Consider the following 57,671-nt stretch of genomic DNA (forward strand, 5'->3'; position numbering starts at 1 on the left):
GGCTCCGCAGAATCATGCTGTCGCCTACTTGTTCAAGCTCAGTTCTTAGCATTGACTCAAGCGGCTTACCAAAGCGCATTATTTCATGGTTTTTATAATGATGGGAGGTGACAACAACGCGGTTATCATCATCGAAGATGGCGATAAATTGCACTAATGATGCTTTATTTAACTGCGCCGAGGTGATTAATCTTTTGGTGGTTTCGAAATCTTTGCTTTCTAGACCCACTTCTGCGGCGATGGCTAGTGGCTCGATAATATTACTTGCTTGTTCTATGAGCGTATCTTCGAGTTCATAGAATCTATTTATGGTAAAATAGCTACCCAATAAAATACCCACTAAAATAGTTGGGGCTAACGCCAATACCAGAACCCATGATCTAAGGCTGTATTTGGTCATATTCTTGGCATCATTCATTCTTTGTATGGGTTACCATTAAATATAGTGTGAGTATTCGATAGACTGCCAGAGATTAACCTGTTTTGGCCAGTTTTTTATCTATTTCGAGAGCAAAATGGCACAATTTTTTAAAGCAAAACCAAGTAGATCTAAGCAATTATCGTCAAAGTTGTCTCTAGAAGTGACTCAACTCGACCATTTAGGCGCGGGTATTGCGCACCATGATGGCAAAATTGTTTTTATTAATGGCGCATTGCCGGGCGAAACGGTTTCAGTGCAATTGACTGAGCAAAAGAAAAAGTTTGCTCGGGCAAAGTTGCTGAAAATACAAAAAATATCAGCTGAACGTGTCGAGGCTCCGTGCCCACACTTTGCACAGTGTGGTGGTTGCGATCTGCAACACTTAAACTTGGATGCTCAGCGAGCCCATAAGGCAAACACCTTAGTCGACTTGGTCGCCAAATTTGCTCAAACTCAAGCGAGTGAAATTTGTCAGCCGCTAAGTGATAACCCTTGGCATTATCGTCGCCGCGCTCGTTTAGCGACTTGGTATGACAAAAGCACTAAACACATAAGCTTAGGCTTTAGAGCGAGTAGTAGTAGTAAGGTTGTTGAAATTCAGTCTTGCGCGGTATTAGCTGAGCCTTTATCGGCACTTATTCCAGAACTTGCTTTCATGCTTAATCAGTTAAGCGGTAAAAAAGCGCTCGGTCATGTTGAATTGACCCAAGCGGATAATGGCAACTTTGTAGTGCTGCGGGTTACTAAAATCTTGTCTGATAAAGATAAGGCTCGTTTAGCCGAGTTTGCGGCTAAACATCAAGTTATCGTATTACTGCAAGATGATGACGGTCAGTGTGAACATGTTAATGGTGCAGGGGAACTACCCTACTACCGTTTCGATGATAGCCAAGTTAAGCTAGATTTCTCGCCAGGCAACTTTATTCAAGTCAATGGCAAGGTAAACCAAGCCATGGTTAATCAAGCCGTTGAGTGGTTAGCACCACAAGCGGGTGAGCGTGTACTCGATCTTTTCTGTGGCATAGGTAACTTTAGTTTGCCACTAGCGGTTAATGGTGCTGAGGTGATTGGTGTTGAAGGTGTGCCAGCTATGGTTGAACAAGCCCGCCTTAATGCTAAGCAAAGTGGTTTTGATAATGTGTCTTTTTATCACGCCGACTTAAGTGCCGATCTGTCGAAAGAGCCTTGGTTGGGTAAAGTCGACAAAATGTTGATTGATCCAGCTCGTGCTGGCGCTTATGAAAGCATGCAATCACTTAAGAAGTTAAAGCCGAAAGCATTAGTCTATGTTTCTTGCAACCCTGCAAGCCTTGCTCGAGACAGTGAAGTGATATTGAAGCAAGGTTATAAGCTTAAAAAAATTGGTTTAATTGATATGTTTCCACAAACCCATCATCTAGAGTCGATGGCGTTGTTCGAACTAAAAAATTAAATAAAAAGACACAAAAAGATACATTTAGCGAAACCTTTTGTTTAAATATAACTCATACAATTCAAACTTCGGCATTATCGGCGTTTTAAGTAGCAATTGTCTGCTTTTGTTGATTGACAATAATCGCTGAATCGCGAATATAGAGCATATTAATTAAAAAGGTAGGGTTAATGTTTTGTTAACTTCTGTCTGGGGTATGTAAGGGAAGTCAAATCGATGGTATCTGTTCGTGAAGCACATTTTAGCGATCCTGATTTTCAACTCGAAGAATGGGTGCAACGTTATATAAGTGATGCTTCGGAAGCTCAAATTCTTTTGACCTTAATTGAACAGGTCGAGCTGCTCGTGGGGCAAAAGAAAGAGGCGAGCGTTACCGTATTAAAACGTGCGCGTGAGATGATTGAAATTCTTGCGCCACTAAATATGGATATTGAAACCTTACAAGCGGCTATATTGTTTGTGGTATTTGATGCTGAGTTGATCAGTAAAGAAGATATCGAAGAGGGCTTTGGCGCTAAATTGTCGGTACTAGTGTCTAGCGTTGAAACCATGAACGCTATTGGCGCGCTAAAAATAGATAATCAAACCCGCAATGGCGAACCACAAATCGACAATATCCGTAAGATGCTATTGGCGATGGTTGAAGATGTGCGCGCGGTAGTGATTAAGCTTGCTGAGCGGATCTGCCTACTGCGCGAAATCAAAAATGCCGACGAAGAAGTTAAAGTTCTTATTGCCCGTGAGATTGCTGATATTTACGCGCCTTTGGCGAACCGTTTAGGTATTGGCCAATTAAAGTGGGAGCTTGAAGATATTTCGTTTCGCTACCTGCACCCACAAACTTATAAAGATATCGCCAAACAGCTTGATGGTAAACGCCTTGATAGAGAAACCTTTATCGACGACTTTGTGAGCCAGTTACAATCACGTTTAGATAAAGACCAAATTCGTGCCAAAGTTTACGGCCGACCTAAGCATATCTATAGCATCTGGAAGAAGATGAAAGGCAAGCAGCTCAAATTTGATGAGCTGTTTGATGTGCGAGCGGTGCGAATAGTCACTGACCGCTTACAAGATTGTTACGGCGCATTAGGTGTTGTACACACCCTTTGGCACCATATTCCACGTGAGTTTGATGATTACGTTGCTAATCCAAAACCCAATGGATATCAGTCTATTCATACCGTGGTTGTTGGGCCTGAAGACAAAACGGTAGAAATACAAATCCGTACTGAGCAGATGCATGAAGATGCTGAGCTTGGTGTAGCTGCGCACTGGAAGTACAAAGAAGGTAGTGCAAGCGGCAAACAAAGCGGATATGAAGAAAAAATTAATTGGCTACGTAAAATCTTGCAGTGGCAAGAAGATGTGGCTGAAAGTGGCAATTTAGTTGATGAAGTACGCAGTCAAGTATTTGAAGACCGTGTTTATGTATTTACTCCAAGTGGTGAAGTAGTTGACTTGCCACTAGGTTCAACAGTACTTGATTTTGCTTACTACATTCACTCTCACGTTGGCCATAAATGTATTGGCGCCAAAGTTGATGGCCGCATAGTACAATTTACCTATCAGGTTGAAACGGGTCAGCGTATTGAGATTATTACCTCTAAGCACCCGAATCCAAAACGAGATTGGTTAAACCCAAATTTAGGTTACATCCGTACCTCACGTGCGCGCTCTAAAATCTTGCATTGGTTTAAGCAGCAAGATAGAGATAAGAATATCGTTTCAGGTAAAGAGATGCTTGAAGCTGAACTTGCAAGAAGTAACCTGCAGTTAAAAGATGCACAATCTGCTGTTGAGCGGTTTAACCTTGTTAGTATGGACGATCTGCTCGCCGGTATTGGTGGTGGTGATGTGCGCCTTAATCAAGTGGTGAATCATGTTCAGAGCCGCTTGCGTACTAAAGAGCTCAGCGATGAGGCGGCGGTTGAAGACTTAGTTAAGAAAAGCCAAAGCAAATCGACTAAGCGTGGCAAAGGTCAGGTTGAGGTCAGTGGTGTTGGTAATTTGATGAGCCACATCGCTAAGTGTTGTCAACCGGTGCCTGGTGATGAGATCTTTGGCTTTATTACTAAAGGACGTGGGATCTCGGTCCACAGAGCTGATTGCGATCAAGTTAAAGAGTTAGTTAGAGCATCGCCTGAGCGTTCTGTTGAAGTTGTTTGGGGTGAGAACTACTCAGGTGGTTATAAAATTCGCTTGAGCATTTTGGCCAATGATCGTTCAGGTTTGCTGAGAGATTTAACATCAGTGCTGGCGGCTGAAAAAACACATGTAATGGCTATGAGCTCAACCTCAGATGTGAAAACTCAAACCGCGACTATCGAGTTAGAGCTTGAACTGTATAACCTTGAAGGTTTATCTAAGGTACTGTCGAAATTAAACCAAGTCGATGGTGTGATGCAGGCACGCAGATTATAAGCCGACGTGCTTGGTGAGCTTTCCAAGGTATAAGAAGTGAGCGCTTACAAGTTTTAGCTAAATACAACGGCAACTTCAGGTTGCCGTTTTTTATGGGGTATTATTGGCACTCATATTAAGGATCATGAAATGACAAAGCAGATTGGTGATGCAGCGCCTTTACTGGCGATTATGCAAAAGCTGCGGGATCCGCAAAGCGGTTGCCCGTGGGATAAAGCACAAGACTTTCAAAGCATAGTGCCTTTTACAATTGAAGAAGCCTATGAAGTTGCTGATACCATTGAACGTATGGCGTTAGATGAACTACCTGATGAGCTTGGTGATTTGTTATTTCAGGTGGTGTTTTATTGTCAGCTTGGTAAAGAGCAGGGCTTATTTGACTTTGGGACAGTCGTCCAGCGTATTTGCGACAAATTAACTCGTCGTCACCCCCATGTATTTGAAGGACTCGCTGCCACGACGACGAGCGAGATCAAGCAAAACTGGGAGCAGTTAAAAGCTAATGAGCGTAGTAAAAGAGAGCTTAACTCGGCACTTGATGATATCCCGCTGAGTTTACCTGCGCTGTCTCGCTCAATAAAAATTCAAAAACGTGTTGCGAGAGTGGGCTTTGACTGGGCTGAACTGCCACCTGTGGTGGCTAAAATCCACGAAGAGATAGATGAAGTGTTGTTTGAAGTTAAACAAGAGCATGTCGATCCTAAAAAAGTGCAAGATGAAATGGGCGACTTATTGTTTGCTGTCGTCAATCTTGCTCGCCACTTGGGTGTCGAACCTGAAAAGGCATTAAGGCAAGCAAATCAGAAGTTTGAGAGACGTTTCCGTGGCGTTGAAGCTTACGCTCAAGCTGATGGCCGCGCGATGACAGAGCATTCGTTAGCAGAGCTAGATAGCTACTGGGATAAGGTCAAACACGATGAAGCAAACAAATAACTTAGTTTTTAGGTTAATTGTAGTTTGTCGAATCAATGTTGCTTTGGTATAATATTGCCCCGTCCTAGTGCTTTCTTACAAGCACATATCTCAAACTCATTTTCTCAGGTTCAGCATGACTACAAGGTATATCTTCGTTACTGGTGGCGTGGTTTCATCACTAGGTAAAGGCATTGCAGCAGCATCTTTGGCTGCAATATTAGAGGCTCGCGGCCTTAACGTAACCATTATGAAGCTGGATCCATACATTAACGTCGATCCAGGTACCATGAGTCCAACACAGCACGGTGAAGTGTTTGTGACAGAAGACGGCGCTGAAACAGATCTAGACTTAGGTCACTATGAGCGTTTCATCCGTACTAAGATGAACCGTCGTAATAACTTTACTACGGGTCGTATTTATGAAGAAGTACTTCGTAAAGAACGTCGTGGTGACTATTTAGGTGCAACCATTCAGGTTATTCCGCACATCACTAACGCTATCAAAGAAAAAGTACTTGCTGGTGGCGAAGGTCATGATGTGGCAATCGTTGAGATTGGTGGCACTGTTGGTGATATCGAATCACTACCATTCTTAGAGTCTATCCGTCAGCTAGGTGTTGAACTTGGTCGTGATAGAACTCTATTTATGCATTTGACCTTGGTACCTTTCTTAGGCGCTGCGGGTGAAGTGAAAACTAAGCCTACTCAGCACTCAGTTAAAGAACTACGTTCAATCGGTATCGCTCCTGATGTATTGGTATGTCGTGGCGATCGCGCTATTCCTGCCAACGAGAAAGCAAAGATTTCTCTATTCTGTAACGTTGAAGAACGTGCAGTTATTTCGCTAAAAGACGTAGACAGTATCTATAAGATCCCTGCGCTGTTAAAAGCACAAGGTCTAGATCAACTTGTCACTAAGCGTTTCGGTATTGACTGTAAAGAAGCTGATTTGGCTGAGTGGGAAAAAGTAATTTACCAAGAAGCTAACCCAACAGGTGAAATCACTATTGGTATGGTTGGTAAGTACATTGAACTACCAGATGCTTACAAGTCAGTTAACGAAGCATTAAAGCATGCCGGTCTATTTAACCGCGTGTCAGTTAACATTAAGTACATTGACTCACAGAATGTTGAAGCTAAGGGCGATGAAGTACTTCAAGGCCTAGATGGTATCTTGGTACCTGGTGGTTTCGGTGAGCGCGGTGTTGAAGGTAAGATCATGGCGGCTAAGTACGCTCGTGAAAACAACCTTCCATACTTTGGTATCTGTTTAGGTATGCAGGTTGCACTGATCGAGTTCGCTCGTCACGTTGCAGGTCTTGAAGGCGCGCATTCAACTGAGTTTATGCCAGAAACACCACATCCAGTTGTTGGTTTGATCACTGAATGGATCAACGAAGACGGTAAAGTTGAAGAGCGTCATGAAGAGTCTGATCTTGGTGGTACTATGCGCTTAGGTGCGCAGTTATGCCACTTAGAAGAAGGCACTAAAGCGGCTGCAGCTTACAAAGGTAACACTTGTGTTGAACGTCATCGTCACCGTTACGAAGTGAACAACAACTACAAAGAGCGTCTAGAGAAAGCAGGTCTTATCTTTAGTGGTCTATCTTCAGACCGCTCGCTAGTTGAAATGATTGAGCTACCAAATCACCCATGGTTTGTAGCAGGTCAATTCCACCCAGAATTTACCTCAACTCCACGTGACGGTCAGCCGTTATTTGAGGGCTTTGTAGCAGCCGCTGCAGCTTATCAAAAACGTGATTTAGAAGACTAAATACCAACAAGACCGCTTCCATGCTATGGGGGCGGTTTTTTTGTTTGTGGTGTTGTAATACCGATTGGCATAAAGGATTTGTCACTTAGCAAGAGTTCAGCGTTTAATGAGCTTTAAAGGGATTACCATTCAAGCTCATTCACCTTTTCAAAGCGCAGCTTTACTCTGAGTCGACTCTAACTTTATTACCTTTTGGCGTAAGTTTAGATGAACAGAATTTCGTTTTACTTTTATCTTTAAATTTATCTTTAAAACTTAAATCGAGGGCATTATGGCTAAGATTATTAACATTATCGGTCGCGAAATCATGGATTCTCGCGGTAACCCAACTGTTGAAGCTGAAGTTCATTTAGAAGGCGGATTCATGGGCATGGCTGCGGCACCATCTGGTGCATCTACAGGTAGCCGTGAAGCACTTGAACTACGTGACGGCGACAAAGCACGTTACATGGGTAAAGGTGTATTAAAAGCTGTTGAAAACATCAACGGACTCATCCGTGATGCGTTAATGGGTAAAGATGCAACTGCACAAGCTGAACTAGATCAAATCATGATCGACGTTGACGGTACTGAAAACAAAGATAAGCTAGGTGCTAACGCGATTCTAGCAGTATCTTTGGCTGCTGCTAAAGCGGCTGCAGCATTTAAAGGTATTCCTTTATACGCGCACATTGCTGATCTAAACGGCACTCCTGGTCAGTACTCAATGCCTGTTCCTATGATGAACATCCTAAACGGTGGTGAGCACGCAGATAACAACGTAGATATTCAAGAGTTCATGGTTCAGCCTGTTGGCGCTAAGAACTTCCGTGAAGCACTACGTATGGGCGCTGAAATCTTCCATAACCTAAAGAGCGTACTTAAGGCACAAGGCCTAAACACTGCTGTAGGTGACGAAGGTGGTTTCGCACCAAACTTAGCGTCAAACGCTGATGCATTGGCTGTAATTAAAGTAGCTGTTGAGCAAGCGGGTTACCAACTAGGTACTGACGTTACTCTAGCACTAGATTGTGCTGCATCTGAGTTTTACAAAGATGGTCAATATGACCTTTCTGGCGAAGGTAAAGTATTCTCTGCAAATGGTTTCTCTGACTTCCTTAAGTCGCTAACTGAGCAGTACCCAATTGTTTCTATCGAAGATGGCTTAGATGAGTCAGATTGGGACGGTTGGGCTTACCAAACTCAAATTATGGGCGATAAGATCCAACTTGTTGGTGACGATCTGTTCGTAACTAATACCAAGATTTTAAAGCGCGGTATCGACAATGGTATTGCTAACTCTATCTTGATTAAGTTTAACCAAATCGGCTCACTAACTGAGACGCTAGCTGCAATTCGCATGGCGAAAGAAGCTGGCTACACAGTTGTGATTTCACACCGTAGTGGTGAAACTGAAGATGCAACCATTGCTGATCTAGCTGTTGCTACTTCAGCAGGTCAAATCAAGACTGGTTCACTATGTCGTAGTGACCGTGTAGCTAAGTACAACCAATTGCTTCGTATCGAAGAGCAGTTAGGTGAAAAAGCACCTTACAACGGCCTTAAAGAGATTAAAGGTCAAGCGTAAAACGCGATAAACTTTAAAAAGGCCACCACTCGGTGGCCTTTTTTGTTGTACTATCTGTTTAATATTCTCAAATTCTTGCTATTTAGACTCATGAAACGCCTTCTTTTTGTATTAATTGCTTTACTTGCCATGCTTCAGTATCGCCTTTGGTTAGGAGAAAAGAGCCTAGCTGAATCTTTTCACCTGCAAGAGCAAATTAGGTTGCAGCAGCAAAGTAATGCGCAGTTAGTGGCAAGAAACCAAGTATTAAGAGAAGAAATAAGCGATTTGCGCAGTGGCACAGAAGCACTAGAAGAGCGCGCCCGAAATGAGCTTGGCATGGTTAAAGATGGAGAGACTTTCTTTCGAGTTGTGGGGGGCGAGCGCCCAAGTGACTCAAACTAACCGTAGTAAACTTGCCTAAGTAAATAAGCATTAAGTCATTGAGAATAGAGATATCACATTGCTCTAGGCACTTTTTAATCGACCGTAAAACACCTGCATTATATGGAACTCATTAATGAGCCAAACTCCTAAACAAATTATTGCCATAGTACCTGCAGCTGGAATTGGTAGCCGAATGGGCGCCGAGATCCCCAAACAGTATTTAATGTTAAATGAGCAGACTATTTTAGGCCACACACTAGATTGCTTATTGTCGCATCCTAAGATTGATAAAGTGATTGTGGCTATTAATCCAAGCGATGACTACTTTGCTGACCTGCCACAAGCTTCACACCCTAAATTACAATGTGTCAGCGGCGGAAAAGAGCGAGCAGATTCGGTGCTAGCAGGACTTAACCTTGCCGATGAAGGCGCTTGGGCACTGGTTCACGATGCAGCACGTCCCTGTTTAACCCATCAAGATATCGATAAATTAATAGCCTCTGCGACAGTGCACCCTCAAGGTGCCATTTTAGCCGCGCCAGTACGTGATACCATGAAGCGCACTAATGCAGAAGGTGTTATAACCACGACAGTGTGTCGAGATCAGCTTTGGCATGCATTAACGCCGCAGTTTTTCCCTGTAAAAGCGCTTACGCATCATTTAACCGCGGCACTTGCTGCTGGGGCGCTTATTACTGACGAAGCCTCTGCCATGGAGTGGGCCGGAATTATGCCTGCTGTGGTTACTGGCCGCGCTGATAACATAAAAGTGACTCACCCGGATGATTTACAGTTAGCATCACTTTTTCTCAAGAATTCAATTTAAGGTGTTGAGCCTTAATTGGCAAAACAGACAGGTATCGAAATGAAAATTAGAATTGGTCACGGCTTTGATGTGCATAAATTTGGCGGTGAGCCACCGCTTATTCTAGGTGGCGTCGATGTGCCTTATGAAGTGGGCCTCATTGCCCATTCAGATGGTGATGTTGTTTTGCACGCCATTTCAGATGCTATTTTAGGTGCAATGGCACTAGGTGATATTGGTAAACACTTTCCTGATACCGATGCTGAATTTAAAGGTGCCGATAGCCGAGTGTTATTAAGGCATTGCTATAAGCTCGCGACTGAAATGGGTTATCAATTATCTAATCTAGATGTCACTATTATCGCGCAAGCACCAAAAGTGGCGCCGCATATTGAGTCTATACGCGCAGTACTGGCAGCTGATCTGGCTACAGACATTGCTGATATCAACGTCAAAGCAACAACAACTGAAAAGCTTGGCTTTACAGGGCGTAAAGAAGGTATTGCGGTTGAAGCTGTAGTATTGATGAATCAGACAGCTTAGTCACAAGCCACACTTTTATAGTTGTCTGTTACATCGGCCATTTTAATAAGCCTTTAGTTATATATTTTTGAGAACAATTAGCGATATGAGCGAATTACATTATTTATACGGCAAGCCGTTAGCGACTGCAGACTTGCGTACCCATAATAGCGATTTTCAAGTTCAAGAGATCTTGCCTTTTGCGCCAACGGGTGAGGGAGAGCATCACTTGCTGCACATTCGTAAAGAGGGATTAAATACGGTAGAAGTCGCTAAAATGCTCTCAAGTTTCGCCCATGTGCACCCTAAAGAAGTCACCTATGCGGGGCAAAAGGATAAGCATGCGGTAACTGAGCAATGGTTCGGTGTACGTATTCCTGGTAAAGAAACACCTGATTGGCAGCAATTAAACAGTGAGCAGATCACTATTTTGAGCGCTTCAAGACACACTAAGAAGTTACGGATAGGTGCATTGGCGGGTAATCGTTTTACGTTAACGCTACGCAACGTCAGTGATATTGCTGATGTTGTTTCTCGTATTGAGAAAGTGAAAAAGCAAGGCGTACCGAATTACTTTGGTGAGCAACGCTTTGGTAACGATGGTAAGAATTTAGTCTTTGGCCGCCAAATGTTCACTGGACGTAAAGTTAAAGACAGAAATAAGCGCAGTATGTATCTGTCTGCAGTGCGCTCTAACCTATTTAACGTTGCTACTTCTGAACGTTTAGCAGCTCATGGAACCTCAGTGTTAGCCGGTGACTGTGTGCTTCTTGCTGGTAGCAAGAGTTACTTTGTTGCAGAGCAATGGGATGACACTTTAACTGAGCGTCTTGCAAAAAAAGATATACAGCTTTCAGCACCTTTATGGGGACGTGGTTTGCCACTGGCACAAGCTGAGGCTGCAACGTGTGAAGCTGATGCATTAGCTGAGTTAATTGTCGACAGGGAAGGGCTAGAACAAGCTGGGCTCAATCAAGAGCGTCGTGCTTTGTTACTTGAGCCACAACATCTGCAATATCAAGTAGATGAAGATACCATTACCTTAAAGTTTGCATTACCATCTGGCTCTTATGCGACTTCATTACTGCGCGAATTATTCTTGTACCAAGATGTAAAAGAGTTAGCCCGTAAGCAGATGCTTGCTGAGCAAAAAAGTAATGAGGCTCAGTAATGAAGATTTTAATTAGTAATGACGATGGCGTAAACGCTGAGGGCATAGTTGCACTTACGCGTTCATTAAGCAGTATTGCTGAAACGCTAACCGTTGGGCCTGACAGAAACTGCTCTGGAGCGAGTAACTCATTAACCTTGACCAATCCGTTGCGACTGAATAGGTTAGACAATGGCTTTATTTCAGTGAGTGGAACACCAACAGACTGCGTGCATCTAGCTATTCGTGAGCTTTATCAAGACGAGCCAGATATGGTGGTGTCAGGTATTAATGCTGGTGCGAATATGGGCGATGATACCTTGTACTCCGGCACCGTTGCTGCTGCCATGGAAGGACGGTTTTTAGGGTTTCCAGCAATTGCGATTTCGTTAGTCGGTCATGAGTTAAAGCATTACGATACGGCAGCACATTATGCGTTAAAAATCGTTAAAGCATTACAACAAAAGCCAATTGCTCAAGATAAGATTTTAAATATTAATGTGCCTGATTTACCTTTAGCTGAAATCAAAGGGATTAAAATTACTCGCTTAGGTGCTCGTCATCGCGCAGAGGGAATGGTACGTACCCAAGATCCTGCAGGTAGAGAAATATTTTGGTTAGGCCCACCGGGTGATGAGCAAGATGCTAGCGAAGGCACAGATTTTTTTGCTGTGGCAAATGGCTATGTATCTATTACGCCGCTAACGGTTGATCTAACAGCCTTTGAAAAACTCAACGACTTAGAAGATTGGTTGGCTGATATTGATTAAATTGAGGCACGGTTAGCTTTATAAAGGCTGCTATTTGATGCAGCCCTTTTATTGTGTTTGTTTACGTTTTAATTTGTTTATTTTTGAAATATGGAAATGATTTATGACCTTCGTTGCCTCAACTTCTGCATTGAACCTCGCAAAAAGACTGTATGAGGCAGGGATCCGTAATGAGTCTGTATTAAAAGCTGTGGCAAATACGCCAAGAGAGCAGTTTTTAGATCCAGCACTTGGCCATAAAGCATATGAAAATACCGCATTACCAATAGGCCAAGGGCAAACAATTTCACAACCTTACATTGTTGCACGTATGACTGAAATCTTGTTGCAAACTAACCCTAATAAAGTATTAGAAATAGGAACGGGTTCTGGTTATCAAGCGGCAATTTTAGCGCAACTAGTGCCACAGTTATGCACCGTTGAGCGGATTAAAAGTTTACAAATTCAAGCAAGACAGCGATTAAAGCGACTCGATCTGCATAATATAGCGTTTAAATATGGCGATGGTTGGCAAGGGTGGCCGAGTAAAGGCCTTTATGATGCGATTATGGTGACTGCTGCTGCCGCTTCTATTCCTGAAGCGCTGCTTGCTCAATTAGCAGATGGCGGGGTATTACTTATTCCAGTTGGTGAGGCAAACCAGCAATTAATGAAAGTCACACGTGTAGGTGAGCAATTTACCTCGCAAGCAATAGAAATGGTGCGTTTTGTACCACTCGTAAATGGTGAGCTTGCTTAATGTTTGTCACCATTACTGAACAATCATCGATTTTGCCAATTGGAGCTCAGGGCTAATAATGAGGTTAGTTAGATTTTCTATAATGTTAATGCTGCTATCAGGATGTAGCTTTCAAGCCGAGCGTCCTGCACCTGTAGAGTCATTAAATGGACCATCAACACCTTCAATTAGCAAAGGTTCGATTACTGGCACTAAATATGTAGTTCGAAAAGGTGACACCTTGTATTCGATTGCTTGGGGAGCAAATAAAGATTTTGCCGACCTAGCTAAGAGTAATAGCCTACCAACCCCTTATACCATCTACCCTGGACAGGTATTGAGTCTTAACTCTAAAAAAACTGTTACAAATAGCAAACCTGTTAAAAAAGTGGCTACAGTAGCGTCGAAACCAAGCTCTAATTCAAGTAAAAGCACTACGAAACAGCAGGTTAACTCAACTGCATCAGTCGAAAGTAGCAAAAAAGATTGGTCAAAAAAACAACTTGATCCTAGTCAAAAGCCTGCGTATTCTGTAACAACCGGTCAACAAGATACTAACCGTGTTATCCACAAGCCAGCCGAGCTTCCTGTGAAAGTAAGTAAATGGTTATGGCCTGTAAACGGAAAAGTGATTGGTACATTCTCAGCCAAAGAGCAGGGAAATAAAGGCATAAAGATCGCCGGCAATCGAGGTGATGCTATCAGGGCTGCAGCGAGTGGTAGAGTTGTTTACGCAGGTAGTGCACTTAGAGGCTATGGTAACTTAGTTATCATTAAACACAGTGATGATTATTTAAGTGCTTATGCACATGCCGATAAGATCTTAGTGAAAGAAAAGCAAGTTGTTAATGTTGGTCAAACAGTTGCGAAAATGGGTAGTACAGGAACTAACAAGGTGATGCTGCATTTTGAAATTAGGTATCACGGTAAGTCAGTAAACCCACTTAAATTTTTGCCTAAAAAATAGTTTTTAGGCCGCCAAATTTGGCAAATCGGAGGATAGTGAAGTGCAGTAATTAAATGAAAATTCGGGAGAGATATTATGGGCAGACCTACAAATGCTGCTGTAGCAGAGCAAGCAAAAAATAACTCGTTTAACGAGCCGACTAATAACCAAAACGTTAAAGAAGCTGAATTAGAGCAACAAGTCCAAGATGACTTGCAGAAGAACCTCGATGCCACTCAGCTATATCTTGGTGAAATTGGCTTTTCCCCACTCCTCAGTGCTGAGGAAGAAGTGTATTTTTCACGTAAATCCCTAAAGGGCTGTGAAAAGTCACGTAACCGCATGATTGAAAGCAATCTAAGACTCGTTGTCAAAATTGCACGTCGATATAATAATCGTGGCTTAGCGCTACTTGATCTTATCGAGGAAGGTAATTTAGGCCTAATCCGAGCTGTTGAAAAGTTTGATCCTGAAAGAGGCTTTCGATTTTCTACCTACGCTACTTGGTGGATTAGACAGACAATCGAACGCGCAATCATGAATCAAACACGTACTATTCGTTTACCTATCCATGTGGTTAAAGAGCTTAACGTCTATTTGCGCACCGCAAGAGAGTTGGCACATAAGTTAGATCATGAGCCAACAGCGGAAGAAATTGCAGATCAATTAGATTTACCAAGCGCTGATGTTAGCCGTATGCTTAAACTTAATGAAAGAATTACCTCTGTTGATACTCCGCTTGGTGGCGAAAGTGACAAGGCACTACTAGATGTGCTGGCAGATGATGACAATGTTGGTCCTGACTATAAAGTACAAGACGAAGATATGTCTAAGTCAGTGGTAAAATGGCTCGATGAACTCAATACCAAGCAACGTGAAGTGTTAGCGCGCCGATTTGGTTTGCTAGGTTATGAGCCGTCAACACTAGAAAATGTCGGTAAAGAGATTGGTTTAACACGTGAGCGTGTTCGTCAAATTCAAGTTGAGGCATTGAAACGTCTTAAAGACCTGCTAGGCGCTCAAGGGCTGTCAGTAGAGGCTATTTTCAAAGCCTAACTTTTAGTAAAGATATCTTAAAAGTTACAGAGTGAATAAAAGAAAAGCGCAGTTGATTTCAACTGCGCTTTTTAGTGTTTGCTGCATACTTACTGGTATTAGCTAATCGCTTATAGCGCTAACTTCTTCAGGTTATATAAGTAATCCAGTGCTTGCTTTGGGGTTAATTCATCTGGATTGAGCTTACTTAATGCTTCTAACGCCGGCGATGGAGCTGGCGTTGCAAAACTCATTGCTTGCTGTTGCGGCGCTTTATCAGCTGATTGCTCGGAGTTATGCTCGCGACTTTCTAGCTGTTGAAGCTTATGCTTGGCGGCACTAATTACACAGTTAGGTACGCCAGCAAGTGCAGCAACCTGTAGACCGTAACTTCTGCTGGCAGCGCCTTCTTGTACTGCATGCATGAACACAATGCTGTCACCATGTTCGACTGCGTCTAAATGCACATTTTCTACATTCGACAACAGTTCTGGCAGTTGAGTTAGCTCAAAGTAGTGCGTGGCAAATAGGGTCATCGCTTGAAGATGTTTGGCTAAATACTCTGCAGCAGACCAAGCAAGAGAAAGGCCGTCATAAGTAGATGTGCCGCGGCCAATCTCATCCATCAATACTAGGCTGTTAGGCGTTGCGTTATGTAAGATATTCGCCGTTTCAGTCATTTCTACCATGAAGGTAGAGCGACCAGATGCTAAGTCATCTGATGCGCCGATACGGGTAAACACTCTATCAACTGGGCCAATCACAGCGTGCTCTGCAGGGACATAACAACCAATATGCGCCATTAATGTAATAAGGGCTACTTGGCGCATGTAGGTTGATTTACCCCCCATGTTAGGGCCTGTCACCACTAACATTTTTCGCTGATTGTTGAGGGTTACTGGGTTAGCAATAAACGGGCTTTGGCTAACTTGTTCTACAACTGGGTGACGACCCGCTTCAATCTGGATCCCTGGTGTTAGTGATAATTCTGGGCAGTGGTAGTTTAAGCTTTCAGCGCGCTCAGCAAAGTTACAAAGCACATCAAGTTCTGCAGCTGCTTTAGCGAAATCTTGTAGTTCATGCAGTTTCGGTAAGATTAAGTCAAATAGCTGTTCCCACAATTGTTTTTCAAGAGCGAGGGCTTTACCTTGGCTAGAAAGTACTTTTTCTTCATGCTCTTTTAGCTCTGGGATGATGTAACGTTCAGTATTTTTTAGTGTTTGTCTGCGCTGGTAGCTTAAGGGCACGAGATCAGATTCACGGCGGCTAACTTCAATATAGTAGCCATGTACTCGGTTGTAGCCAACTTTAAGGGTTGAGATCCCTGTTTGATCTTTCTCGCGGGCTTCAAGCTCATGTAGGTAATCAGTAGCGCCTTCACTTAATCTGCGCCATTCGTCTAACTCTGCATTATATCCTTCTTGAATAACGCCGCCGTCGCGAATAAGCATAGGCGGGTTATCAACAACTGCACGCGTTAATAGTTCAAGCTCTTCAGGAAACTCACCAATCACCTGTGATAAATATTTAAGGTGTTCTGCATTTGCTTGGCTGAGTGTTTGCTGTAATTGAGGAAGTAACGCTAAAGCTTGACGTAAACGAGCAAAGTCGCGTGGACGAGCATTACGCAGTGCGATACGTGCAGTAATACGTTCAATATCACCTAGTGCTTTTAGATCGTCTGATAATGTTTCAAAATCGCCAGAGTCTAACAGTTCGGCAATCGATGCTTGTCGCGCTCTAATAATGTCATGTTCGCGCAGCGGCTGATGTAACCAGCGCTGTAGCATACGACTTCCCATTGGCGTCACTGTATTATCAAGCACAGATGCCAAAGTGTTTTCGCGGCCACCTTGCAAGTTTACTGTCAGTTCAAGATTGCGGCGGGTGGCGGCATCTAACACGATACTATCGGACTGATTAAAGCGCACAATCGAGTTGATATGCGGCAACGCTGTGCGTTGAGTATCTTTTACATACTGCATTAAACAGCCTGCGGCTTGTAGTGACAGTCTGGCATCTTCGATACCAAAGCCCTTTAAGTCTTTAGTGCCAAATTGATTGAGTAGTAAGCGATGGCAAGTATCGTAGTCAAATTCCCATTCAGGACGACGGCGTGTACCGTTCATTCCTGCAATCAGGCTCATTTGCGAAAAATCTTCACTGTAAAGCAGTTCAGCAGGGTTAGTGCGCTGTAATTCAGCTTCTAATGCTTCTGTATTGGCAAGCTCGGTGATCACGAATCGGCCTGATGCAACATCTAGTGTGGCGTAACCATAGCCAGTTTTGCCTTGATAAAGTGCTGCAAGTAGATTGTCTTGGCGCTCTTGCAACAGGGCTTCATCGGTTAGTGTTCCCGGAGTCACAATACGCACAACTTTGCGCTCAACAGGGCCTTTTGATGTAGCAGGATCACCCACTTGTTCACAGATAGCGACAGATACTCGCAATTGCACTAGTTTAGCTAAGTAACCCTCAACTGCATGGTAAGGCAAGCCGGCCATTGGAATTGGGTCGCCACCACTTTTGCCCCGCGCAGTTAATGAGATCCCAAGTAGCTCAGAAGCGCGTTTAGCATCTTCATAGAAGAGTTCATAGAAATCGCCCATACGATAAAAGAGCAACATGTCAGGATGCTGAGCTTTTAGGGTGAGATACTGACGCATCATTGGGGTGTGTTTTTCTAAGCCTTGCGGATCAATAGCAGTCATCGATTTGTTTTGCCTGTCATTTACTGCGGCGTCTAGTAGCGCCTTAAACAATATTGGCGCTAATCTTACCAATATTTTGGCCATTTTAGGCGTAATTCTTACAGTGTTTACTGAATAAATTACTGGTTAAAATTATAATGTCAGCTTAAGTGTTTGATTTTAAGTGTTTTGTAAAATATTTTTACACAGCACTTGATACTGTATGATTGTACAGTATACTAGTTTCATATTGAGGCTCTAGCCAAGGCTAATTGAGTCATCACCTAAATGATAATTCAGTGCCAATCATACGTAGCACTGCGGTCCAGAGGATATCCGGAATGAAGACAGATCCAAATAAAGAGAAAGCACTGAACGCTGTTTTAGGTCAGATTGAGAAGCAGTTTGGTAAAGGCTCAATCATGAAGTTAGGCGAAGACCGTTCAATGGACGTAGAAACAATTTCTACCGGCTCACTTGCTTTGGATGTTGCCTTAGGTGCTGGTGGTTTACCAATGGGTCGTATAGTTGAGATCTACGGGCCTGAATCTTCTGGTAAAACGACACTAACATTAGAAGTGATTGCTGCAGCGCAAAAGCAAGGTAAAACTTGTGCTTTTATTGACGCTGAGCACGCACTTGATCCTATCTACGCTAAAAAGTTAGGCGTTGATATCGACAATCTACTTTGTTCACAGCCAGACACTGGTGAGCAAGCGCTTGAGATCTGTGATGCACTAACTCGCAGTGGCGCGGTTGACGTAATCATTGTCGACTCAGTAGCGGCGTTAACGCCTAAAGCTGAAATCGAAGGCGAAATTGGTGACTCTCACATGGGCTTAGCCGCTCGTATGATGAGCCAAGCAATGCGTAAGCTTGCAGGTAACCTTAAGCAATCAAATACATTGCTTATCTTCATTAACCAAATCCGTATGAAGATTGGTGTAATGTTTGGTAACCCTGAAACGACTACTGGTGGTAACGCACTTAAGTTCTACGCTTCAGTTCGTCTAGATATCCGCCGTACAGGTGCGATTAAAGATAGAGAAGAAGTGATTGGTAACGAAACTCGCGTTAAAGTCGTTAAAAACAAAATTGCGGCGCCATTTAAACAAGCTGAATTCCAAATCCTTTACGGTCAAGGGATTAACAGTACTGGTGAATTAGTTGACCTAGGTGTATTGCACAAGCTGATTGAAAAGTCAGGTGCTTGGTACAGCTACAAAGGTGACAAGATTGGTCAAGGCCGTGCTAACGCAGGTAAGTACCTAATCGAGAACCCAGCAATTTCTGATGAAATTGAAACAACCTTACGCGCTATGCTTTTAGGTAATGGCGAGAAAGTAGCTGCAGACTCAGCTGATACAGCTGGTGATAACATTGACCTAGAAACTGGTGAAGTATTCTAAGTAGAAGCTAAGTCAAAGCAACACTGACTTGAGTTAAATAAATCGCGATGCGCCTTGGTGCTTCGCGATTTTTTGTTTTCAGCTATAACCATTAGTTAGAGTCCTAAAATACCCGCTTTAAACATTGTATGGTTTACTGCCAACTTTGATACTGAAAGACCATCAATTCAGCTTCAATACAAGTTACATTCATCTTCAATCAACCTAACTCGCATCGAATCGCTACAAATATTGCTTTAGCCATAGTTTAATTTCCTTTTAGACACACAGTTTTGTATCAACAGGGCTGGTTGTTAGACATGACTCTGCTTATAATGCTATCCATAAAAATTTAACAGTTAGCCCTTTAGGCTTATTTGCACAACCTAATTCAGGACGGTTTCATGTATCAAACCACTGCAGCACTGCGAAGTGCTTTTTTGGAATATTTCCGCACTAATGGTCACCAGGTCGTAGATAGTAGCTCTCTCGTTCCAGCGAACGATCCAACCCTACTATTTACTAATGCGGGTATGAACCAGTTTAAAGACGTTTTTTTGGGTGCCGATAAGCGTAGCTACTCACGTGCGACTTCTTCACAGCGCTGTGTACGTGCTGGTGGTAAACATAACGATTTAGATAACGTTGGTTACACTGCTCGTCACCATACATTCTTTGAAATGTTAGGTAACTTCAGCTTTGGTGATTACTTTAAAGAAGATGCGATTAAATTTGCATGGACCTTCTTAACTGAAGAGTTAAAGCTTCCAACCGAGCGTCTATGTGTCACCATCTATGAAACTGATGATGAAGCATTTGAAATTTGGAATAAGAAAATCGGCGTAGCTGCTGAAAATATTATCCGTATTGGCGACAACAAAGGCGCCGCTTACGCATCTGATAACTTCTGGCAGATGGGTGACACTGGTCCATGTGGTCCATGTTCTGAAATTTTCTATGATCACGGCGATCATATCTGGGGTGGCCGTCCAGGTACTCCTGAAGAAGATGGCGACCGTTTCATCGAAATCTGGAACATCGTATTTATGCAGTATAACCGTCAAGCTGACGGTGAAATGAAGCCACTGCCTAAGCCATCAGTTGATACAGGTATGGGTATTGAGCGTATCGCTGCTATTATGCAAGGCGTACACTCAAACTATGAAATTGATATTTTCCAAGCATTGATCAAGAAAGCAGCGGCTATTCTTGGTGTAACAGATCTTGAGAACAAATCATTACGCGTTATTGCTGACCATATTCGTTCATGTGCATTCTTAATTGCTGATGGCGTTATGCCGTCAAATGAAGGCCGTGGTTATGTTCTTCGTCGTATTATCCGTCGTGCAGTGCGTCATGGTAACAAGTTAGGCGCAACTGAAAGCTTCTTCTACAAGTTAGTACCAACACTAATTGAAGTGATGGGCGCTGATGCGGCAAAAGGTCTGCAAGAAACACAAGCGATTGTTGAGAAGTCACTAAAAGCGGAAGAAGAGCAATTTGCTCGTACACTTGAACGTGGTCTAGGTATTTTAGATGCAGCCCTTAACGAGCTAACAACGAATGTGTTAGATGGCGAAACTGCATTTAAGCTTTATGATACATATGGTTTCCCTGTAGATTTAACTGCTGACGTATGTCGTGAACGCGAAATCACTGTTGATGAAGCTGGTTTTGAAGCGGCAATGGCTGAGCAGCGCAGTCGTGCTCAAGCAGCTGGTCAGTTTGATACTGATTACAACGAAGGTTTAAAGATTGAAGAGCAAAGCTGCTTCACTGGTTACACTGAGCTAAATAATCAAGCCACTGTAACAGCAATCTTTAAGGCCGGAGAATCCGTTGAATCTACTGTTGCTGGCGATGATGTTGTTATCGTATTAGATAACACACCATTTTATGGCGAGTCAGGTGGTCAGTGCGGTGATAAAGGCGTATTGATAACTGATGGCGTAGAGTTCACTGTGACAGATACTCAAAAGTATGGTCAAGCAACGGGCCATATTGGCCGTGTAGCAACAGGTGAAATCAAAGTAGGCCAAGTTGTAGCTGCAAATGTTGATAAAAAGCTGCGTCATAGAACGGAGCTAAACCACTCTGTGACTCATCTTTTACATGCGGCATTACGTCAAGTATTAGGTACTCATGTTAGCCAGAAAGGCTCACTAGTTGATCCTGAACGTTTACGTTTTGACTTCTCACACTTTGAAGGCGTTAAAACGTCAGAGCTTAAAGAAGTTGAAGAGCTAGTAAATACGCAAATTCGTCGTAACCACGAATTAACTGCAGAAATTATGGATATCGAAACTGCCAAAGAAAAAGGTGCTATGGCACTGTTTGGTGAGAAATACGATGCTGAAGTACGTGTTGTCACAATGGGCGATTTCTCAATCGAGCTATGTGGTGGTACTCACGTAGGCCGCACTGGTGATATCGGTTTATTCAAGATCACTTCAGAAGGCGGTATTGCTGCTGGTGTACGTCGTATTGAAGCTGTGACTGGTGCTGCAGCGATGGCTTATGTTGCTAAGCAACAAGCTGAGCTTGAAGAAGCCGCGGCATTATTGAAGGGCGATAGTGCTTCAGTTGTTGCTAAGCTAAAAGCACAACTTGATAAAACTAAGCAGCTTGAAAAAGAGCTATCTCAGTTAAAAAATAAGTTAGCAGCGGCTACAAGTGCTGATCTTGCTGGTGAAGCGGTAGACGTTAACGGCGCGAAAGTGCTTATTAAGAAGTTAGAAGGCGTTGATGCTGGTGCATTACGTGGTCTTCAAGATGAGCTAAAGCAAAAGCTACAATCAGGTATTGTGGTTTTAGCGATTGCTGGCGAAGAGAAAGTTAACCTAATTGTAGGTGTGACTAAAGATCTTACCGGTAAAGTTAAAGCTGGTGAGCTTGTAGCATCTATTGCACAACAAGTTGGTGGTAAAGGTGGCGGACGTCCTGATATGGCACAAGCTGGCGGTAGCCAACCAGAAAACCTTGATGCAGCACTAGAGCAAGTGCTTCCATGGATCACAGCTAAGCTAGTTTAATTTGAAGCTTGTTGAATGAGATAGTTAGATATAAAAGCGCCCTAATTGGGCGTTTTTTTATGGTTTAGTTTCAAGATAAATATAACTTACTTATATTGGCTATTTTGGCGGGTTTTATCCAAAGCATTGAGGGTTTATAACGTTAGTGAGGTAATTAGGTTACATAGGGGCTTAACATTACTTTTATCTATATTTTTATCAGCAAATGCATTGGTGATTTTATCAGCTTAAATAGCGAGTTGTTTGTTTTAGGTTTGTAATATGTAAGCTTAAGTTTGGGGAAAGTATTAATTCATGCTAGTTTAATGTTAACGCTTGATAATGATGATATCGGGCAAAAGTTCTTCTTAAACTGGTTAAAAAGGTTTCAGCGCAGAAACTGTGATTTAATACTCGAAAAGGTGTAATTATTTGACGCTTTTCTAATAGAAAACTGTTAATTTGTACTAAGCTGACCTTATAATACAAATATAACGGAATTGTGCCGTATAAAGCAGAATTAGGAACTAAAGGAGCAAAGTAATGCTGATATTGACTCGTCGTGTTGGTGAAACACTGATGATTGGTGACGAAGTAACGGTCACTGTATTAGGCGTTAAAGGTAACCAAGTAAGAATTGGTGTAAATGCACCTAAAGAAGTCTCTGTACATCGTGAAGAGATTTATCAACGCATTCAATCTGAAAAATCAGGTACGCCATCTGAAGGCGGTAACTTTTGATCTAGTAAAGATCAATGAAGAATTCTAGAAGCCAGCTATTACAGCTGGCTTTTTCATTTTTGAGTCTTGAAAGCATAATAGCTATTAGTTCTGAGCAAAGTGCTGACAAGTTTCGGCTCAACTTCCTTTTTAACTGGCTTTACAGCGCTGGCCTATGATTTCGGGTCTCATCGTGGAGATAAAATGAGCGTTGAATATCGACTTAGGTAATTTTTAGATCAAAATTAACGATTGAGCTGATGTTTTAAAAGTTCGGTAGTGATTGGTTTTGTCATTTAGCAGCGAAAAATACCGTTAATAAAGTGACAAAAAACCTACTTTAAAGGGTAAGTTAGACTGTTATACAGACAAGATGCTTAAAAACAGTTCAAACGCGAATGGTTTCTTAAAAAGGGTTTGACTTATTTTCGGCAGACAGTAATATGTGCGCCAAGAAACGGAGAGGTGGCCGAGTGGCCGAAGGCGCTCCCCTGCTAAGGGAGTATGGGCTTTAACTCCCATCGAGGGTTCGAATCCCTCCTTCTCCGCCATTTCTTACAATAGACAACGATGCGGATGTAGCTCAGCTGGATAGAGTACCTGGCTACGAACCAGGCGGTCGGAGGTTCGAATCCTCCCATCCGCACCATTTCTATTGTCGTGATAAATGTTTTAGTGAGCGGATGTAGCTCAGCTGGATAGAGTACCTGGCTACGAACCAGGCGGTCGGAGGTTCGAATCCTCCCATCCGCACCATTAAATCATTTATAGCAGTAAACGTTCTATATGCGGATGTAGCTCAGCTGGATAGAGTACCTGGCTACGAACCAGGCGGTCGGAGGTTCGAATCCTCCCATCCGCACCATAGAATGCAAAGAATTTAAGATTTTATATGAGCGGATGTAGCTCAGCTGGATAGAGTACCTGGCTACGAACCAGGCGGTCGGAGGTTCGAATCCTCCCATCCGCACCATATAAAACAATGATTTAAGTAGTACCGATTTTGCGCGTGTAGCTCAGCTGGATAGAGTACCTGGCTACGAACCAGGCGGTCGGAGGTTCGAATCCTCCCACGCGCACCATGAATTGACGGAGAGGTGGCCGAGTGGCCGAAGGCGCTCCCCTGCTAAGGGAGTATGGGCTTTAACTCCCATCGAGGGTTCGAATCCCTCCTTCTCCGCCATCATTCTTGCGAAAAACCGCAACCCAAGTTGCGGTTTTTTGTCCTCAGAATGATGGAAATGTTTTAAGTTTTATATGAGCGGATGTAGCTCAGCTGGATAGAGTACCTGGCTACGAACCAGGCGGTCGGAGGTTCGAATCCTCCCATCCGCACCATATAAAACAACGAGTTAAGTAGTACCGATTTTGCGCGTGTAGCTCAGCTGGATAGAGTACCTGGCTACGAACCAGGCGGTCGGAGGTTCGAATCCTCCCACGCGCACCATGAATTGACGGAGAGGTGGCCGAGTGGCCGAAGGCGCTCCCCTGCTAAGGGAGTATGGGCTTTAACTCCCATCGAGGGTTCGAATCCCTCCTTCTCCGCCATCATACCAACAAAAAAACCGCACTCGTTGCGGTTTTTTTGTATCTGCAATTTGAGTGATTCTAGTTTAATAGCAATTAGTACAAATGTTTGGCTGTCTACAGCTGTGTTGAATTACAGCTATTCGGCTTGAATTGGTTTGCCAAAAAACGCGCTAAATAAATTAACTTCTTATTTTTATTGCACTCAAGATAAAACCTACCAGTTTCAATTTCCTTTTCTATACTCTTTATTATCAACAACTATTTTTATTATAAATCGTAGTCAATATGTGGGATTTCAACTTACTGTAGATATTGTCTACATAGTTTCTTGCAATCTGTATCACTCATAATCGTGATATTTGCAGGCGTCTGTACATCTAAGACAAAACTTTTCTACCTTAAGTGAAAGGAGTGAGCTTTGTACTTCGCTCTAATCATGAAATCACCGCCATAAATTTACGTGTAATTGGACTTGATTACTATTTGTACTCGTGTAGGTTGAAAAAACCCTTGGTAATTTGTCGTAATCACTTTGGAAGTCGCTTTTGCGCAGAGTGGACACAGGTTTGTTTTCAACAAATGTGTTTAAAAGAACGGAGATCTTATATGGCATTGCTTCAAAACCATGCGAAAAAAAAGTGGGCTGCAATTTCACTTGTCGCTAGCTTATTTTCTGCTTCCGCTATGGCTGCTGATAAACCTAATATTTTGGTGATTTGGGGAGATGATATTGGGCAGTCAAATATCAGTGCTTATACATTTGGCATGATGGGTTATAAAACACCCAATATCGACAGTATTGCTAAAGAAGGCATGATGTTTACTGACTATTACGGCGAGCAATCTTGTACCGCTGGTCGCTCTACATTTATTACTGGTCAGAGTGTATTTAGAACGGGTTTATCTAAAGTGGGCATGCCGGGCGCGGATGTCGGCTTGCAAGATACTGACGCTACGATAGCCGAGATCTTAAAACCCATGGGTTACGCGACCGGGCAATTTGGTAAAAACCACTTAGGCGATCAAGATAAGTTTTTACCGACTAATCATGGTTTTGATGAGTTTTTTGGTAATTTATATCACCTCAACGCTGAAGAAGAGCCTGAAAATATCGATTACCCGAAAGATCCTGAGTTTCGTAAAAAGTTTGGTCCACGAGGTGTTATTAAGTCTTCAGCAGATGGAAAAATTGAAGATACTGGTCCATTAACCAAAAAACGTATGGAAACGGTTGATGATGAAACCGTTGAAGCTGCAATCGACTTTATGGAGCGCAAAGTAAAAGCTAAAAAACCTTTCTTTGTATGGTGGAGTGGCACACGTATGCACTTCAGAACCCACGTAAAGCCAGAGTTACAAGGTTCTAGTAAGCTGAGCAATTATGCTGACGGTATGATTGAGCACGATAATCATGTCGGCCAACTTCTAGCGGCTGTTGATAAACTCGGTATTAAAGATAATACCATCGTATTTTACTCAACCGACAATGGCCCGCATATGAACACTTGGCCTGATGCGGGCACAACACCATTTAGAGGAGAGAAAAATACTAACTGGGAAGGGGCGTATCGTGTGCCTGCAATGGTGCGTTGGCCGGGTAATATCCCAGAGGGCAGTGTGTCGAATGACATAATGCACCATATGGATTGGATGCCAACTTTCGCAGCCGCAGCTGGTGATAGCAAGGTTAAAGAGAAACTGCTTAAAGGCCATAAGGCGGGGAGTAAGACCTTTAAAAACCATCTTGATGGCTACAACTTTTTACCTTACCTAACAGGTAAAGATATGACGCCGCCACGTGAAGAGATCTTCTACTTTACTGATGATGGTGACTTAGCTGCGTTACGCTTTAAAAACTGGAAGTTAGTGTTTATGGAGCAGCGCGTAGAGGGGACGTTATTGCTCTGGGCTAATCCATTTACCGTATTACGTTTACCTAAGATCTATAACTTGCGTATGGACCCTTATGAAAATGCTGACATTACCTCAAACACTTATTGGGATTGGATGCTAGATAGGGCCTTTATGTTAGTGCCTGCACAGGCTTATGTGGCTAAATTCTTGGAAACATTTAAAGAATATCCGCCTAGCCAAAAGGCAGCGAGCTTTAGCTTAGATCAAGTGATGGAGAAACTACAAACTCCGCCAAGTAAGTAAAGGCGTTAAAGATCAAGGGCGTTCGCGCCCTTTTTCTATTTTAGCGCCTAGTTGGCGCTGGTTTTAGATTAGAAAGTCGATAAAGGAATATGCATCTATGACTGGCTCACAGATAAGTGGTCAACAGGTTCATCAGCAACTTCAACAGCTACAACTGGCTTTATCACAGCAGGTGCTTGGCCAAGAACATGTTGTTAAAGGGCTCATTTTGGCCTTACTTGCTAATGGTCATGTGTTGCTAGAAGGCTTACCTGGTACAGCTAAAACACGCTCGGTTAAAACCTTGGCTGAATTATTAAATTTATCCAATGGTCGTGTGCAATTTACGCCGGATTTGCTTCCATCTGATGTTATTGGTTATGAGGCGCTTTCTGCAACAAATAGCAACCAAATAGACTTTAACCCCGGCCCAGTGTTTAACCATATTTTGCTCGCTGATGAAATTAACCGTGCACCACCTAAAGTACAATCAGCATTGCTTGAATCAATGGAAGAACGTCAAGTCACTGTGGGTAACACAACCCATGCGATGCATGAAGTATTCTTAGTATTAGCCACGCAAAACCCGATAGAGCAAGAAGGTACATACCCGTTACCTGAAGCGCAAATGGACAGGTTTTTATTTAAAATCATCCTTGAATACCCTGATGATGACACAGAGCTGGAGATTATTCGTTTAACACGAGGACAAGAGTCAGCAGCGGACTTAAGCGCTCTTGTTATTGATGATGCGGATAACTTAATTAAGTCAGCCAGACAGATGGTTCATCAAGTTTACCTGTCTGAGAGCATTGAGAAATATATCGTAGCGCTAGTGATGGTGACAAGAAAGCCTGAGCGCTATCCAGATAGTGACTTACGTGAGCTTATTAAAGTTGGGGCTAGCCCGCGAGCGTCTATTGCGTTAGATAAGGCATCTCGCGCACATGCGGTTTTAGCTGGGCGGGATTATGTTGATCCTGATGATGTACGCGCTGTGGTTTTACAAGTATTGAGTCACCGTATTAGTCTTTCTTATGCCGCTGTTGCAAAGGCTAAAACTGCGCAGGATGTTGTTAAAGAAATCGTGCGAGTGACACCATTGGTATGACGATAAAGGATGAGCGGGTTTATACCAACTTACCGGCGCTGTTAGCACTGAGATACCAAAGCCAACAATTGTCGTTATCACCTAAGTATCGTCCAGCTGGCATGTTATCTGGGCGGCATGCTTCGAATGTGAAAGGTCGTGGATTAAACTTTGAAGAGCTACGCCAATATCAAGCGGGTGACAATATACGCCAAATTGACTCTCGAGTTTCTGCGCGTCTAGGTAAGCCCTATGTTCGGGTATATTCAGAGGAAACCGATCGTCCGGTTCATATTGTTATCGATCAGCGACTGGCTATGTTTTTCGGTAGTCAATGTTTTACAAAATCTGTGGTTGCCGCACAAGTGGCAGCAATGCTTGCATGGCAAGCATTTGAAAGCGGCGATCGTGTTGGAGGATTAGTGCTTGGTCCGCAAGATTGTATTCAGATTGACCCCATGCGCTCTAAAGATAATGTTATACGGTTTTTAGAAGCCATCGTTCGTGCTAACAACCAACTAGATCTAGCTGCTAGCAAACTTTCACAAAACAGCCCCTCACTGCTTTCGCAGGCAAGACCGCTTATCGCACGCTTAACTAGCCAAAGTGTAATGCTACTGATTACTGACATTGAAGGGATCCAAACTCAAGAATTTGCTGAGTTGGAGGCATTATCTCAACGGGCTAACATCATACTTTTTATTGTGCAGGACTCATTAGAGGATGACTTATCTCGTGCACATGGTTTGAGTGTGTCTCACGGAGAGCAGCAGGTTAACATCCAGTTTAATGATGATAATCAGCGTAAATACGGTCAGTTATATCAGCAACGATTGACAAGTTTGGAGCAATGTTTATTAAGCAGCGCGTTACCTGTTGGGGTACTCAATACAACTGAGCCTGCGATAAACCAATTGATGCAATTGCTTAGCGGTGAACAGACATGAATCAGTTAGCTCAGTTGGTCGAGATCACTACACCAGATGCAATCAGTTGGTGGCCATTAGCTCCTGGCTGGTATCTGGTGGTATTTGTGTTTTTTATTACTGCTTTATTTGTGGCTTGGCATAAAAGGAAAACATGGCTTCGTAATCAATATCGCCGCAACGCTATTTTCGAAACCCAAAAGCTGACTTATGTAGAAGCTAACCAATTAAATCAGCTACTTCGTTTAGCTGCGCAGCGGGGCAGTTTGGAGTGGAGAAACAAGAGAGCTCAGCTTAATGTAACCGGGAAACCATGGTTTGAGTTGCTCAATAGTTTGGGACCTAAAGATCTATTTACTCAAGAGCAAGTGGCGCGACTAGAATACCTTAATTATCACAGTAGTCAGGAGTCTGCTAAGGCGGACGTTTTGGCTGCTGAAGGTGTTGCTGCTGACTCTTCTACGGCAGTTGAGCCGAAACAGGCTAGCAAGCTTAATGAGTTATCGGAGACCGAATTTGAGCTGCTAAAAACATTAGCAATTAAATGGTTAAAGGAGCACAAGTTTGAGCATCTCGCTTGAGTATCCATGGCTACTGATTTTAGTTATTTTACCTTTATTTATTTTTAGGTTTTCGCCTGCCTATTTACAACCCTCTGCGTCAATATATCTGCCTTTTTTCGCTCGCTTAATCAGAGCTACGGGGCAAACTCCAACCTCAGGTAATCAAGTGCAGCAGCGTAAACGGGTGCAAATGTTGGCGCTGCTTTTAAGCTGGTTGCTGCTGATTGTTTGCCTTGCTCGTCCAGTATTGCTCGGGGAGCCAATATTTGTTGGAAAAACCGGACGAGACTTAATGGTGGCTGTTGACCTGTCACAATCGATGGAACAAAAGGATTATCAATTAGATGATGAAACAGTCTCTCGATTAACGGCGTTAAAATCGTTATTAGTGTCTTTTTCTGAGCAGCGTAAAGGAGATCGTTTAGGCCTAATTGTTTTTGGTTCTGGTGCCTATTTACAAGTCCCTTTTACTGAAGACTTAACCTTGTGGCAGACATTGCTAACGCAAATGGATACGCAAATGGCGGGACCTGCGACAGCAATAGGTGACGCCATTGGACTTAGTATTCGTGCATTTGAAAACTCAAGTACTGAGCAGCGGGTTTTACTATTGGTAACAGATGGCAGTGACACCAGCTCTAGGCTTGATCCCGTTGACGCGGCGCGCGTAGCGGCTACAGATGGCATCCAAATTTATACCCTAGGTATGGGATCAATTAATACCTTAGGCGATGACAAGGTTGATTTTAACACCTTAAATAAAATTGCAGTGGTGAGTAACGGTAAGTCGTTTGAAGCAAGTGACAGTAACGCTATTGCAAAAGTATTAGCCCAAGTAAACGACATCGCGCCGGCATCTTATCAACAGCAAAGTTACCTTGCTAAAACAGAGCTTTACCCATATTTAGTGGGGCCGATGATCATCTTATATACCTTAGTTTGGTCAGGGCTCGCTTTGGCCTCATTTGTGGCTAGGCGCAAAGCGATAAAGTATGAATCAGTTTATCAAGGAGTGATTAACGCTTCAGATAATAGCGAAAATAAGCAAGTCGCAGATAGCTTAAAGGAGGAAGCCTGATGTTGGTTAATTTTCAATTTGCAGCTCCTTATTGGTTATGGCTATTTATTCCTGTTTTGGCGCTTATGTATGGTTTATGGCGTCAAAGGGTAAATCAGCAACTAGCGGGGCAAGGGATTATTGCTGCGCATTTGGCTGCTGTGTTTTCGGTGCAAAATCGTCAGCGGGCAAATAATAGTCCTATTTTACTCACTTTACTTACTGCAAGCCTTATTATTTTAGCTTTGGCGGGACCAAGCTGGTCGACTAGTGATGGTGATAAAATTAAAGCGCCGCTGGTTGTAGCGTTAGATCTATCCAGCTCCATGGTAGAAGGTCAGCAAGATCTTACTCGGCTAGAGCGCGCTAAATTGATGATTACTCAGGTGCTTGCTCAAGCAGGTGCAAGGCCAATTTCTTTAGTTGCATTTGCAGGTAGCAGCCATCAAGTGTTGCCTCCTTCAAAACAATATCAATTGCTTACTCTCTATCTTGGCTATATGCAGCCTGAAGTCATGCCTATTGATGGCAATAACCTTAATTCTTTGGTTACCGCAATCAGCTCTATGTCTGCAGCAAAGGAATATGGCTTTGACTTACTTGTGGTAACTGATGGCGCGAATAGTGATAGTAACGAGCTAACAGCCTATCTTAAACAGCAAAATGCTGATGGCATTGTAGCAGCGTTAACGCCGTCTGCTGAAGGGCTCGCAAGTGGGCTGAACCTTGCTTTGATCTCAACCAAGCAGTTAACTCGCAATCCTCAAGAAGTGGCAGAGCAAGTGACAAAGTTAACCGCTAATGCAATCGCTAAATCAAGTATGTTGGTAAATCATGGTTACTGGCTACTTTACCCTGCTGCCTTATTATTGCTGCTATTTTTCCGTCGAGGTTTTAGCCTGTATTGGACTGCAGCAATAGTACTGAGTATTAGTTTGTCGCCCACTCCTGTTAATGCGCAAACGCATTGGCTTGACTGGTTTATGACTGCCGACCAACAAGGGCAATTTTACTTTAATCGCGATGACTTCAAAGAGGCTGCTATCAGGTTTAACGATCCTGAGTGGAAAGCGTTCGCGCATTATAAAGCGAAAGAGTATGCGAAGGCAGCCAAGATATACCGCAAGTTAGATTCAACCCAGAGTTTATTTAATTTAGCAATGAGCTATACCAGAGGGCGCAACTATAGCAAGGCGCAACAAGTGTATGAGTTACTTCTTGAAATCGAACCCGATAATCAAGCGGCTGAAACTAATTTACGCATTGTTATTAACCTTATTCGAGACATAAAGCAGCTAGGGGAAAGTCAGCAAGAAGAAAACCCTCCAGAGTCGATAAGCCCTGATGAAATGACTGATAGTAACTTAGGTGCTGACAAGCAAACCGTAGGCAAGATTGAAGTAACCTTACAAAAACTATCTGTGGCGGAATTATTGCGTAGCGATAGCAAAAAACAGCAATGGCTCAGAGATATTAGTAAAGATCCACAGCAGTTTTTAGCGGCCAAATTTCAGGCTGAATATAATCAATCTATCAGCGTTGAAAAAGATTCAATTGTGCCGGAGGTCAATGTTGATGACTAAAGGTTTAGCAACCCTTTGCAAATGTGTATATCTAAGCTCCGGTTGCTCTCTTAGGGTTATTAAGCCTATTAGGTTTGAATCAGCTTTTAGCGCTGCAGTATGTTTATCTAAGTTGGTATTTTTAGCATTTAGTTTGTTAGCCAATTTACTTGTCGCCGAGCTCGCTTTTGCTGAAACCAACGCTGAACAGGCATTTGAGCCTCAAGTCATAGTGAGTCGTGCAGAAGTTAATCCTGTTGTCGGGCAGAAAGTGCTTCTTAGATTTGAACTGCTAGTTAATGGCTTTTTTAATGGCGCTACAAAGTTTGAGTTACCGTCGATGTCGAGTGCTCGACTGGCTAAAGCCTCGGATTTTGCAATTAACGGCAGTAAACGAGTTGTAGGCAAAACCTTATCATCACAAATATGGGATGTTGAGCTTTATCCTGAACAAAGCGGATTAATTGAAGTGCCCAATATTGTGTTTGCTATTCACTATGTTGATGCAGACTCAGGTAAATCTTTATCACGAACAATAGTGGCAGAGCCCATTTTGGTTTTTGCTTATCTACCCGAATCGCTTAAAGGAGTTTCTACTTATATAGTGTCAGATAATGTGCAGGTAGAAGATAACTGGTCAGAGGTAAAGGTCGAGTATCAACCCGGAGATATCATTAAAAGAACGCTAATCATTACCGCAGATGATACGCCTGCAAGCTATATTCCGCCGTTTAAGGCTAACATAGCTGATGGTATTACCCTTGTGGTTAAAGAGCCGCAATTAGTAAATGAAAATAATAGAGGTGAGAGCCGCGGTCAAATTACTCAAGATCTGACTTATATTATTGATAAGCCTGGCAACTATGTTTTGGGAGGTGAGGTTATTTCTTGGTGGCAGTTAGGCAGTGGTTTGAAGCTGAATCGATTAGAACAAAGAGATGTGGCAGTTATAGGTTTTAGTACTAAAAATGCTTATCACATTTTATTGCTGCTTTTAGGCTGTGGTTTTTTAGCCTTAATCTTATTTTGGATTAGAACGCGAAAATCAACTTTATATAGCCAAGCTAAACATGCTCTTGCGGCAGAGGATTGGCCATTATTTGTTAGCTTAATGTACCGCAAGCATGATAACTCAGCATCGCCAGCAAGATTAACGGCGCAACTACAATCTACGGATAATGCTAAGCAAAGTCGCAAGGCTGAAAAACTAACTGGTACGCTAAACAAGCTCTTTGATTATCTTTTTGCAAGGAGTTCCGCTGTGGAACTTAAGACAACTCCGCTGCAATCGCCAAGTGAAAGTGGGGAAACTAACCAAGCTAGTCGCACTGAAACTAATGATATTGATAAAGATGGTAGCGAGTTTAAAAGCAAAGAAGGAAGGTTACCAAGTAAATCAGATTTAATTAAGTTGCTCAAAGCAACCTTCAACAAATAGTTTAATTACTTGTCATAAAGTTAGTTTTAACCTCACTTAAAAAGCTCTGGTCACAGCAAACCTGCCAACCTATATGTTTTGCTGCAGAGCTAAGCGAGAACTGCTTTCTAGTGGCATCACTTCTTATCGTTTTTAACTTTTGCTTTTTGTTGTTTTGCTAACTCCGTTAACTGCCATCTGCTGGTACTGGTATAAAATTTGTTAATTTTTTTCTCTGTATAAGCGCCGGCTTGCACTTTTATCACGATGATACTCGCTTCCATTTTGCTTGCTCAGGGCTCCATCTCAAAATCTTTTAATTATGAAATTCACATTTTAAATATCTGAAGAGCCTGATTTATATGACTGTTGTCACATCAGGCTTTGGTGCATAAATTTTCATTTAGTAGCGTTATTAAATCTCTGTTCTATTTTCTGAATTCATTTTCCACTAAAACTGCAGTTAAATTACAAAGAGTTTGTCGCAAAAACGAGTATATTGATGAATCTTCATTTTAGTGGCTTAAATGGTATTGATTTGTTAGTCACCGCCTATTAATGATCGCTTTTATGGTATGACCAATTTACAAAGGGTTCGCTATTTTGTTATAGATTGGTTATTGTTTTTATTGTTGTTCATCATTTGAGCGTAAAGTCGCATCTAGAATGAATGGAATAAAATGCATAACATGTGAATGGTAAGTGAATATTTATTGGTGGTTTATATGTTTATTCACAACAAAATGCCAACGAGAGGATTAGATGGCTTCAATATCTGAACAGTTATATGACGCGCTAGGGATCATGGTACTAGGTATGGCCCTAGTATTTATTTTTTTGAGTTTTCTTATTTTGGCGATGAACCTAGTCGCTAGAAAGTTTGGACCAACACCACAAGCCGTCAATTCTGCACCAGTGGCACAGCCACAAAGAGCTGACACGAGTGTGAGCCCATTAATGACTGCGGTGATCACTGCGGCAATTCATCAACACCGTAAAAAAGTATTATAAAAAGTAGGGAGTATTTGTATGAGCAAGCCATTGGCTTTAACTGATGTGGTCTTAAGAGATGCGCACCAATCTATTCTCGCTACTCGTTTGCGTACCGAAGATATGTTACCTATTGCACCTTTACTCGATAAGGTTGGTTTATGGTCGATAGAATCTTGGGGCGGCGCCACTTTTGATTCTTGTATTCGCTACTTAGGCGAAGATCCATGGGAGCGTATTCGTGAACTGAAAAAAGTCATGCCTAATACGCCACAGCAAATGCTACTACGTGGACAAAACCTACTAGGTTATCGCCATTACGCTGATGACTTGGTACACCGTTTTGTAGAGCGTGCTCATACTAACGGCGTTGATGTATTCCGTGTGTTTGATGCAATGAACGATGTGCGTAACCTTGAAGCCGCTGTTAAATCTGTGATTGAGGTTGGCGGCCATGCACAAGGTACGCTTTCTTATACGACTAGCCCAGTTCATAACCTAGATACCTGGGTTGATATGGCTAAACGTATTGAAGATATGGGCTGCCACTCACTATGTATTAAAGATATGGCTGGTTTACTTAAGCCGTTTGAGGCCTTTGAGCTAATTAGCCAAATTAAGTCGCAAACTGATTTAGTTCTTTCACTGCATTGCCATGCAACAACAGGACTAAGCACAGCGACTTACCAAAAAGCGATTGAAGCAGGAATTGACGTACTTGATACTGCAATTTCTTCAATGAGCCAAACTTATGGTCATAGTGCAACCGAAACCTTAGTCGCTATGGTAGAAGGCACTGACCGTGCAACCGGCTATGACATGGATCTGCTAGAAGAGATCGCGGCTTACTTTAGAGTTGTACGTAAAAAATACGCTGCATTTGAAGGCGAGCTAAAAGGCATCGACTCGCGTATTTTACGTGCCCAGGTACCAGGCGGCATGCTAACAAACATGGAAAGCCAGTTAAAAGAGCAAGGTGCTGGCGATAAGCTTGATTTAGTTTTAGAAGAGATCCCACGTGTACGTGAAGATTTAGGTTTCTTACCATTAGTTACCCCCACGTCTCAAATTGTAGGTACTCAGTCAGTAATCAACGTTCTAACTGGCGAGCGCTATAAGTCAATGACTAAAGAGACTGAAGGTGTATTAAAAGGCGAGTACGGCGCGACTCCTGCACCAGTTAATGCAGAGCTGCAGCAGCGTGTATTAGCGGGTAAAGAAGCGATAACTTGTCGCCCAGCTGATCTACTTGAATCAGAACTTGGTAAGTTACGCATTGAACTGAAAGAGAAAGCTGAAGCAGAGGGGATCAAGCTTGCTGATGAACTTGATGATGACGTATTAACTTATGCATTATTCCCACAAATCGGTCTTAAGTTCCTTACTAACCGTAATAACCCTGACGCATTTGAGCCAAAGCCTGAAGTCGCTGCTAAAGCACTAGAAGAAGCGAAAAAAGCAGAAGCAAAAGCGGCAAGTCAGCAAGGCCCAGAAACTTACACGGTAACGGTTCAAGGTCAAAGTTTTGTTGTTGAGGTTGCTGAAGGCGGAGATATCAGCCAAATCACGCCAACTGAGAACGTTGTGCCTTTTACAGCACCTTCGGCGTCAGCAGCGGCACCTGTGGTAGATTTATCGGCAGTAAAGCATGAGCAAAATGCACCATTGTCAGGCAATATTTTCAAAGTTCACGTATCGCCAGGTGACACGGTAAAAGAGGGCGATGTGGTGATTATTCTTGAAGCGATGAAAATGGAAACTGAAGTCCGTGCTGAAGCCGATGGGGTGATCTCTAAGGTTTGGGTGAAAGAAGGTGACGCAGTAGCTGTTGGTAGCCAATTGTTGGCATTAGCTTAGGAGTCATCATGGACGGATTAATTGCATTTTGGGCTGAATCTGGCATTGCTAACTTTGACGGCGGCCAGCTGCTCATGATGGGTGTAGGCTGCATATTGCTGTATCTAGCAATTGCAAAAAAGTTTGAGCCATTACTACTACTGCCTATTGGTTTTGGTGCCATATTGGCCAACATTCCTAACGGCGGATTTACTGACGAAGGCGGCTTACTGTATTTCGCCTATTACGTCGGTATTGAAACCGGTATTTTCCCGCTACTGATCTTTATGGGAGTGGGAGCATTAACAGATTTTGGTGCGCTTATTGCTAACCCTAAAATGTTATTGCTGGGTGCTGCGGCGCAGTTTGGTATTTTTGCGACTTTGCTTGGAGCTATAGCGCTTAACTGGATCCCAGGTTTTGATTTCTCAATGACAGATGCTGCAGCCATCGCCATTATTGGTGGTGCAGATGGGCCTACAGCGATTTTCTTGGCCTCCAAACTCGCACCTGAATTACTTGGCGCTATTGCCGTTGCTGCATATTCTTATATGGCATTAGTACCGTTAATTCAGCCACCAATCATGCGCTTGCTAACGACCGAAGCTGAACGCCAGATTAAGATGGAACAGTTGCGTGAAGTGAGCAAGAAAGAGAAGATTATCTTCCCGTTGATGGTGCTTGGACTAACGATTTTGTTCCTACCAGCTGCAACTCCACTAGTGGGTATGTTCTGCTTAGGTAACTTAATGCGCGAGTCTGGTGTTGTTGATAGATTATCAAGCACAGCGCAAAACGAGCTAATCAATATTGTGACTATTTTCCTTGGTCTAGCGGTTGGTTCTAAGTTATCTGCAGAGCAATTCTTACAGATGGAGACTTTAGGTATTTTAGTACTTGGTGCAGTTGCATTCTCTATCGGTACGGCTTCAGGCGTATTAATGGCAAAAGTGATGAGCAAACTATCCGGTGGTAAGATTAACCCATTACTTGGTGCTGCAGGTGTATCGGCAGTACCAATGGCAGCGCGAGTGGTTAATAAAGTAGGCTTAGAGTCGAATAACCAAAACTTCTTATTGATGCATGCAATGGGACCAAACGTTGCGGGTGTATTAGGTAGTGCGGTAGCAGCCGGTGTGCTACTTGCTGTTTTGGGATAAACCTTATTAACTAAACTTATTTAAACCTATTTAAACCTATTTAAAGTTATTTGTTTTGAAATCAATCCTGTACTGCCAAGTACAGGATTTTTTTTTGCTGTAAGCAAAATAATATGCGCTGTTGACTATACTAAGGCTTAATAAAAGTAATCAGTATAAAGACTTGCCTGTGTAGCGGGCATTTAGCGGAACCCATTCGCAATGGAGTGCGATTGTTATGAATGATAACTTCAACAGTATTATTCGCTCACTACAAACGGAATTGAAGTATGTGGCGATATTCAGTTTTTTTGTCAATTTATTGATGTTGGCGTTGCCCATCTACAGCTTGCAATTGTTTGGACGTGTAATTGCCAGCTCTAGTTACCACACCCTGATTAATTTAACTCTAATCGTTATCTTTCTTTTGCTTATTCAAGCCTCTTTAGACTTCGTGCGCAATAAGTTATTACAACAAAGTGGATTGAAACTTGAGATGCGCTCAAGCTCATTATTGGTTAATGAGGCTATTCAGGAGTCAGCCCGTCAAGGTGGAATAAACAAACAAAGCTTGCTTGATGTTCGTGAAGTGAGAACGCTGTTATTAACCCCATCTACCAGCGCAATTTTCGATGCGCCTTGGGTAATCGTATTTTTGATTGTGCTATTTGGCTTGCATCCGCTACTTGGTGTTACAGCTACCGTTGGTGCAGTGATTTTGGCATTACTGGCTTTTGGTGTTAAAGCAGCTGCTAAGCTGCCACAAGATGCAGCCTCTAAAGCTGTAATTGAAAGCAGTATGCAGATTAATGATATTTTGCGTCATGCCAGTTCATTGCAAGCGATGGGAATGGCGACTGATGTTGCCAAACATTGGCAGCAGGGGCATAAGCAATTACTTGGACTACAGTGGAGCGTTGCTGACAAAGTCAGCATGATGTTGGTGCTCACCCGTTTAACTCGAACTTTACTGCAAGTGGCCGTTATTGGTATCGGTGTTGGCCTTGTTTTGACTCAACAGCTAGGCACCGGCGAAATTATTGCCGCTTCTATTATTCTTGGCCGAGCCTTGGCTCCTATTGAACAAGCTGTAGGTTGTTGGAAGAACTGGGAGTCTAGCTATCAAGCCTATCAAAGATTAAAACTCGCATTAAAATCTAAAGCCAACAAGCTAAAAACTTCGTTACCCGCTCCCCGAGGTGAGTTTTTATTAGAGCGAGTTAACTTTGTCATTAATCGCCATAATAAACCGGTACTTGCTAACATTAACTTTAGGCTACAAGCTGGGTTGTCTTTGGCAATTATCGGCCCAAGCGGTTCAGGTAAGTCGACGTTAGCTAAGTTGTTGATGGGGATAGTTGCACCGACAAGTGGCATGGTTAAGCTCGATGGTGCCTGTTTAAGTCAATGGAATGCTGATGAACTGGGACGTTATATCGGCTTTGTGTCTCAAGATGTTGAGCTACTTTCAGGCACAGTTGCACAAAATATTTGCCGCTTTAGTGATGCCGACCCAAAAGATATTGTTGATGCAGCGCGTCTTGCGTGTGTCCATGAACTGATTATTGCCTTGCCTAATGGTTATGAAACCCAACTAGGAGAGGCGGCCAACCAAATTAGTGGCGGTCAAAAGCAGCGGCTTGCACTGGCAAGAGCAATATTTAGCAAACCCAAAGTGTTAATCCTCGATGAGCCCAATTCTAATCTCGATCCTGAGGGAGAAGTTGCCCTCGCAATTGTGTTGCAACACTGCAAAGAGCAAGGGATCACAGTGATCATGATAAGTCATAGACCCGGTTTTTTAAGGCAAATGGATTGGGTCGTATGTTTACGTGATGGCTGCATTGAAAAAGCCGGACCGAAAGAAAAGTTTATTTCTGACATTCATGAGATCAGTGAGCGCACCGAAAATGCGGTGCAATCTATCGACAAATCTGTCGCTAATCATTAAGAGGTGAATCATGGACGATATTACCGACTTTAATACCCGTAAAGTCATTACCTCTGGCATCGCAATTATTGTGTTTGCTGTGGGCGGTTTCGCTCTTTGGGCTGGGTTAATGCAAATTGATGCCGCGGCGATCGCGCCCGGTAAATTGGTGGTCGAGTCGCAGCGCAAAAAAGTGCAGCACTTGCACGGTGGACAGGTAAAGCAAATTCTCGCGTTTGATGGTCAGCGAGTTGAAAAAGGCCAGACACTGATTGAGCTCAGTGATATACAAGTTGAGGCTGATTACCAACGCATTTTATTAAAGACTCTTAGAGCGCAAGCTCAAATTGATAGATTAACCCCCTTGTTAAATGAAGCCGATATCATCAATCAAACCCGGCTAGTTTTTTCTCCTTTAATTAGCGCGCATCAAGAAAAGCCTGAAATTAGTCAACTTATTGTAATGCAGCAACTGATCTTCGATCGACAAAAGTCAGACTACCAACTGCTTAACCAGCAATACCAATTCCAGAAAAACCAGCTAGAACATAGTTTGAAAGGAACTGAGTTAAGAATAAAAGCTACCGAAAAGCAGCTCAGCTTAATCAAGGAAGAGGTAAAGATGAATGCCAGTCTGCTTGATGATGGCTTTGTATCGAAATCAAGGCATTTAGCCATTCAACGCAGTGAATCAGGTGTTGAGGGATTGCTTGCTCAACTGACATCAGAGGCTGAGGTGATTACTGCTCAACTTGGTGAATTAACCCAAACTCATGCAACCAGCCGCTCGCAGCGCCAACAAAAATGGGCCCAGCAACTGCAAGAGCAGCGTCAGCTTAGAGATGAAGGATTGCATGCATTATCGGCTCAGAGTGATAAAAAGCAGAATATCAATATTACTGCAGAGCATAGCGGAACTGTAGTTGCTATGAGCATACATTCCATTGGCGCCGTGATATCACCTGGTCAGGTGTTAATGGAGCTTGTGCCAGAGTCAGACGAAATGATAGTGGAAGCGTATGTTCGCCCTGAAGATATCGATGTGGTGTATGTCGGTCTATCAACTCAAGTGAGGCTAACCGCTTACGACAGCCGAGATGCAATCCCGATGCAAGGCGAAGTTATTCATGTTTCCGCCGACCGTTTTTTTGCGGCATCAGCCGGGCAGCCTGAAGGTTATTTAGTTAAGGTCAGGCTTAATTTAGCTGACAGTCCGCAACCTAATATCAAACTCCACCCAGGGATGTCTGCTGATGTATTTATCGTGCTTCAGCCCCGTTCACTATTGCAATACTTACTCTCCCCACTAGGTCACTCCTTCGAGTTGGCATTTCGAGAAAGTTAATTGAAAACAATACTTAATTTAAGAGGACTCTTGTCATGGACGGTAGCAATCAAAATGATTTGTTAGTAGGAACAGAAACAGATGATCACTTAGAAGGACTAGAAGGGAATGACATTATTGATGGCCGAGCTGGTGATGACTACCTAGTCGGAGGTGCGGGTGATGACAATATTTCGGGCCAAGAAGGGCAAGATTTTATTCTAGGGGATCAAGGGCTAGATCAGCAATCAACAACGCCTGTGGTTGAAACCGCAGAGACAACGGCTTGGGGTGTAGCGCAGACGGTATTTACTGCCGGTAATACTCTAAGCCCTATCACCGATAATTCTCCTGCTACGCAAATCATTAATATTGGTGGTCATGTTGGTAGTGCTGGTAATAACTTTAACTTAAATGTTTCTGTGCCTGCAGGTAGCCCTTTGTTGGATGCTGGTACAGAGCTGACCGTAAATATTCTTATTCCAGATGCCAACGGGGAAATGGTTATTGCAACCACTGGAACCGTGACGCAACTTCCTGACGGCACAATTCAAATTAATTTTGAGCTGACTCCTGAACAATTAGATTCTAGTGGTGATATTCAGTTGCAGTACCTTACGAGTGGATTAGAACCGAATGAAGAAGTGGTTATCGATTCGGTAGAACTCGTCGCATTAAACACTTATGACGACATCCTTGATGGCGGTGTTGGAGATGACCATTTAATGGGTCAGCAAGGTGAAGATACCTTATATGGCGGTGAAGGTGATGATCTGCTCGATGGTGGTATTAATAATGACCAGCTTCATGGTGAGGCGGGTGATGACTTGTTGATGGGCGGACAAGGCGATGACTTACTTAGCGGCGGTGAGGGAGCTGATACGCTAATGGGTGGTGATGATGCCGATACGCTGCATGGTGGTAGTGGCAACGACACGTTAATGGGAGAGCTGGGTGATGATACTTTGTATGGCGAAGAAGGTGATGACTTACTAATAGGTGATGATGGTCAAGACGCTTTATTTGGCGGAGCAGGACATGATCAGTTATTAGGCGGTAAAGGTGCAGATGAATTAACCGGTGGTGAAGGTAATGACTATCTGCAAGGCGATGAAGGTCATGACGTGTTATCTGGTGGCCAAGGGAATGACACAATAGTCGCAGGTAGCGGTGATGATGTATTGCAAGGGGAGGAAGGTGATGACCTTTTACTTGCAGGTACAGGCAATGATGCCCTTGCAGGCGGAGACGGCAATGACAAACTATTTGGTGAGCAAGGAAATGACACCCTAAGCGGCGGCGATGGCAGCGATGAATTACATGCTGGCAGCGGTGACGATGTATTAACTGGTGGTTCTGGTGATGATGTGCTTTTTGGTTACTCGGGTGCCAATTTACTTGATGGTGGTACAGGTAACGACACCATTTATGGCGGTAGTGATAGCGATACAATTATCGCTGGCGAAGGGGATGACCTCGTATATGCCGAATCAGGTGATGACAAGATTGATGGCGGATTAGGTAATGACGCTTTATATGGTGGTGATGGCAATAACACCATAGATGGCGGAGAGGGCCACGACACGATTTTCGCTGGAGCTGGTGATGACAGCCTAACCGGTGGCAGCGGTGACGATACCATTTATTCTGGAGATGGCATAAATAGTATTGATGCTGGCGAGGGTAACGATACTGTTTATGCAGGCACGGGGGAAGACAATATTGATGCTGGTAGTGGTGATGATGTGGTATTTGCTGGCGGTGGCAATGATACCGTGGTTGCTGGAGCTGGCAGTGACACCATATATGCTGGCGCTGGTGATGATGTGTTAGCGGGTGGTGAGGGCGATGACACTATCTACGGCGAAGATGGCGATGATCTCATTAGCGGCGGTGCGGGTAACGATACCTTGTATGGTGGTTCTGGGCGCGACAGGCTTGAAGGTGGGGCTGGAGATGACAGTCTTAGCGGTGGTGATGGCGATGATACTTTGCTATCAGGCTCTGGCAATAACTTTGTTGATGGTGGCCAAGGTGATGACAATATTATTGCCGAAGAAGGCGATGATGTGCTCATTGGTGGTGATGGTGTTGATAGCATAATTGCTGGGGCAGGTAACGATATCGTCGATGCCGGCTCTGGTAACGATAACATTGACGCCGGAGAGGGTAACGATACTGTTTATGCCCAAGGTGGTGACGATACTGTTGTTGGTGGATTAGGTAACGACTTACTTCACGGTGGTGTAGGTAATGATCACCTTGATGGTGGAGAAGGCGACGATGCTCTTTATGGCGATGATGGTGTCGATACGCTTGTTGGCGGATTGGGCAATGACATGCTTGACGGTGGTGCCGGGGCAGACATTCTTCAAGGCGGAGAAGGCAACGACACGTTAATTGGTGGCGCAGATGATGACAAATTATCAGGCGGAGTTGGCGACGATATTTTAGTCGGTGACGGCGGCGATGACGTGTTATTGGGTGAGGCGGGCGATGACACCATTTATGCCGGTTCCGGCGCTGATATTCTTGAGGGCGGTGATGGTAACGATAAGCTATTTGGTGGCGATGGTAACGACGAGCTAAGAGGTGGTGCAGGTTATGATGAGCTATTTGGCGGTGCGGGTAACGATACCCTCTATGCGGAAAACGAAGCGGGTCTGCTGGCGGGGGGGGAAGGTGATGATCGCTTAATAGGCGGTACTGCAGACGATGAGCTTTATGGTGATGCGGGTAACGATACTATTACTTCTGCCGAGGGTAATGATTTAGTTTTCGCCGGCGAAGGTAACGATAATGTCGATACAGGGATCGGCAATGATACTGTTTTTGCTGGCGGTGGTGATGACATCATAGATACCGGCGACGGCGATGATAAAGTTTTTGGAGAAGACGGCAGCAACACTATTAATACTGGGGCGGGTAAAGACGAGATCTACGGCGGAATAGGCGCTGACACTGTATTTGCAGGCAGTGACGATGATGTGGTTTATGGTGGTGATGGTAACGATAATCTGCATGCTGAGGACGGAGATGACTTTGTCGATGGCGGTACCGGAGATGATGCTATTAGCGGTGGCATTGGTGTCGACACATTATTTGGTGGTGATGGCAGTGATACCATTAGTGGTGATGAGGGCAACGACTTGCTGTTCGGCGGTGAGGGCAACGATAACCTCAGTGGTGGTGAAGGAGACGATCAACTTTATGGTGAGGGCGGTAACGATACATTAGCGGGTGGGGTGGGTGCCGATCTGCTATTTGGTGGTGCAGGTAAAGATAAACTCGATGGTGGTGACGGAGATGATCAACTCTTTGGTGATGACGGCAACGATACTATCGTCGGTGGTTTAGGCACTGACTTTATTGATGGTGGCAGTGGTAATGATGATATTGATGGCGGTGAAGGCGACGATATTCTTTTAGGTGGCGATGGTGATGACACCATTGCTGGTGGAGCAGGAGCTGATAAGTTATTTGCTGGCAGTGGAAACGATCACCTGCTAGGTGGTGCAGGTAATGATGAGCTGCACGCTGAGTTTGGTGATAACACCTTAGATGGCGGTGAAGGTGACGACGTATTATATGGCGGCGCAAATAACGACACCTTAATTGGTGGTGCTGGTAAAGATTATATTGAATCGCACCAAGGCCATAATATAGTTGATGGTGGTGCAGGTGAAGATACCATTATTACTGGCAGCGGCAACGATCAAATCGCAGGCGGCGCCGATAACGATAGCATCGAAGCAGGTAATGGTCATAACGTCATAAGCGGTGGTGCAGGTGATGATAATATTGTTGCCGGTAGTGGCAATGACGTTATAACTGGTGGCGAAGACCACGATACTATTCACGCTGGCGAAGGTAATAACCAAATTAGTGGTGGCTGCGGAAATGACAGCATTGTAGCAGGTAGCGGCAACGATATAATTTCTGGCGGAGAGGGCAATGACACCATCAATGCAGGTAATGGCGATAACCAAATAAGGGGTGATGATGGCAACGATACCATTGTCGCAGGTGCGGGCAGCGACATTGTTGCTGGTGGAGCTGGTGATGACACAATTCGCGCTGGTGATGGGCATAATACTATTACTGCCGGGCTTGGTATTGACTCAGTAATCGCGGGTTCTGGTAACGACAATATTGCAGGTGGCGATGGCAATGATGTCATTGATGCTGGTGCTGGCGATAATGTACTAAGCGGTGATGCGGGCAATGATACTCTGGTTGCTGGTGGCGGGAATGATGTGCTGAGTGGCGGCGATGGCAGTGATAACCTTAATGCTGGTGATGGTAACAATGAACTTTCGGGTGGCGCTGGAGACGACAAATTAGTCAGTGGTTCAGGTGCCGATTTGTTAGACGGTGGTGACGGTAATGACTCTCTATCATCGGGTAGCGGCAATGATCAACTCTTTGGTGGTGTAGGTAACGACACCCTAAGTGGCGGCTCAGGCGATGACATGCTTTATGGTGAAGCTGGAAACGATAAGTTAACCGGTGGCGGCGGCCATGATCAGTTGTTTGGCGGTGAAGGTGATGACAAGCTAATTGGTGGCGGAGGTAATGACCAACTGCATGGTGATGCAGGCCATGACCAATTAAGTGGTGGTAGCGGTAACGATTTATTATTTGCCGGAGAAGGCAACGATAGCTTAGATGGCGGTAATAATGATGATGAATTATATGCAGGCAGCGGTGATGATAAGTTAGCCGGTGGCAGTGGTAACGATAGTTTATTTGGTGAGGCGGGTAGCGATACCTTAGACGGTGGAACTGGTGCTGACTTAATGTTTGGCGGTGGCGGTGACGACACCATAGTATTTGACCGAGAGGACTTTGGTAGCAACGCTGATGGCAGCATGAACAGTGACAGCTTTAGCTACGATGGTGGCGACGGTTTTGATGTATTACAGGTTTCCAGTAGCAATAATGAAATTATTGATATGACAGGTGCCGGGATTCAAAACATGGAGGCTTTTATTGTTGAAGATGGCGTCACTGATATTCAGTTGATGCTGTCGCTCGATAAAATCTATCAGCAAAGTGATGGAGATGGGATTGCATCTAACGATGCTGATGACCCATTTGAAAATAACTTCTTAGTTGTTGGCAGCGAGAACTTAGATTTATCAGGTGGGAATTGGACTCAATCTGAAACCATGTTAACCAGCCAAGATATGGACGATGAACTGCGAGAAAAATATGAAGCTGAAGGTGTCGATATTGACACCCTACAAGGCTTTATCTTCTCTAGTGACGAGGGCGATGTGGTCATTTGGAGCGATATTGACTTATCAGATATCTCGCTCAATGATGAAGCACTAGGTTAGCAAGTAAACTAGGTTGCCATTACATTTTGCCCTGCGGTTAGCCAAAGTAAAAAGGCGAGGGCAAAAATGATGGTTAGGCTGATGCCTATGATATAGAGAAAACCTTTTTTGCCTTGTTTTAACGGTACGCCGTTATAGTTAAGAAAAAGCGCCCAAGCCAGTGAAAGTAATATTGGCAGAATGAAAAGTTTAGTCATATCTAAGCGCTCCGTTGTCATACTTATCTTTAGTAGAATATTGAAAAGTATAAAGTAAAAAGGCCGCAATTGCGGCCTTTTTGTTGTTAGAGAACGGCGTATTAGCTACGAACTTGCTCTATTTGCTCGGTCTCTTGAGTATAAAACTGCTGCTCATCAAGCTGGCCTTCAGACTTACCTATCACTACCGCAGTCATCATATCGCCAGTCACGTTAGTTGCTGTACGGATCATATCGATAATACGATCAACCGCTGCAATAAAGGCAATCCCTTCAAGTGGCAAACCAACCACACCTAATGTCACCGTTAGCATAACCATGGCACTACCAGGAACTCCAGCCGTACCTACCGAGGCAACGGTCGCTGTAACAGCAATTAGCAGGTAATCGGTCATATCAAGTGGAATACCATAAATCTGTGCGATAAATATCGCCGCAATAGCAGGGTAAATACCGCCACAACCATCCATGTTCATGGTTGCACCTAATGGTAATACAAACGAGCCATAGCGCTTAGACACGCCCATTGATTCAGTACAACGGGTACTTGCCGGCAAAGTGCCAAAGCTTGATGCTGTAGTAAATGCCACGATTTGTGCAGGAATAGCCTTACGGAAAAACTGTACTGGGCTAAGCTTGGCTGCAAATTTTACTAGGCCGCCATAAACAAAAATAATATGAATAAGTGCAGCTAAGTATATAGCACCAATAAACTTACCTAACGGCAGTAAAGTTGATAAACCATATTCGCCTACAACCCAAGCCATTAAACCAAACACACCAATAGGAGTGAGTTGTAAAACCATACGAGTAAGCTGGAACATCACTTCCGCACCTGCTTCAATGGTGCGCTTTAATGGCTCGGCTTTTTCACCCACTTTATTAATTGCGATACCAATAAGTGCTGCAAAGATGATGATCTGTAAAACCTTACCTTCAGCCAGTGAGGCAAACGGGTTGACTGGGATCATGTCTAACAACACTTGGGCAAACCCTGGTACGTTGCGTTCACGCACCTCTGTTGTCACTAGCTCCATTGAGCCGCCCATATCAATCACTGATCCAATAGTTAGGCCAATAATTGAAGCAATAGTGCCGGTAAACATAAACATGGCTAAGGTTTTAAAACTGAGCCTTTTAAGGCTAACTTCAGAACCTAGGGAGGTAATGCTAACAACAATGGCACAGAAAATTAGCGGTGCAACCAACATTTTGATTGCACTAATAAATAGGTCACCCAATGGTTTTAGTACGGTTGCTGATTCACCAAAAATGACACCGACACCAGCACCTAAGATAAAGGCGGCAAGGACTTTTTGCCAAAACGGGATATTTTTAATTGTTTGCCACATTATCAAAATTCCAAATATTTTATTTTTCTTTAAACAATTTCATATAGGTGAGCGCTTGCTTATTGCATAGTCTAGTCTGCCGATAATCACCCATAAACACTATCGAGATTTACATTTAGTTACCCAATAGTCTTATTCTATAGATAGTGTTACTTGCATCACAAACCGATTTAGTTATAACTTATCGTAATATAAGAGTTTGTTTTAATAACTTTAAAATTTAACTCTGTTGCAACATGGTAAGTGTTTTGTCGGTGAATGTGTAAAAAATTAAGTTAATTCACAGGATAATGAAATTTTGTCGTTTTTAGCTTGTCGATAAAGCAACTGAGTGTGGATAAAAAATGTTACTAAAACAGATAGCTTTTTAATCCTCTATTTTAAATATCATCGCTGGTTGTTTTTTCTGATGTGGGTAATACTAGGCGCAATATTAAGCAAGTCAGAAAACAACGAGCTGTTAATAAGGAGAGCGTCATTGAAAAAATGGATATTAGCTGCAGCTGTTAGTGCGGCATTAATGGGCTGTGCAGGACAACAACAGAACGAGTCTAACTTACCTGCAGGAGTTAAGTTAATTGAAAGCGTTGCTTTTAGTGGTGATCAAGTAGGGATCCCTTACCGTAAGTATCAGCTTGCGAATGGCTTAACCGTTATTTTGCATGAAGATCACTCCGATCCGTTAGTCCATGTCGATGTGACCTACCATGTTGGCTCAGGTCGTGAGCTAGAAGGTCGTTCTGGCTTTGCTCATCTATTTGAGCACATGATGTTTCAAGGCTCAGAAAATGTAGGTGACGAGCAACACTTCAAAATTATTACCGAAGCGGGTGGTACGTTAAACGGCACCACCAATACCGACAGAACTAACTATTTCGAAACAGTACCCAATAACCAACTAGAAAAAATGCTTTGGTTAGAGTCGGACCGTATGGGCTTTTTCTTACCTGCGTTAACAGAAGAAAAATTCGAAGTTCAAAGAGAGACGGTAAAAAACGAGCGCGCCCAGCGTATCGATAATCGCCCTTACGGACGAATGGGTGAACGCTTTAACCAAGCATTTTACCCTCAAGGACATCCATATTCATGGCCTGTCATTGGCTGGCCAGAAGATTTAAATCGCGCTGATGTTGAAGATGTGAAACATTTCTTCCAGCGTTGGTATGGCCCTAATAATGCCACCTTAACCATAGGCGGTGATTTTGATGAGATGCAAGCTTTAACATGGATCAATAAGTATTTTGGTGAGATCCCTGCGGGCCCTGAAGTTGATGCGCCAGTTAAAGAACTGGTCACTTTAGATGAAACTCGCTACCTATCTATGGAAGACAGAGTTCACCTGCCACTGCTTCGTATTGGTATGCCAACAGTTTATGCCCGCCATGAAGATGAAGCTGCCCTTGATTTACTATCAAACATTCTTGGTGGCGGTAAAACATCACTGTTTTATAAAAACTTAGTTAAAGATGGCCTTGCTGTGCAAGCAGGTGTTAGCCATCCATGTCAGGAGCTTGCTTGTCAGTTCTCTATGTACGCTTTAGCTAACCCTGCTCGTGGCGGTAATTTGGCTGAAATAGAGCAAGCTATGCAGGACTCAATTACTGAGTTTGAACAGCGTGGTGTGACCGATGACGATCTTGAAAAGGTAAAAGTTAACTTTGAAGCCGGGACAATTTTTGGCTTGCAAAGTGTGCAAGGCAAAGTGTCTAGCTTAGCCTTTAACGAAACCTTTTCTAACAATCCAGACATGATAGGTTTTGACTTAAAGCGTTACGCTAATGTCACCAAAGAAGACGTGATGCGAGTTTTTAATAAGTATATTAAAGACAAGCCTATGGTAGTCATGAGCGTGGTACCGCAAGGTCAGCTACAGTTGATTGCCAAACCGGATACCTTCACACCTGCAGCTGAAAATGTTGCCGCTGTTGCGGTTGAAAACCTCGATGTTAAACCGCAAATTGTTTCATCGTTTGATCGCAGCGTTATCCCGGCAGAGGGCCCAGCGCCTGTGCTGACTATGCCTGCGCTTTGGCAAGGTGAGCTGGCAAACAAGATTGAAGTGATTGGCACTGAAACCAGCGAGACACCAACGGTTGAAATTGTAATATACCTTAATGGTGGCCACAGACTACTTGATGTGGACCAAGCAGGCCTTGCAGGTATGACTGCGGCAATGATGAATGAGTCTAGCCAAAAGCGCAGCGCTGAAGAATTAACCCAAGCGCTAGAAATGCTCGGCAGTAATGTTAGTTTTAGTGCTAGCGGTTACCAAAGCCAAGTTCAAATTTCATCGCTCACGGCAAATTTAGATAAAACCATGGCGATTGTGCAAGAAAAGCTGTTTGAACCAGGTTTTAAAGCTGCCGATTTTGAGCGCGTTAAGCAGCAGAAGCTGCAACATCTTCAACGAGAGCTTACTGAGCCAAACTATTTAGCATCAACCGCATTTAGTGAATTACTTTACGGTAAAGATAGCTCCTTTGGTATAAGTAGCGGCGGTACACTTGAAACTGTGTCAGCGATGACGCTCGATGATGTGAAAGCATTCTACAAAAAGCAGTACACAGCGGGTAATGCACAAATCGTTGCCGTGGGTAATTTAAATGAAGCGCAAATGCTCACAAAGCTTGCTACGCTTTCTACTTGGAAAGGTGCAGCAACGCCATTCCCACCGCTTGCAGAGCTGCCTAAAGTAGATGGCGGTAAAATCTATATTGTTGATAAGCCTGAAGCGGCGCAATCAGTGATCAAGATTGGTAAGCGTGGTCTAAAATATGATGCAACAGGTGATTTCTTTAAGTCATACCTGATGAACTACCCATTAGGCGGTGCCTTTAATAGCCGTATTAATCTAAATCTTCGTGAAGATAAAGGTTACACCTATGGTGCAAGAAGTTACTTTACTGGTGGCCCAGAGGAAGGTTTCTATCAAGCAACGGCGAGTGTACGTAGCGATGTAACCAAAGAAGCGCTAGTGGAGTTTATTAAAGAGATCAACGCATTTCAAAAAGAGGGCATGACAGAGAAAGAACTTAACTTTATGAAGAGTTCTATTTCGCAGTCAAAAGCACTTGATTATGAAACACCGTATCAAAAAGCGGGGCTAATGCGTAATATTCAGCGCTATAATTTAGATGATAATTACAGTGAGCAACAGACTGAAATTACCAACAAAATTAGCCGTAATGAATTGAATAAATTGGCTAAAGAGCAGTTGGACTTAGACGATATGGTTATTTTGATTGTGGGCGACCGCGCCAAAATAGAGTCTGAATTATCAACACTTGGTTACCCAATTCAAGTTTTACAGTTGTAAAAGCTTGATGTAGACCATATATCCGGGAGATGGTGTCGATACTGTGGCATCATCTCACCGTTTATTATGTTGGCAGTTAAATAAACGCTAATTTGGTACGACTTGAAATTTAAGTTGGCTATGGCGGGTCTGACTGACATGCTATTTAAGTTAGAGTCATGTACTAGAGAGTAATATATTGAAATCTTTCAATGAATTAGTAGGTAAATTGTCGGATCCGGCAAGTCGTCAGGCGTTAAAGTCAATGCAACGTGGCATTGAGCGTGAAGCGTTAAGAATTGAAAAATCAGGCCACTTAGCTCTGGATAAACATCCACAGGCATTAGGTTCTGCATTAACGCATTCGCGGATCACCACTGATTACAGTGAATCACTACTTGAGTTTATTACACCAGTTTTTGAAGATATCGATGAATTAGTCGAAGATCTGACTCTGACTCATGCCTACAGCGTACGCCATTTAAATGGTCAGCGTTTATGGCCTGTGAGTATGCCTTGTTACTTAGGTGATGCCGGCGATATTCCAATTGCCGATTATGGTAGCTCTAATACTGGGCAAATGAAGCGACTATATCGAAAAGGCTTAACCTATCGCTATGGCGCGCAGATGCAAATTATCTCTGGTGTTCATTTTAACTTTTCTGTGTCAGATCAGTTATGGGAGCGACTCTATGAACTTTCAGATAAGTCATTAAGCTTAGAAGATTTTATTTCTGAGTCTTACTTTGGGCTAATCCGAAATTATCGCCGCTTAGTGTGGGTCCTGCCGTATCTATTTGGTGCATCGCCAGCACTTTGCAGCACATTTATTCAAGATCCTAAGACCAATAACTTTCCGTTTGAAGTGATTGGTAACGGCACCTTATACCTGCCTTATGCGACTTCACTGCGCATGAGTGACTTAGGTTATACCAACCAAGAGCAAGATAACCTAAACATTAGCTATAACGGTTTGGCTTGTTACTTAGATGGCATGAAGTCAGCAATTAATATGCCTTCAGCTAATTTTGCTAAAATCGGTGTCAAAGTAGATGGTGAATATCGCCAGCTTAACGCGAATATTTTGCAAATTGAAAACGAATTTTATTCGCCAATCCGCGCTAAACGTGTTGCAAAAGGTAATGAAAAACCTTCAGAGTCTTTGGCCCGTGCAGGTGTGGAATATATTGAAGTACGTGCATTAGACGTTAACCCATATAGCTCTGTAGGTATTGAAAAGTCGCAAATTCGTTTCTTAGATTTATTCTTACTTAACTGTTTATTACAGCCATCACAACCTACAGATGGCGCTGAAGAAGCAGAGATTTCAGCTAACTTAAACTCTGTTGTTTTAGAAGGCCGTAAACCGGGACTGATGCTTTCTCGCTCAGGTGAAGAAGTGAGTCTTAGCAGTTGGTTAGAGTCGCTATTTGGCGAGCTAAAAGAGATTGCTAAGCTACTTGATGATGAGCAAGATGATTACCAAGTTGCTTTAGCTAAGTGGCATAAAGCCGTTGATAATCCGGATGCAACCTTATCAGGCCAAATCATAAAAGGTTTGAAAGAAGATCAAATCGATCACAGTGAGTGGGTTTTACAACTAGCTGAAGAGTATCATCAGCAGTTAAAAGCGTACCCGCTATCTGATGCCGTAACAGCTCGTTACGAGCAAGATGCCAAAGCATCATTAGCCAAACAAGCCGCTATTGAAGCTGAGCCGAGTGTCAGTTTTGATGAGTTTCTTGCTGACTACTTTAAGGTTTAACCTGAGTGGTTATCGGCGCTAAAAAAGTCTGCACATTCGCTGCATTGTTATTACTGATCTCAGGTTGTGCTTCGCAACCTGATACAAGCAATCAGTGCGGTATCGTGTCGACTTTTTCAGAGCCTAACCGCGAAGCGAATATTTATCGTGTCGTCGTGACTCATTTAGATGGTAAGCCGGTTATTTCACAGCCTAATTACCGTTTAAGTCCAGGTTCTCATACTTTTATTGTTGCAGAGCTTATTGATGCTCCCAGTTTAAAGGTAAAACTCAGTGCTCGCACACCAAAAGAGCTAACAGTAAATGTAAGCCATAATCAGCGTTATCATATCGGTGCTAAGTTTAACGTCGATAAAGTTTACCGTGGTAATGATAAAGCTTTTTGGCAGCCAGAAGTCTGGCAACAAGAATCTTTTGAGTGCGAATATCCAGAACCCTTGTAATTTATATCATTTGCCTCTGCTTGATTTGTAACACAATTTAACCAAACCTCAATTGCATCTTCTAGCTATCAGTGTGACACTAGGATTTTGCTATCACTGTCTGTTGGTATCCCTTTTTATGAAATGGCCTGCATTAATTGCGACTGTTATTCTAGCTAGCTTGTTAACTGGCTGTGCAACTCCTCCACCAAAAGATCCTGAGAACCTTTGTTCTATCTATACTGAAAATCGCTCCTGGTATAGCGCTGCTAAAAATACCCGTGAAAAGTGGGGCGTACCTGTGCATGTGCCGTTAGCCATGATGTATCAAGAAAGCTCGTTTAAGCATAATGCGGCGCCACCTATGGAGTACTTTTTGGGTTTTATTCCAATCGGCCGAGCAAGTTCGGCTTATGGCTATGCTCAAGCTAAAACCATGACCTGGGACGATTATGTTAAAGAGACCGGTAATTCATGGTCGAGTCGCAGTAACTTTGATGATGCGATGGATTTTATGGGTTGGTTTATTTACAAAACCCACAAAATAAACGGTGTATCTAAATGGGATGCGCGTAATCAGTATTTAAATTATCACGAAGGCTGGGGTGGCTATCAGCGTAAAACCTATAATCAAAAAGCTTGGTTGATTAAGGTTGCCGGTAGAGTAGATGCCCGTTCAAAACGCTATGCCGCCCAATATCGGCAATGCCAAGAAGATTTAGATTCGTCTTGGTTATGGCGACTATTCTTCGGTTAGTCGATAGCCGTTAATCCATATCAGATAAAAACATTAAAGCCTCTGCAATGCAGAGGCTTTTTTTTATGGCATTGCTATTCATCTTTTTCTATTGCGACCGATAGTATGTAGACGAGTTGTTAAAATAATTTTATTCTGCAGCTGAAATTACTATGCCAATAGATGGAACCTATATGCAAACACGTTATGACAATAAACTGCAATTGAAACTGACACTTCCTATGCTTGGGGTTGCCATCATAGCGGTCTTGGTTTTACTGATATTTTTTCCTGCTGAGATGAGTAAGGTCGATATTCTGCTTTTGTTTGTTATCACGGTCTCTATTCAATTTGGCGTTTCGTGGTGGCAGTGTCGTCAGCTAATCAGTTTGCGTTTGGCAAAGCTGCAGCAATATTTGGCATTAGTGGTGAGTACTGAGCAAGCACCAGAAGCTCGTTTGGTTGACAATGCTAATGATCAATTGGCATATATTTCAACCAGCTTAGGTGATTTTATTGAAGGCTTAAAAGATGTACTCGATAAAATACGTAATGATGCCGAAAGTTTTCGACAAGGTTCGGAGCAACTGTCAGAGCAGATGACATTAGCTGAATCATCAGTTGATAAAAGCGTCACCGAAAATGAGCAGATCAGTTTAAGCCTGACTGAAATTGATGACACAGCCGTAGAATTAACGGGCAATGCACAAGAGCTCAAGTCAACATCGACACAGGCTAATGAACTACTGCAATTAGGCACAAGCGATGCGCTTAGAAACCAGCAATTTATGCAAGAGTTCACCCAAGGTATAACAAGCTTAGTAAGCGATCTGGATATTTTACATCAAGACAGTTTTAAAATTGGTAATGTACTTGAAGTGATTAAGAGTATTGCCGAGCAAACTAACTTATTAGCGCTAAATGCCGCCATTGAAGCTGCAAGGGCGGGTGAGCAAGGACGCGGCTTTGCGGTAGTGGCCGATGAAGTCAGAGCGCTTGCCCATCGCACTCAAGAGTCAACGGTCGAAATTCAGAGTATTGTTGAGGGCTTTCAAGCTAAAACCAGTCAGGCTGTGGCGGCTATTGGTGCGAGCCAAAAGGAGAGCCAAGAAAGCTTATTGCAGTGTGACAGAGTCTCTAGCGCATTTAGCGAGATAGATAGCGCATTTAATCAATTGGATAATTTGGCTGGTGAGATCCGTCATAGCATTGAGGGCCAACAAAGCGCGACTTCAAGTATCAAAGGTCGAGCAACAGAAATTGCTCGCTTAAGCCAAGATGTGCATTCAAGTTTAAAAACCATTTCTGAGCAAGCATTCGAGCAAAAGCAAACCTCGGCTATGCTAGAAAAAGTACTTAACCGGATCTGTGTGTAGCTATCTTTTAATAACAGATTATTCGGTCGAGTTTTGCTTACGGCGTTTGTTTTGATACATCATTTTGTCGGCGACTCTAAAGCTTGCATCTAAATGCCCTTGGTAATTGGCGATGCCATAGCTAAAACTGATGTTTTCAGTGCTTAGTGTCTCGGTTTGTGAGCCTGGATTCGAAATAGCCATTTGCTGACTAAATAATGTTTGTTGTAATTGCTGCAAATCTGCTTCAATTTGCGCTTGCGGACCATGGCAAAGGGCAATAAATTCGTCACCCCCATAACGAGCGATAAGGTGTTTTTGATGCCAGATTTGCTTTAAGGCTGTGGCAAATGTTTGTATCGCTTTATCGCCTACGAGGTGGCCATAATTATCGTTAATAACTTTTAAGTTATCTAAATCCAATACAATTAAATAGCTGCCAAAGTGCGGCTTAATTTTCCACTGTTTTACCCCTTGCTCAAAACGCTGACGGTTATAAAGCTCGGTTAGACTGTCATAGTTTGCTAAAAGATTAATTTGGCGGGTTTTCTGGTAAAGGGCGATGGCGTTCGCAGCTTCATGGGTCAATATCGCCACTAGGTTTCTGTCGTAATGGCTAAATGCTTTGGCTGTAGCGCTATCTAAATTCAACATGCCATACAGCGCGCCATCGATATGTATTGGACTAGAGAGAGTGGAGCGAATGGGGTACAGTGGAGCACTTAAGAATACTTGTTGCTCAGTTGTCGATAAGCTGCTGTGGGCATTGATATTGGCCATATCATCAATAACAACCACTCTGTCGCACTTGCCTTTTGTTAGTTTGTATTCAAACGATTGCTTGAGATTAAATTGCACACTTCTAAGCTTTTCGATATCAATGCCGATGGTCGACTCAAAATGCAACTCGCCGCTTTGGCTATCCACTTTGATGATTGAGCCCATTTCTGCGCCATCGATACTGCTGACCGCTTTCTTTAATAGCGCATCAAGAAACGCACGTTCATCTTGGTATTGATTCGCAATATTAACTAGCTCAAAGGTGGTGTCATTCACATGAATGACCTGCTGCAAGTGCTCCCAGAGCCGATTTAGACGACCTTGATGAAAGTAGTAACTTAAGCTGTATCCAAGTAGGTAAATAATGGCGACAAGTACGAGATTAGCCACTGAGTTAGGGTTATTACTGATACTAAAAAATACTGCCCATACAATTAACAGCAATAACATAGGGGCGCCTAAAAGCGCGAGATGCGTTTTTAGGTCGAGTGAATCTATCTTCTTTTTCTTTAAGCTGTCTTTAATGGGCGTCATGAATATCCTTATTCGTAAACTCACCGTGGTACAAAGTCGCTTTTGTTGATAAGGCTAGCAGCTAACTAATGCATTACCTCTAATCCATAATAAGAAAAAAAACGCCATCTGACAAAGTTGTATGGCTCTCAAGTGGCTTATTTATCAGAACTTTCGAGTATTAATGCTACTTTTTTATAATATCTACACATTATTTACTGCTGATTAAGTGACCGTTCACACAACAAACGTAGACAAACAAGCCGATAAAAATACGAATTCACTATTTTGCCGATTTGTTATACATATGTATGAATAAGTTATTTGCAGTTATGCTAAAGCTTAGGGATAATTGCCGCGCAGGCTTGGGGGAAGTCTGTTTACTAAGTGCGCTAAATATCATTATAATGCGCTCAAATATAATAATGTACCGCCCTACTCAAGGACTTAAAATGAGCAAACCATTTGTTGCAGTATTAATGGGATCTGATTCAGATCTGCCTACAATGCAAGCCACCCTCGATGTGCTTAAAACTTTCGAAATCGACTTTGAAGCAAAAGTAACTTCAGCGCACCGTACGCCTGCTGCTACACACGCTTATGTAACCGATGCAGAAGCGCGTGGTTGTAAAGTCTTTATTTGTGCCGCAGGTCTTGCTGCGCACTTAGCTGGTGCTGTTGCTGGTATTACTACTCGCCCAGTAATCGGTGTTCCAGTTGATTGTGGTCCACTACAAGGCCACGATGCACTATTATCAACAGTGATGATGCCTGGCGGCGTTCCTGTAGCTACCGTTGCTATTGGCAGTGCTGGTGCTAAAAACGCAGGTTACCTAGCTGCGCAAATGCTAGCAGTAGGTGATGATGCCCTTGCTGTTGCTGTTAAAGAAGAGCGCGCTAAGTCGGCTGAAGCTGTACAAGCTAAAGACGCAGCACTTCAAGCAAAACTAGCTTAAGTTAGCCGGTCGATTCTATATTCGCCTGTTAGCGATGAAATACCGTTAAGTTAATTCTTAGCGGTATTTTTTTTGCTGTTTTTCTATACTAATCCGCCTGTGCCTTTTCAGAATATTAAGCTTAACTTCTTATCTATATTTCCCATTTCAAGTCAAACTTTTGCTTACCTAGTTTGAATCACTAGCTTTGTTGAGCTGGTGCTAGACAAATCAAGGGTCTCAATGCAGACTAAGTACGAGATAACCCTAGTACAAGATAATCCATTTCGTGAAGGAAAAGCCCGTGGCACCATCTTTGTCCTCCGTTGAACCAGATAATCAAGTCGATTCTGATCAAGCCTTAATGTTGCAATATGCTGCTGGTAGTGCGCGTGCATTTGAGGTGCTTTACCTAAAGCACAAAGGTCCGCTATATCGATATTTTGTTAGGCAGATCCATGATCAGCAGTTAGCTGAAGATCTCTATCAAGATACCTGGAGCCGAGTGATAAAGGCTGCTAGCACGTACGAAACCAGCGCTAAATTTACCACTTGGTTATATCGTATTGCGCATAATCTTATTATTGATCATGTCAGAGCTGTTAAGCCGGTTGATAGCTTTACTGAAGTATTTGAGCCTGAACAAGATCATGAAGCGCACTTAGCGAGTGATAATGAAAACCTTGAAGCGCAACTGCTTGATAATCAAAAAGCGGATTTACTTAAAGGCTGCGTTGCTAATCTGCCGCAAGTGCAAAAAGAAGCGTTTTTACTCAATGTTGAAATGGGCTTTACTGCAGCCATCATTGCCGATATTGCAGGTGC

Annotated in this window: 41 protein-coding genes and 10 tRNA genes (2 of these 51 cut by a window edge); 46 read left to right on the top strand and 5 right to left on the bottom strand. The window is 43.2% G+C overall.

The features are described 5' to 3' along the window. Window positions 1-400, bottom strand: partial view of a two-component sensor histidine kinase BarA gene (gene barA / locus L2740_RS16585; RefSeq protein WP_476707513.1) — the 5' portion only. It extends 2,369 nt beyond the left edge of the window; the window shows 400 of its 2,769 coding nt (coding positions 1-400); it begins with the start codon at window positions 398-400; its stop codon lies off the left edge, out of view. A 115-nt stretch (window positions 401-515) separates the two neighbouring features. Between barA and rlmD the strand changes: the two genes are divergently transcribed. The 13 genes from rlmD (at window position 516) to rpoS (ending at window position 14,866) form a co-directional block, all read left to right on the top strand. Next, window positions 516-1,853, top strand: coding sequence for a 23S rRNA (uracil(1939)-C(5))-methyltransferase RlmD (rlmD, locus tag L2740_RS16590; protein WP_248951216.1), 1,338 nt, complete (start codon window positions 516-518; stop codon window positions 1,851-1,853). A 216-nt stretch (window positions 1,854-2,069) separates the two neighbouring features. Then, on the top strand, window positions 2,070-4,277 hold the full coding sequence (gene relA, locus L2740_RS16595) for a GTP diphosphokinase (protein WP_248951217.1): 2,208 nt from the start codon (window positions 2,070-2,072) through the stop codon (window positions 4,275-4,277). Window positions 4,278-4,406: 129 nt separating this feature from the next. Then, the gene (gene mazG, locus L2740_RS16600) at window positions 4,407-5,210 is read left to right on the top strand and encodes a nucleoside triphosphate pyrophosphohydrolase (RefSeq protein WP_248951218.1); all 804 of its coding nucleotides are present in this window, start codon (window positions 4,407-4,409) and stop codon (window positions 5,208-5,210) included. A gap of 115 nt (window positions 5,211-5,325) precedes the next feature. Beyond that, the gene (locus tag L2740_RS16605) at window positions 5,326-6,966 is read left to right on the top strand and encodes a CTP synthase (RefSeq protein WP_248468769.1); all 1,641 of its coding nucleotides are present in this window, start codon (window positions 5,326-5,328) and stop codon (window positions 6,964-6,966) included. Window positions 6,967-7,237: 271 nt separating this feature from the next. Further along, complete coding sequence (gene eno / locus L2740_RS16610; protein WP_248951219.1) at window positions 7,238-8,533, top strand: phosphopyruvate hydratase; 1,296 nt, start codon at window positions 7,238-7,240, stop codon at window positions 8,531-8,533. Window positions 8,534-8,623: 90 nt separating this feature from the next. Beyond that, the gene (gene ftsB, locus L2740_RS16615; protein WP_248468767.1) at window positions 8,624-8,917 is read left to right on the top strand and encodes a cell division protein FtsB; all 294 of its coding nucleotides are present in this window, start codon (window positions 8,624-8,626) and stop codon (window positions 8,915-8,917) included. A 115-nt stretch (window positions 8,918-9,032) separates the two neighbouring features. Continuing rightward, window positions 9,033-9,725: a 2-C-methyl-D-erythritol 4-phosphate cytidylyltransferase gene (gene ispD / locus L2740_RS16620; RefSeq protein WP_248951220.1), complete on the top strand. Its 693-nt coding sequence runs from the start codon at window positions 9,033-9,035 to the stop codon at window positions 9,723-9,725. A gap of 39 nt (window positions 9,726-9,764) precedes the next feature. Then, complete coding sequence (ispF, locus tag L2740_RS16625; RefSeq protein WP_248951221.1) at window positions 9,765-10,247, top strand: 2-C-methyl-D-erythritol 2,4-cyclodiphosphate synthase; 483 nt, start codon at window positions 9,765-9,767, stop codon at window positions 10,245-10,247. A gap of 85 nt (window positions 10,248-10,332) precedes the next feature. After that, window positions 10,333-11,397 carry a tRNA pseudouridine(13) synthase TruD gene (gene truD / locus L2740_RS16630; RefSeq protein ID WP_248951222.1) on the top strand — a complete coding sequence of 355 codons (1,065 nt, stop codon included), beginning with the start codon at window positions 10,333-10,335 and terminating at the stop codon, window positions 11,395-11,397. Continuing rightward, window positions 11,397-12,146, top strand: a complete 750-nt coding sequence (surE, locus tag L2740_RS16635; protein ID WP_248951223.1) for a 5'/3'-nucleotidase SurE — start codon at window positions 11,397-11,399, stop codon at window positions 12,144-12,146. Before truD ends, surE begins: the two co-directional genes overlap by 1 nt. A 103-nt stretch (window positions 12,147-12,249) precedes the next feature. After that, a complete protein-coding gene (locus tag L2740_RS16640; protein ID WP_248951224.1) occupies window positions 12,250-12,885 on the top strand; it encodes a protein-L-isoaspartate(D-aspartate) O-methyltransferase in 636 nt (211 codons plus the stop codon). Between the two features lie 82 nt (window positions 12,886-12,967). Further along, entirely contained in the window at window positions 12,968-13,831 is an 864-nt protein-coding gene (locus tag L2740_RS16645; RefSeq protein WP_420833540.1) for a peptidoglycan DD-metalloendopeptidase family protein, read from the top strand. 75 nt (window positions 13,832-13,906) lie between these two features. Next, window positions 13,907-14,866: an RNA polymerase sigma factor RpoS gene (gene rpoS, locus L2740_RS16650; RefSeq protein ID WP_248951226.1), complete on the top strand. Its 960-nt coding sequence runs from the start codon at window positions 13,907-13,909 to the stop codon at window positions 14,864-14,866. Window positions 14,867-14,976: 110 nt separating this feature from the next. Here rpoS and mutS read toward each other — a convergent pair whose 3' ends face one another. After that, window positions 14,977-17,556: a DNA mismatch repair protein MutS gene (gene mutS, locus L2740_RS16655; RefSeq protein ID WP_248951265.1), complete on the bottom strand. Its 2,580-nt coding sequence runs from the start codon at window positions 17,554-17,556 to the stop codon at window positions 14,977-14,979. Between the two features lie 320 nt (window positions 17,557-17,876). On the opposite strand from mutS, the gene recA reads away from it, so the two are divergent. The 26 genes from recA (at window position 17,877) to L2740_RS16785 (ending at window position 45,496) form a co-directional block, all read left to right on the top strand. Further along, a complete protein-coding gene (recA, locus tag L2740_RS16660) occupies window positions 17,877-18,944 on the top strand; it encodes a recombinase RecA (protein ID WP_248468760.1) in 1,068 nt (355 codons plus the stop codon). A gap of 383 nt (window positions 18,945-19,327) precedes the next feature. Next, on the top strand, window positions 19,328-21,955 hold the full coding sequence (gene alaS, locus L2740_RS16665) for an alanine--tRNA ligase (RefSeq protein ID WP_248951227.1): 2,628 nt from the start codon (window positions 19,328-19,330) through the stop codon (window positions 21,953-21,955). Window positions 21,956-22,477: 522 nt separating this feature from the next. After that, window positions 22,478-22,675 (top strand): carbon storage regulator CsrA, encoded by a 198-nt coding sequence (gene csrA, locus L2740_RS16670; protein WP_006082602.1) that lies wholly within the window; start codon window positions 22,478-22,480, stop codon window positions 22,673-22,675. Window positions 22,676-23,113: 438 nt separating this feature from the next. Continuing rightward, a tRNA-Ser gene (locus L2740_RS16675) sits at window positions 23,114-23,205 on the top strand. A 21-nt stretch (window positions 23,206-23,226) separates the two neighbouring features. Then, window positions 23,227-23,303, top strand: a tRNA-Arg gene (locus L2740_RS16680). A gap of 30 nt (window positions 23,304-23,333) precedes the next feature. After that, window positions 23,334-23,410: transfer RNA gene (locus tag L2740_RS16685), tRNA-Arg, on the top strand. A 32-nt stretch (window positions 23,411-23,442) separates the two neighbouring features. Next, window positions 23,443-23,519, top strand: a tRNA-Arg gene (locus L2740_RS16690). Between the two features lie 31 nt (window positions 23,520-23,550). Next, window positions 23,551-23,627 (top strand) — tRNA-Arg (locus L2740_RS16695). A 32-nt stretch (window positions 23,628-23,659) separates the two neighbouring features. After that, window positions 23,660-23,736 (top strand) — tRNA-Arg (locus tag L2740_RS16700). Between the two features lie 9 nt (window positions 23,737-23,745). Further along, a tRNA-Ser gene (locus L2740_RS16705) sits at window positions 23,746-23,837 on the top strand. 78 nt (window positions 23,838-23,915) lie between these two features. Then, a tRNA-Arg gene (locus L2740_RS16710) sits at window positions 23,916-23,992 on the top strand. A gap of 32 nt (window positions 23,993-24,024) precedes the next feature. Next, window positions 24,025-24,101: transfer RNA gene (locus tag L2740_RS16715), tRNA-Arg, on the top strand. Between the two features lie 9 nt (window positions 24,102-24,110). Further along, window positions 24,111-24,202: transfer RNA gene (locus tag L2740_RS16720), tRNA-Ser, on the top strand. Window positions 24,203-24,868: 666 nt separating this feature from the next. Then, window positions 24,869-26,341, top strand: coding sequence for an arylsulfatase (locus tag L2740_RS16725; RefSeq protein ID WP_248951266.1), 1,473 nt, complete (start codon window positions 24,869-24,871; stop codon window positions 26,339-26,341). Between the two features lie 97 nt (window positions 26,342-26,438). Then, window positions 26,439-27,431: an AAA family ATPase gene (locus L2740_RS16730; RefSeq protein ID WP_248951228.1), complete on the top strand. Its 993-nt coding sequence runs from the start codon at window positions 26,439-26,441 to the stop codon at window positions 27,429-27,431. Continuing rightward, window positions 27,428-28,357, top strand: a complete 930-nt coding sequence (locus tag L2740_RS16735; protein WP_248951229.1) for a DUF58 domain-containing protein — start codon at window positions 27,428-27,430, stop codon at window positions 28,355-28,357. Before L2740_RS16730 ends, L2740_RS16735 begins: the two co-directional genes overlap by 4 nt. Beyond that, window positions 28,354-28,917 (top strand): DUF4381 domain-containing protein, encoded by a 564-nt coding sequence (locus L2740_RS16740; protein WP_248951230.1) that lies wholly within the window; start codon window positions 28,354-28,356, stop codon window positions 28,915-28,917. Before L2740_RS16735 ends, L2740_RS16740 begins: the two co-directional genes overlap by 4 nt. Next, a complete protein-coding gene (locus L2740_RS16745) occupies window positions 28,901-29,977 on the top strand; it encodes a VWA domain-containing protein (protein WP_248951231.1) in 1,077 nt (358 codons plus the stop codon). Before L2740_RS16740 ends, L2740_RS16745 begins: the two co-directional genes overlap by 17 nt. After that, entirely contained in the window at window positions 29,977-31,539 is a 1,563-nt protein-coding gene (locus L2740_RS16750; protein WP_248951232.1) for a VWA domain-containing protein, read from the top strand. The genes L2740_RS16745 and L2740_RS16750 overlap by 1 nt, the downstream gene beginning before the upstream one ends. Continuing rightward, window positions 31,532-32,956: a hypothetical protein gene (locus L2740_RS16755; RefSeq protein ID WP_248951233.1), complete on the top strand. Its 1,425-nt coding sequence runs from the start codon at window positions 31,532-31,534 to the stop codon at window positions 32,954-32,956. The genes L2740_RS16750 and L2740_RS16755 overlap by 8 nt, the downstream gene beginning before the upstream one ends. Before the next feature lie 741 nt (window positions 32,957-33,697). Next, window positions 33,698-33,946: an OadG family protein gene (locus L2740_RS16760; protein ID WP_248951234.1), complete on the top strand. Its 249-nt coding sequence runs from the start codon at window positions 33,698-33,700 to the stop codon at window positions 33,944-33,946. An 18-nt stretch (window positions 33,947-33,964) separates the two neighbouring features. Continuing rightward, complete coding sequence (gene oadA, locus L2740_RS16765) at window positions 33,965-35,782, top strand: sodium-extruding oxaloacetate decarboxylase subunit alpha (RefSeq protein ID WP_248951235.1); 1,818 nt, start codon at window positions 33,965-33,967, stop codon at window positions 35,780-35,782. An 8-nt stretch (window positions 35,783-35,790) separates the two neighbouring features. Next, the gene (locus tag L2740_RS16770) at window positions 35,791-36,921 is read left to right on the top strand and encodes a sodium ion-translocating decarboxylase subunit beta (protein WP_248951236.1); all 1,131 of its coding nucleotides are present in this window, start codon (window positions 35,791-35,793) and stop codon (window positions 36,919-36,921) included. Between the two features lie 217 nt (window positions 36,922-37,138). After that, window positions 37,139-38,851 (top strand): type I secretion system permease/ATPase, encoded by a 1,713-nt coding sequence (locus L2740_RS16775; protein WP_248951237.1) that lies wholly within the window; start codon window positions 37,139-37,141, stop codon window positions 38,849-38,851. A gap of 10 nt (window positions 38,852-38,861) precedes the next feature. After that, window positions 38,862-40,175, top strand: coding sequence for an HlyD family type I secretion periplasmic adaptor subunit (locus L2740_RS16780; RefSeq protein WP_248951238.1), 1,314 nt, complete (start codon window positions 38,862-38,864; stop codon window positions 40,173-40,175). A 35-nt stretch (window positions 40,176-40,210) separates the two neighbouring features. After that, a complete protein-coding gene (locus L2740_RS16785) occupies window positions 40,211-45,496 on the top strand; it encodes a calcium-binding protein (RefSeq protein WP_248951239.1) in 5,286 nt (1,761 codons plus the stop codon). 8 nt (window positions 45,497-45,504) lie between these two features. Here the strand turns inward: L2740_RS16785 and L2740_RS16790 are convergent, their stop codons facing one another. Both L2740_RS16790 and L2740_RS16795 read right to left on the bottom strand, forming a co-directional pair. Continuing rightward, window positions 45,505-45,693 (bottom strand): hypothetical protein, encoded by a 189-nt coding sequence (locus L2740_RS16790; RefSeq protein ID WP_248951240.1) that lies wholly within the window; start codon window positions 45,691-45,693, stop codon window positions 45,505-45,507. A gap of 101 nt (window positions 45,694-45,794) precedes the next feature. Continuing rightward, window positions 45,795-47,048: a dicarboxylate/amino acid:cation symporter gene (locus L2740_RS16795; protein ID WP_248951267.1), complete on the bottom strand. Its 1,254-nt coding sequence runs from the start codon at window positions 47,046-47,048 to the stop codon at window positions 45,795-45,797. A gap of 475 nt (window positions 47,049-47,523) precedes the next feature. On the opposite strand from L2740_RS16795, the gene L2740_RS16800 reads away from it, so the two are divergent. From L2740_RS16800 to L2740_RS21480, 5 genes are all read left to right on the top strand, one after another. After that, window positions 47,524-50,361 (top strand): M16 family metallopeptidase, encoded by a 2,838-nt coding sequence (locus L2740_RS16800; protein ID WP_248951241.1) that lies wholly within the window; start codon window positions 47,524-47,526, stop codon window positions 50,359-50,361. Window positions 50,362-50,539: 178 nt separating this feature from the next. After that, window positions 50,540-52,105, top strand: coding sequence for a glutamate--cysteine ligase (gene gshA, locus L2740_RS16805; RefSeq protein WP_248951242.1), 1,566 nt, complete (start codon window positions 50,540-50,542; stop codon window positions 52,103-52,105). 5 nt (window positions 52,106-52,110) lie between these two features. Beyond that, window positions 52,111-52,548 carry a hypothetical protein gene (locus tag L2740_RS16810; protein ID WP_248951243.1) on the top strand — a complete coding sequence of 146 codons (438 nt, stop codon included), beginning with the start codon at window positions 52,111-52,113 and terminating at the stop codon, window positions 52,546-52,548. A 118-nt stretch (window positions 52,549-52,666) separates the two neighbouring features. Then, entirely contained in the window at window positions 52,667-53,284 is a 618-nt protein-coding gene (locus L2740_RS16815; protein ID WP_248468742.1) for a transglycosylase SLT domain-containing protein, read from the top strand. A 173-nt stretch (window positions 53,285-53,457) separates the two neighbouring features. After that, window positions 53,458-54,639: a methyl-accepting chemotaxis protein gene (locus L2740_RS21480; RefSeq protein WP_275974338.1), complete on the top strand. Its 1,182-nt coding sequence runs from the start codon at window positions 53,458-53,460 to the stop codon at window positions 54,637-54,639. Window positions 54,640-54,657: 18 nt separating this feature from the next. On the opposite strand, the gene L2740_RS16825 is transcribed toward L2740_RS21480, so the two are convergent. Next, the gene (locus L2740_RS16825; RefSeq protein WP_248951244.1) at window positions 54,658-55,932 is read right to left on the bottom strand and encodes a sensor domain-containing diguanylate cyclase; all 1,275 of its coding nucleotides are present in this window, start codon (window positions 55,930-55,932) and stop codon (window positions 54,658-54,660) included. Window positions 55,933-56,363: 431 nt separating this feature from the next. Between L2740_RS16825 and purE the strand changes: the two genes are divergently transcribed. Both purE and L2740_RS16835 read left to right on the top strand, forming a co-directional pair. Continuing rightward, window positions 56,364-56,867 (top strand): 5-(carboxyamino)imidazole ribonucleotide mutase, encoded by a 504-nt coding sequence (gene purE / locus L2740_RS16830; protein ID WP_248468739.1) that lies wholly within the window; start codon window positions 56,364-56,366, stop codon window positions 56,865-56,867. A 343-nt stretch (window positions 56,868-57,210) separates the two neighbouring features. Continuing rightward, on the top strand, window positions 57,211-57,671 hold the 5' portion of the coding sequence (locus L2740_RS16835) for a sigma-70 family RNA polymerase sigma factor (RefSeq protein WP_248951269.1). It continues 94 nt past the right edge of the window; 461 of the gene's 555 nt are visible here — the first part of the coding sequence; its start codon is at window positions 57,211-57,213; its stop codon lies off the right edge, out of view.

Origin of the sequence: Shewanella pneumatophori (assembly GCF_023283895.1) — a bacterium.
Lineage (GTDB): Bacteria > Pseudomonadota > Gammaproteobacteria > Enterobacterales > Shewanellaceae > Shewanella > Shewanella pneumatophori.

Coding starts and splice junctions, on each gene's coding strand:
- L2740_RS16730 (WP_248951228.1), top strand. CDS start 26,439: ATGACTGGCTCACAGATAAGTGGTCAACAGGTTCATCAGCAACTTCAA.
- csrA (WP_006082602.1), top strand. CDS start 22,478: ATGCTGATATTGACTCGTCGTGTTGGTGAAACACTGATGATTGGTGAC.
- L2740_RS16735 (WP_248951229.1), top strand. CDS start 27,428: ATGACGATAAAGGATGAGCGGGTTTATACCAACTTACCGGCGCTGTTA.
- L2740_RS16815 (WP_248468742.1), top strand. CDS start 52,667: ATGAAATGGCCTGCATTAATTGCGACTGTTATTCTAGCTAGCTTGTTA.
- L2740_RS21480 (WP_275974338.1), top strand. CDS start 53,458: ATGCAAACACGTTATGACAATAAACTGCAATTGAAACTGACACTTCCT.
- rlmD (WP_248951216.1), top strand. CDS start 516: ATGGCACAATTTTTTAAAGCAAAACCAAGTAGATCTAAGCAATTATCG.
- L2740_RS16740 (WP_248951230.1), top strand. CDS start 28,354: ATGAATCAGTTAGCTCAGTTGGTCGAGATCACTACACCAGATGCAATC.
- L2740_RS16825 (WP_248951244.1), bottom strand. CDS start 55,932: ATGACGCCCATTAAAGACAGCTTAAAGAAAAAGAAGATAGATTCACTC.
- L2740_RS16605 (WP_248468769.1), top strand. CDS start 5,326: ATGACTACAAGGTATATCTTCGTTACTGGTGGCGTGGTTTCATCACTA.
- mazG (WP_248951218.1), top strand. CDS start 4,407: ATGACAAAGCAGATTGGTGATGCAGCGCCTTTACTGGCGATTATGCAA.
- recA (WP_248468760.1), top strand. CDS start 17,877: ATGAAGACAGATCCAAATAAAGAGAAAGCACTGAACGCTGTTTTAGGT.
- L2740_RS16775 (WP_248951237.1), top strand. CDS start 37,139: ATGAATGATAACTTCAACAGTATTATTCGCTCACTACAAACGGAATTG.
- surE (WP_248951223.1), top strand. CDS start 11,397: ATGAAGATTTTAATTAGTAATGACGATGGCGTAAACGCTGAGGGCATA.
- alaS (WP_248951227.1), top strand. CDS start 19,328: ATGTATCAAACCACTGCAGCACTGCGAAGTGCTTTTTTGGAATATTTC.
- ispF (WP_248951221.1), top strand. CDS start 9,765: ATGAAAATTAGAATTGGTCACGGCTTTGATGTGCATAAATTTGGCGGT.
- L2740_RS16725 (WP_248951266.1), top strand. CDS start 24,869: ATGGCTGCTGATAAACCTAATATTTTGGTGATTTGGGGAGATGATATT.
- L2740_RS16790 (WP_248951240.1), bottom strand. CDS start 45,693: ATGACTAAACTTTTCATTCTGCCAATATTACTTTCACTGGCTTGGGCG.
- purE (WP_248468739.1), top strand. CDS start 56,364: ATGAGCAAACCATTTGTTGCAGTATTAATGGGATCTGATTCAGATCTG.
- truD (WP_248951222.1), top strand. CDS start 10,333: ATGAGCGAATTACATTATTTATACGGCAAGCCGTTAGCGACTGCAGAC.
- L2740_RS16785 (WP_248951239.1), top strand. CDS start 40,211: ATGGACGGTAGCAATCAAAATGATTTGTTAGTAGGAACAGAAACAGAT.
- oadA (WP_248951235.1), top strand. CDS start 33,965: ATGAGCAAGCCATTGGCTTTAACTGATGTGGTCTTAAGAGATGCGCAC.
- L2740_RS16750 (WP_248951232.1), top strand. CDS start 29,977: ATGTTGGTTAATTTTCAATTTGCAGCTCCTTATTGGTTATGGCTATTT.
- L2740_RS16770 (WP_248951236.1), top strand. CDS start 35,791: ATGGACGGATTAATTGCATTTTGGGCTGAATCTGGCATTGCTAACTTT.
- L2740_RS16760 (WP_248951234.1), top strand. CDS start 33,698: ATGGCTTCAATATCTGAACAGTTATATGACGCGCTAGGGATCATGGTA.
- rpoS (WP_248951226.1), top strand. CDS start 13,907: ATGGGCAGACCTACAAATGCTGCTGTAGCAGAGCAAGCAAAAAATAAC.
- L2740_RS16645 (WP_420833540.1), top strand. CDS start 12,968: ATGTTAATGCTGCTATCAGGATGTAGCTTTCAAGCCGAGCGTCCTGCA.
- mutS (WP_248951265.1), bottom strand. CDS start 17,556: ATGACTGCTATTGATCCGCAAGGCTTAGAAAAACACACCCCAATGATG.
- L2740_RS16640 (WP_248951224.1), top strand. CDS start 12,250: ATGACCTTCGTTGCCTCAACTTCTGCATTGAACCTCGCAAAAAGACTG.
- relA (WP_248951217.1), top strand. CDS start 2,070: ATGGTATCTGTTCGTGAAGCACATTTTAGCGATCCTGATTTTCAACTC.
- ispD (WP_248951220.1), top strand. CDS start 9,033: ATGAGCCAAACTCCTAAACAAATTATTGCCATAGTACCTGCAGCTGGA.
- L2740_RS16755 (WP_248951233.1), top strand. CDS start 31,532: ATGACTAAAGGTTTAGCAACCCTTTGCAAATGTGTATATCTAAGCTCC.
- ftsB (WP_248468767.1), top strand. CDS start 8,624: ATGAAACGCCTTCTTTTTGTATTAATTGCTTTACTTGCCATGCTTCAG.
- L2740_RS16780 (WP_248951238.1), top strand. CDS start 38,862: ATGGACGATATTACCGACTTTAATACCCGTAAAGTCATTACCTCTGGC.
- eno (WP_248951219.1), top strand. CDS start 7,238: ATGGCTAAGATTATTAACATTATCGGTCGCGAAATCATGGATTCTCGC.